42 protein-coding genes, 1 tRNA gene and 1 other annotated feature (1 of these 44 running past the window's edge) are annotated in these 57,671 nt (G+C 68.0%); of the genes, 17 read left to right on the forward strand and 26 right to left on the reverse strand.

The genetic code is table 11. The annotated features are described in order from the left end of the window. The 7 genes from HNR01_RS25605 to HNR01_RS25635 form a co-directional block, all read right to left on the reverse strand. On the reverse strand, positions 1–665 hold a 665-nt coding region (locus HNR01_RS25605), incomplete at its 3' end, for a dTDP-glucose 4,6-dehydratase (protein WP_183670637.1). Positions 666–1,355: 690 nt separating this feature from the next. Beyond that, entirely contained in the window at positions 1,356–1,733 is a 378-nt protein-coding gene (locus HNR01_RS25610) for a hypothetical protein (RefSeq protein ID WP_183670639.1), read from the reverse strand. A gap of 69 nt (positions 1,734–1,802) precedes the next feature. After that, entirely contained in the window at positions 1,803–4,145 is a 2,343-nt protein-coding gene (locus tag HNR01_RS25615) for a glycosyltransferase (protein ID WP_183670641.1), read from the reverse strand. A gap of 21 nt (positions 4,146–4,166) precedes the next feature. Beyond that, the gene (locus HNR01_RS25620) at positions 4,167–4,898 is read right to left on the reverse strand and encodes a hypothetical protein (RefSeq protein ID WP_183670643.1); all 732 of its coding nucleotides are present in this window, start codon (positions 4,896–4,898) and stop codon (positions 4,167–4,169) included. Between the two features lie 592 nt (positions 4,899–5,490). Beyond that, a tRNA-Ser gene (locus HNR01_RS25625) sits at positions 5,491–5,580 on the reverse strand. 152 nt (positions 5,581–5,732) lie between these two features. Further along, a complete protein-coding gene (gene mdoH, locus HNR01_RS25630; protein ID WP_183670644.1) occupies positions 5,733–7,901 on the reverse strand; it encodes a glucans biosynthesis glucosyltransferase MdoH in 2,169 nt (722 codons plus the stop codon). A gap of 40 nt (positions 7,902–7,941) precedes the next feature. After that, the gene (locus tag HNR01_RS25635; RefSeq protein WP_183670646.1) at positions 7,942–9,603 is read right to left on the reverse strand and encodes a glucan biosynthesis protein D; all 1,662 of its coding nucleotides are present in this window, start codon (positions 9,601–9,603) and stop codon (positions 7,942–7,944) included. Positions 9,604–9,906: 303 nt separating this feature from the next. On the opposite strand from HNR01_RS25635, the gene HNR01_RS25640 reads away from it, so the two are divergent. Beyond that, positions 9,907–11,073 carry a dimethylmenaquinone methyltransferase gene (locus HNR01_RS25640; RefSeq protein ID WP_183670648.1) on the forward strand — a complete coding sequence of 389 codons (1,167 nt, stop codon included), beginning with the start codon at positions 9,907–9,909 and terminating at the stop codon, positions 11,071–11,073. 119 nt (positions 11,074–11,192) lie between these two features. Here the strand turns inward: HNR01_RS25640 and HNR01_RS25645 are convergent, their stop codons facing one another. Further along, the gene (locus tag HNR01_RS25645) at positions 11,193–11,417 is read right to left on the reverse strand and encodes a hypothetical protein (protein ID WP_017484456.1); all 225 of its coding nucleotides are present in this window, start codon (positions 11,415–11,417) and stop codon (positions 11,193–11,195) included. Positions 11,418–12,027: 610 nt separating this feature from the next. Between HNR01_RS25645 and HNR01_RS25650 the strand changes: the two genes are divergently transcribed. Next, the gene (locus tag HNR01_RS25650) at positions 12,028–13,071 is read left to right on the forward strand and encodes an LLM class flavin-dependent oxidoreductase (RefSeq protein WP_153875629.1); all 1,044 of its coding nucleotides are present in this window, start codon (positions 12,028–12,030) and stop codon (positions 13,069–13,071) included. Here HNR01_RS25650 and HNR01_RS25655 read toward each other — a convergent pair. The 10 genes from HNR01_RS25655 to HNR01_RS25700 form a co-directional block, all read right to left on the reverse strand. Further along, the gene (locus tag HNR01_RS25655; protein WP_183670650.1) at positions 13,060–13,275 is read right to left on the reverse strand and encodes a hypothetical protein; all 216 of its coding nucleotides are present in this window, start codon (positions 13,273–13,275) and stop codon (positions 13,060–13,062) included. The genes HNR01_RS25650 and HNR01_RS25655 overlap by 12 nt on opposite strands. Before the next feature lie 188 nt (positions 13,276–13,463). Continuing rightward, entirely contained in the window at positions 13,464–14,807 is a 1,344-nt protein-coding gene (locus HNR01_RS25660) for an NCS2 family permease (RefSeq protein ID WP_183670652.1), read from the reverse strand. A gap of 161 nt (positions 14,808–14,968) precedes the next feature. Then, positions 14,969–15,220, reverse strand: coding sequence for a hypothetical protein (locus HNR01_RS25665; RefSeq protein WP_017484460.1), 252 nt, complete (start codon positions 15,218–15,220; stop codon positions 14,969–14,971). A gap of 121 nt (positions 15,221–15,341) precedes the next feature. After that, a complete protein-coding gene (locus HNR01_RS25670) occupies positions 15,342–17,579 on the reverse strand; it encodes a molybdopterin cofactor-binding domain-containing protein (protein WP_153875633.1) in 2,238 nt (745 codons plus the stop codon). Between the two features lie 26 nt (positions 17,580–17,605). After that, positions 17,606–18,580: an FAD binding domain-containing protein gene (locus HNR01_RS25675; RefSeq protein ID WP_017484462.1), complete on the reverse strand. Its 975-nt coding sequence runs from the start codon at positions 18,578–18,580 to the stop codon at positions 17,606–17,608. A gap of 12 nt (positions 18,581–18,592) precedes the next feature. Beyond that, a complete protein-coding gene (gene paoA, locus HNR01_RS25680; RefSeq protein ID WP_153875634.1) occupies positions 18,593–19,246 on the reverse strand; it encodes an aldehyde dehydrogenase iron-sulfur subunit PaoA in 654 nt (217 codons plus the stop codon). Positions 19,247–19,408: 162 nt separating this feature from the next. Then, the gene (locus HNR01_RS25685; RefSeq protein ID WP_153875635.1) at positions 19,409–20,668 is read right to left on the reverse strand and encodes an SfnB family sulfur acquisition oxidoreductase; all 1,260 of its coding nucleotides are present in this window, start codon (positions 20,666–20,668) and stop codon (positions 19,409–19,411) included. A gap of 244 nt (positions 20,669–20,912) precedes the next feature. Next, a complete protein-coding gene (sfnG, locus tag HNR01_RS25690) occupies positions 20,913–22,037 on the reverse strand; it encodes a dimethylsulfone monooxygenase SfnG (protein ID WP_153875636.1) in 1,125 nt (374 codons plus the stop codon). Between the two features lie 301 nt (positions 22,038–22,338). Next, on the reverse strand, positions 22,339–24,756 hold the full coding sequence (locus HNR01_RS25695) for a penicillin-binding protein 1A (protein WP_153875637.1): 2,418 nt from the start codon (positions 24,754–24,756) through the stop codon (positions 22,339–22,341). 144 nt (positions 24,757–24,900) lie between these two features. Continuing rightward, the gene (locus HNR01_RS25700; RefSeq protein WP_017484467.1) at positions 24,901–26,199 is read right to left on the reverse strand and encodes an N-acetylmuramoyl-L-alanine amidase; all 1,299 of its coding nucleotides are present in this window, start codon (positions 26,197–26,199) and stop codon (positions 24,901–24,903) included. Between the two features lie 1,055 nt (positions 26,200–27,254). On the opposite strand from HNR01_RS25700, the gene HNR01_RS25705 reads away from it, so the two are divergent. Beyond that, complete coding sequence (locus tag HNR01_RS25705; protein WP_183670654.1) at positions 27,255–30,446, forward strand: Rne/Rng family ribonuclease; 3,192 nt, start codon at positions 27,255–27,257, stop codon at positions 30,444–30,446. Positions 30,447–31,186: 740 nt separating this feature from the next. Here HNR01_RS25705 and HNR01_RS25710 read toward each other — a convergent pair. The 3 genes from HNR01_RS25710 to HNR01_RS25720 form a co-directional block, all read right to left on the reverse strand. Further along, entirely contained in the window at positions 31,187–31,942 is a 756-nt protein-coding gene (locus tag HNR01_RS25710; protein ID WP_183670656.1) for a hypothetical protein, read from the reverse strand. Positions 31,943–32,599: 657 nt separating this feature from the next. Next, positions 32,600–33,763, reverse strand: coding sequence for a pyridoxal phosphate-dependent aminotransferase (locus HNR01_RS25715; RefSeq protein WP_183670658.1), 1,164 nt, complete (start codon positions 33,761–33,763; stop codon positions 32,600–32,602). Positions 33,764–33,933: 170 nt separating this feature from the next. Continuing rightward, complete coding sequence (locus HNR01_RS25720) at positions 33,934–34,977, reverse strand: HD-GYP domain-containing protein (protein WP_183670660.1); 1,044 nt, start codon at positions 34,975–34,977, stop codon at positions 33,934–33,936. Between the two features lie 321 nt (positions 34,978–35,298). On the opposite strand from HNR01_RS25720, the gene HNR01_RS25725 reads away from it, so the two are divergent. Next, positions 35,299–36,078 carry a DsbA family protein gene (locus HNR01_RS25725; RefSeq protein WP_017484470.1) on the forward strand — a complete coding sequence of 260 codons (780 nt, stop codon included), beginning with the start codon at positions 35,299–35,301 and terminating at the stop codon, positions 36,076–36,078. 71 nt (positions 36,079–36,149) lie between these two features. Here the strand turns inward: HNR01_RS25725 and HNR01_RS25730 are convergent, their stop codons facing one another. Further along, positions 36,150–37,331: a mechanosensitive ion channel family protein gene (locus HNR01_RS25730; protein ID WP_183670662.1), complete on the reverse strand. Its 1,182-nt coding sequence runs from the start codon at positions 37,329–37,331 to the stop codon at positions 36,150–36,152. Between the two features lie 445 nt (positions 37,332–37,776). Between HNR01_RS25730 and HNR01_RS25735 the strand changes: the two genes are divergently transcribed. Both HNR01_RS25735 and fumC read left to right on the forward strand, forming a co-directional pair. After that, positions 37,777–39,348 carry an NAD-dependent malic enzyme gene (locus tag HNR01_RS25735; protein ID WP_183670664.1) on the forward strand — a complete coding sequence of 524 codons (1,572 nt, stop codon included), beginning with the start codon at positions 37,777–37,779 and terminating at the stop codon, positions 39,346–39,348. Between the two features lie 7 nt (positions 39,349–39,355). Further along, on the forward strand, positions 39,356–40,831 hold the full coding sequence (gene fumC, locus HNR01_RS25740) for a class II fumarate hydratase (RefSeq protein ID WP_183670666.1): 1,476 nt from the start codon (positions 39,356–39,358) through the stop codon (positions 40,829–40,831). Positions 40,832–41,036: 205 nt separating this feature from the next. Here fumC and HNR01_RS25745 read toward each other — a convergent pair whose 3' ends face one another. The 3 genes from HNR01_RS25745 to HNR01_RS25755 form a co-directional block, all read right to left on the reverse strand. After that, positions 41,037–42,782 (reverse strand): AMP-binding protein, encoded by a 1,746-nt coding sequence (locus tag HNR01_RS25745; RefSeq protein ID WP_153875642.1) that lies wholly within the window; start codon positions 42,780–42,782, stop codon positions 41,037–41,039. 151 nt (positions 42,783–42,933) lie between these two features. Further along, positions 42,934–43,698, reverse strand: a complete 765-nt coding sequence (locus HNR01_RS25750) for a hypothetical protein (RefSeq protein ID WP_183670668.1) — start codon at positions 43,696–43,698, stop codon at positions 42,934–42,936. After that, positions 43,695–45,188, reverse strand: a complete 1,494-nt coding sequence (locus HNR01_RS25755) for a leucyl aminopeptidase (protein ID WP_183670670.1) — start codon at positions 45,186–45,188, stop codon at positions 43,695–43,697. The genes HNR01_RS25750 and HNR01_RS25755 overlap by 4 nt, the downstream gene beginning before the upstream one ends. Positions 45,189–45,520: 332 nt before the next feature. On the opposite strand from HNR01_RS25755, the gene HNR01_RS25760 reads away from it, so the two are divergent. Further along, the gene (locus HNR01_RS25760; RefSeq protein ID WP_183670672.1) at positions 45,521–46,042 is read left to right on the forward strand and encodes a hypothetical protein; all 522 of its coding nucleotides are present in this window, start codon (positions 45,521–45,523) and stop codon (positions 46,040–46,042) included. Positions 46,043–46,118: 76 nt separating this feature from the next. On the opposite strand, the gene HNR01_RS25765 is transcribed toward HNR01_RS25760, so the two are convergent. Further along, entirely contained in the window at positions 46,119–47,060 is a 942-nt protein-coding gene (locus HNR01_RS25765) for a transporter (protein ID WP_246417665.1), read from the reverse strand. Positions 47,061–47,270: 210 nt separating this feature from the next. On the opposite strand from HNR01_RS25765, the gene HNR01_RS25770 reads away from it, so the two are divergent. The 10 genes from HNR01_RS25770 to HNR01_RS25815 form a co-directional block, all read left to right on the forward strand. Further along, the gene (locus HNR01_RS25770; RefSeq protein WP_183670676.1) at positions 47,271–47,564 is read left to right on the forward strand and encodes a type II toxin-antitoxin system RelE/ParE family toxin; all 294 of its coding nucleotides are present in this window, start codon (positions 47,271–47,273) and stop codon (positions 47,562–47,564) included. A gap of 10 nt (positions 47,565–47,574) precedes the next feature. Next, entirely contained in the window at positions 47,575–47,925 is a 351-nt protein-coding gene (locus HNR01_RS25775) for an addiction module antidote protein (protein WP_183670678.1), read from the forward strand. Between the two features lie 184 nt (positions 47,926–48,109). Beyond that, positions 48,110–49,279, forward strand: a complete 1,170-nt coding sequence (lptF, locus tag HNR01_RS25780; RefSeq protein ID WP_017484477.1) for an LPS export ABC transporter permease LptF — start codon at positions 48,110–48,112, stop codon at positions 49,277–49,279. Positions 49,280–49,289: 10 nt separating this feature from the next. After that, entirely contained in the window at positions 49,290–50,378 is a 1,089-nt protein-coding gene (lptG, locus tag HNR01_RS25785) for an LPS export ABC transporter permease LptG (protein WP_017484478.1), read from the forward strand. A 90-nt stretch (positions 50,379–50,468) separates the two neighbouring features. After that, the gene (locus HNR01_RS25790; RefSeq protein WP_017484479.1) at positions 50,469–53,060 is read left to right on the forward strand and encodes an LPS-assembly protein LptD; all 2,592 of its coding nucleotides are present in this window, start codon (positions 50,469–50,471) and stop codon (positions 53,058–53,060) included. A 156-nt stretch (positions 53,061–53,216) separates the two neighbouring features. Beyond that, entirely contained in the window at positions 53,217–53,693 is a 477-nt protein-coding gene (locus tag HNR01_RS25795; protein ID WP_183670680.1) for a tellurite resistance TerB family protein, read from the forward strand. A 130-nt stretch (positions 53,694–53,823) separates the two neighbouring features. Beyond that, positions 53,824–54,267 (forward strand): CidA/LrgA family protein, encoded by a 444-nt coding sequence (locus HNR01_RS25800; protein ID WP_183670682.1) that lies wholly within the window; start codon positions 53,824–53,826, stop codon positions 54,265–54,267. Beyond that, entirely contained in the window at positions 54,264–54,980 is a 717-nt protein-coding gene (locus HNR01_RS25805; protein ID WP_017484482.1) for an LrgB family protein, read from the forward strand. The genes HNR01_RS25800 and HNR01_RS25805 overlap by 4 nt, the downstream gene beginning before the upstream one ends. A 269-nt stretch (positions 54,981–55,249) precedes the next feature. Then, positions 55,250–56,419, forward strand: coding sequence for an adenylate/guanylate cyclase domain-containing protein (locus HNR01_RS25810; protein ID WP_183670688.1), 1,170 nt, complete (start codon positions 55,250–55,252; stop codon positions 56,417–56,419). A gap of 61 nt (positions 56,420–56,480) precedes the next feature. Then, positions 56,481–56,536: a sequence feature (sul1 is cis-regulatory element that is thought to sense ions involved in sulfur or methionine metabolism; They are found in Alphaproteobacteria), on the forward strand. A 69-nt stretch (positions 56,537–56,605) separates the two neighbouring features. Then, positions 56,606–57,671, forward strand: partial view of a SulP family inorganic anion transporter gene (locus HNR01_RS25815; protein ID WP_183670684.1) — the 5' portion only. 443 nt of this gene lie beyond the right edge of the window; 1,066 of the gene's 1,509 nt are visible here — the first part of the coding sequence; the start codon lies at positions 56,606–56,608; its stop codon lies beyond the right edge, outside the window.

The raw sequence follows: 57,671 nt of genomic DNA on the forward strand, positions 1-57,671 counted from the left end.
CGCTCGTTCATCCCGTCGCCGTAGACCGGCAGCGGCTTGCCCTCCAGCGCCGCCAGGATCATCAGCGGGATCAGCTTTTCCGGGAAGTGGCGCGGTCCGTAATTGTTCGAGCAGTTCGTCACCAGCACCGGCAGGCCGTAGGTCTCGTGCCAGGCGCGGGCGAGGTGATCGGAGGCCGCCTTCGACGCCGAGTAGGGCGAGCGCGGGTCGTAGCGGCTCTCCTCGGTGAAGAAGGCGTCCGGCGGCAGCGAGCCGTAGACCTCGTCGGTGGAGACGTGGAGGAAGCGGAAGTTCGCCTTCGCCGCGCCGGACAGGCTCTCCCAGTGGGTGCGGGCGCCGTCGAGCATGACCTGGGTGCCGATGACGTTGGTGCGCACGAAGGCGCCCGGATCGGTGATCGAGCGGTCGACATGGCTCTCGGCGGCCAGATGCATCACCGCGTCCGGCTTGAAGTCGGCGTAGAGGGCGTGGACGCGGGCTGGATCGCAGATGTCGGCCTGTTCCAGGCGGTGGCGCGGATCGTCCGCCAGCGGCTGGAGCGAGATCGGGTTGGCGGCGTAGGTCAGGGCGTCGAGGGTGAGCACCTCGTGGCCGAGATCCTGCACCAGATGCAGCACGAGGGCGGAGCCGATGAAGCCGCAGCCGCCCGTCACCAGAATGCGCATCGTGTCCTTCCTATATGGCTGTACATACTATGCTGCATACAACAGATGCATAACGATGGGTCGCGCCTACCACTCTGACGGAAAAATGCCCGACTATGTGAGGAAAGAAATGGCATGTTTCCAAAAAACTTTGAAGCGACATGTTTGATAAACGCTAATATTAAGAGTCGTCTCATTATTCAAGCGCCGCATTGCCCCACACATTGGTAAGTATAATGCTCGACGATTTTTTAGCCTAGAAAAGCGCTAGTCATTTCAAAGCGAAAACGCTTTGCCAGCGTGCATTTGATTTGTAAAAGTAACAAATCCACAATCCGCGAAAATTAACATGACAATAGATGCCGCGGTTGATTTGAAACGATCGAACAATCTAATCCGTTAGTTCGAGAAAGATACTTCAACCCTTGGCCGATGTCTGCTACGATGAGGCTCAATCTGAGCGATTTACCTATCGACAACTTTAATCTCCACAGTTGAATCGCACATCTGCATCCGCGACTGCCGAATTGGCTAGGGAACACAGAAACATAATCATCGGCCTAGATCGCGGATTGGAAGCTTCAACGTGTCGATCATTTGAGCCTTCTGCGATGAGGACGATGACCCGAGTTTTCGCATACATTGCAAAGTATTGAGCTACATCGAATCTATCTAGTAAGTATTTCTTGTCGCCCTGCAAGAGCTGACGCACTAAAGACAAGCGCCTTCTTTGACATTTTTCAGGAGCAGAGGAGAAACTTTTTGTAGACTGTTCTCGCTGAAGGAAAATATCTCCCAGACATTCCAAGTTGAGATATGTAACCGCCGAACTCCTTCCGGAGTATCCACAAGCAAATAACGCGCGATCTCACCTTCTGCCTGTACTAAACAAGTGCCTACTCCTAGCTCATATCCGATAGGGATCTCGTTGAGGGCAGGGAACTCCACCAGCCCTTCAATCTCTGAAAAGAGAGCATCGTAAACTTCAGGCGAAACGATGCGATGCCGCTGCTCATGATACACAAGCCATACATTCGGGTCCCCTGAAACGTAAATACGTTTTCCGGTTATCCTATCGAAACCAAACACTTTATGACACTCCTATATCTCGGCTAGCGCCCACCAGATAAATACGACAGCACATTTTCTTACCTAGCACTAGTCATGATCATAATAGAATTTTTCAGATTGCCAGCTCGCGGCACAAGGTATCATAGAAGTATTGTTTCCATCGTTACTTAAGGACATCAGAAATTCATTTAATTCAGACGGCTTCAGGTTGTATGACAGGGGCAACACAGTTCCAAACCGAGCTTCTCGCACTCTTGCAGCCTGCGCCCCAATATCGAATACTACAGGATGAAGATTCGATTCAAATGCAATATCAAGAGTATAACAATGTGTTTCAGGCCAAATAGATGGCAAAAGTATCACGTCTGGACGATCGGTCCGCAACATACTGTGGATCTCATCCTCGAGGTATCTTCCTGTAACTTCCATGTTGGGAAATTGAGCTAGCTCTTGGCGGTCACTGTAGCCATAAAGTTTAAATTTTAGAGGCAGTTGGCGGTTGTATGCATCAGCAGCAATGCGCAACAACAAGCTAGAGCCTTTATGCGGACCAATTGCTCCGACGATAGCAACTTTCTTCAGCTGATTACCGGGGGGCACTGTGAAATTAATGCTATTGCTTGAGATATTTCGACCCCCGAAATGCTTTCGAACTATGACGCTGTTTACATCAGGCATATATTTTTTTAGGCGACCGGTCACATCTTCATGGGGGACAATTATCCTTCGAACCTTCTTGAATAAATCGCTATAAATTGAGCGCCATTCGGTTATATTCGTTCCTGCGAGCGAGTCAGCCTCTTTGCTAAGACAATGCAGACAGTAATCTTCAGAGATACTATCGCAATACATACCACTCCAATCAGTCATAGTAATCTTAGGGCAAATACTGGCATAATCATGGGCGGTATAATACAAAGGCAAGCCAGTCTCGCTCAATGCGATGCAGAATTGAGCGATGCTTGGTAGATCGAAATCAAGCAAGGAGTGGATATGGACGAAGTCAAGCTTCAACTGACTGGCAAAGTCAAGAAGTCGCGTCCTGTCGTGCATAGCGATGGTGGGCAAGTTAGGGAATTCATGTAAACCTAAGCCAGAAAATAGGACGGTATTAGCCTCGCCTGGCCGACAATGAATTATGATGAAATCTTCATGATTAAGTCTTTCTGCAAGATCTTTAATATGCCTATCTGTCCCGCCACCACGCCCGTGTTCTATAAACAATACACGCTTTTTTGCAGCAGAAATACGCTGCAAATCGACATTTCTTCTGGCTTCGAGCAGTGAGTCTTCAGCAATGAAAGCTTGCACTTCTGCGTCGTATTCAGGATGTACACTTAGCAAAGCCGCATAGCCGGCCGCTTTACTTGCTAAGGCTGAGTCGTGAAAGGAGATTTCACCTGTATGCCGAACGAAGATGTCCCACGCTGCGAGATTTTGCCATCCAGACTTTTCTGCACGACGACAGAAATCATTCTCCTCGCCGTATCCACGCCCAAAAAGATCAACATTGAAGACGCCAATGTGTTCGATGCAGCTTCGATTAACATAGAAACAGAAGCCGACTCCGGTTATTATTGACGATGAACGTCTATAGTTTCCAAGGCGAAACATTCGATCGAGATCTTCATAATCCGTTTCTAAGTCGGTGTTGTTATTTGCAAGGTAGTAAGGATATGATAGGATAGTTGCATTATTTGAAAACGGCGTCACAGTGCCAATATTTTGCTCCTTTTTTGCATGATAACGCAGTCGATCAAGCCAATCGCCGTATACTATGGTATCGGAATTGAGTAGCACGACGTCTCGATAACGGCTCAATAACATGCCGCGGTTGGTTGTGCCAACAAATCCCAAATTTGTAGTGTTGCGCAAAAGATAGATATGTCCGGCTGCTGAAAGCATATCCAGCATTTCAGATAATTTTGCGTCGGGGCTTTGGTCATCAATGACAATCAATCTATACGGAGTTTCATTACATGATTTTAAGACTGAAAATATACATGCTAATGTATCATCATATCCCCTGTATACAGGAATAATGATATCAACAACTTCTATTGAGTCTGCAGCCGACGCTTCAGAGTTGCATCCTCTGATAGAATTCCAATCATCATCGAGCGGGGCTTGAGGCTTCACAGAAATCGCACCTTTTCCTAAGCGGATCTCTCGACCTTCTATGCGCCCATATTCTATATAGTGAGTCAAAGGGTTAATGCCCTCGACACGAACATCTGAATTATGCTGCAGATAAAACCTCGTATCAAAAAAACGTGACGGATTTAAGTTTTTCTTCCATCCTACAGTGTCGAAGTGATCGAATGCAGTTTTGTTATCTGGAAAGATCTCGCCTGCCTGAACAGCATAATAATGACTGTCGAAAAGCCCAAGCTTGAATGCTTTATCCAGCATGTCTTGCGCCAACCTCATCGATACCAATCTCCGTCAAATTTAGATTTTATTAATCTTAAAGCGCAATTTCGAAAAAAGTTTTCTCGTCTCTCCAATCGCACTTCGACGTCCAATGTTTTCGGCTTGGCGCTTATATAAATCTAATTTGATTTTCATTTTTTCCAACTCGGTTTTGATTTCCGTTAGCTCGGAATTTTCAGCTCTATCTTTGTTTTCTATCCCTGTGTTGAAGCTTTTGACCCACCGTTGATAATGTTCTTTTGACTTCATATTTTCTATGTAGTTTACTACCATCTCCAGTCTCTCAGCGAACGAGCGCGAAGGATCCCGTGTTTCGAAATGCGATTGTAGTTCTGCTAGTTGCGCCAGTCGTTGCTCAAGTTGATTCATTGCTAAGCCCTTGAAAACGCTCGCTTCCTGGGCCTGAATTAGGGCGGCACGTAGATCCGCATTTTCAATCGCTTCTAACAGACGCATTCCCTCATAGTCCTTATTGATTTTGTTCGAATTTGGATGGTTGAGGGATCCAATTTTTTCGTGAATGTCACTCAGCTTTGCAAGTACTTCTCTCATGGAAGAATGTAGCGAATCTTTTCGCCCATCCGGCCTATCACTTGATCTAATTAGATCATTGCCATATAGATCATATCTAGTCGGAAGAGATGCCACTGTGCTCCTCACCGAATCAATTGCTGCATTGATATCTTCAATATGCGCAGAATGATTGCCGCGTTCTGGTGAAAAATTGCCGTGCTCTTTCATGTTGATCATTCTGCTTCCAGCCATGCTGTTCCAATAGAATTAAATGTAAATACGTTCTCGCTCAGGGCATATAAGCGACAAACTATTTACAATCGTAACTTGAGCGGACGCATGACGCGCGCGTCTATCTCACCTTCTTATATTGCTTTACCACGGCCATAAAGGTGTTCATCAAAAATGCAAGGCTTGACCACGGAGCTCGGCTGTAAAGCCTGCGGTCTTGCCCTCGCTCGCCACATCGGCTCGGCGGAATGCGAGGTCTAGGAGCCGTGAGTTCCAGTCAAAGGAAGCGGAGCCGAGCAATAGCTCGTCGCAATCGGCCAGTCTTGCGTAATTAGTAAGCAGGCCGTCTAAATGGCTCGTAAAACCTTGCATATGTATATCTAATCAGATCCCGAAGCTTTCCAGTGGTCGTCTGTGATAGAAATTACCTTCGTGTTCAGCAGTCGAGATCGGCAGCGGCCGAAGCTGGTGGATGCATTTCTCAGCATCTATCGAGCCCGTCATAATCTAAAATTCTGGCGCTCCAGCGCTACGATCTACTCACACTCGTTCGCAGTGACAGCCCAGAAAATTTCGCTCTGCCATGTAATCAAAAAACTGGCGGAAGGGGTGGGATTCGAACCCACGGTGGAGTTGCCCCCACGGCGGTTTTCAAGACCGCTGCCTTAAACCACTCGGCCACCCTTCCGCTTCCGCTCGGAGCTGCGCGATCGCCGCCGGCCCCGGCGGTGGAATCTGTCTATGACCGCGCGGGGATCAGCGTCAACGTGCGATGTGCGGTTCGGCGCTTCGCGGGCGGCGGGCCCGGGGTGGTCACGGGAGGGCGACGGAGCGCGAGGATCAGGCGGGCTTCAGGCGCGAGAGCTGATCGAGGCCCGCGCGGTCGTGGAGCAGCGCGAAGCGCTCCTTCGGGGTCAGCCAGGTCCGTGCTTCCGTCAGGGACTCCGCCTCCACGATCTTGGCGCGGGCCAAGGTGTGATCGGCGTCGATGTGACCGCGCGGACGGGGCCTACCCTCGGGGAGCATCGCCGCGTGGGCTTGGGCGAGGGCGGCGTCGGCGTGGAGGGCGGCGAGCGCGTCCGCGTCGTCGAAGCCGCGCGCCGCGTTGCGGCGGGCGAGTTCGCCCGCGCGCTGCGCGATGGCCGGCGGCGCCTGCTCCTCGGGGGTGACCAGCAGGCCGCGGCCCTTCAGGGCGAGGCCGAGCGCCAGCTGCCCGCTCGCCCAGGAGAGCGGGATCGCCAGAACGAGGCCGAGGATCGTCGGCGACATCCACAGGAACAGGGAGGTGGCGATGGCGAAGGCCGCAACGCCGGTGACGAGGCCGAGGCCGGTATGCCAGCGGTGGCGGCGCACGATGTCCGAGACCGGAATCGAGCCGTCGTCGCGGCGCTGCGGGTTCCAGCCGGTGTCGCGTCCGGCCAGGATCTGGAACACCGAGCCCGACTGGATCAGCATCGCGATCGGGGCGATCAGCGCCGAGAGCAGGATCTCGATCAGGAACGACAGGGTCAGCCGCCCGGCCCCGCCGCTCGCCCGCCGCGTCTCGGCATCGAGCAGCGCGAGGATGAGGCCGAGAACTTTCGGGGCGAGCAGGATGCCCATGGTCAGGGCGAAGAGCTGGAGCGCGCGCACGGGGTCGAAGCGCGGCCAGACCGGATAGAGGCCGAACTCGGCCGAAAAATATTCCGGGCGCACCCAGGCGGTCTGCAGCACGATGACGATGCCGATCACGAGTTGCGCAAGCCAGAGCGGCGAGGCGACGTAGCCGGCGATGCCGGTCGCGAAGTGCTGGCGCGAGGCGGGCGCGAGGCCCGCCGCGCCGATGATGCGGGCATGCTGAAGGTTGCCTTGCGCCCAGCGCCGGTCGCGCACGGCGAGGTCGATCAGCGAGGGCGGGCTCTCCTCGTAGGAGCCCTCCAGGCGCGGCAGCATGGTCACGCCCCAGCCGGCGCGGCGGATCAGCGCCGCCTCGACGAAGTCGTGGCTGAGGATGTGGCCGCCGAAGGGCGGGCGGCCCTTGAGGTCCGGCAGGCCGGCGGCCTCGGCGAAGGCCCGCATCCGGATGATCGCGTTGTGGCCCCAGTAATTGCCGTCGCGGCCCGACCAGACCGAGAGGCCGGTGGCGATGACGGGGCCGTAGATACGCGCGGCGAATTGCTGGAGCCGGGCGAACAGCGTGTTGCGGTTGATGATGAGCGGCAGGCTCTGGATGATGCCGGCCTGCGGATCCGCTTCCATCGCGGCGGCGAGCCGCACGATGCACGCGCCGGTGAGCAGGCTGTCGGCATCGAGCACCAGCATGTGGTCGTAGGCCCCGCCCCAGCCGGTGACGAAATCGGCGATGTTGCCGGCCTTGCGGTGATGGTTCTTTTCCCGGTGGCGGTAGTAGAGGCGGGCCTCGGGCCCGAGTTCCTCGCGCAGGGCCAGGAAGGCGCGCTCCTCGGCGATCCAGGCATCGGCCTGGGTCGAGTCGGACAGGACGAACCAATCGAAATGGCGCCCGAGGCCGGTGGCCTCGACGGCCTCGTGCATCGCCTGGAGCCCGGCGAAGACCCGGGCGCTGCCCTCGTTGTAGACCGGCATGACGATGGCGGTGCGAGTGGCGAGCCCGGTCGGGAGCGGGGCCGGAGGCTCGCGCCGCAGCAGCGCCGCGAAGCCGAGAAGCGCGGCGGTGAAGGCCAGGGCGATCCAGGAGAAGTTCAGGACGAACAGCACCAGCAGCACGTACTGGAGCCACGTGGTGCCGCCGGAGACCGAGATCACCTCGTACATCTGCCAGCCGCCGTAGGCGGTCAGCGCGGCCGCGCCGCCGAACACGAACAGACGCGCCAGCAGCGGGCCGCCGCCGCCGTCGCGGCGCGTCGCGGGCCGGGTGCGCAGGTCCTGCACCGGCATCGTCAGCGGCGCCCGCTGCGGCATCGCGGCCCGACCGAGGCTCGCCTCGGCACGATCCTCCACCGGCGCGGGGCGGTCCATCACGGTCGAGACGCTGGCGGCGGGGTCGGGCATCGTTGCTCCGGCGAGGATTCGGGGGAGGGCCGGGAAGGATTCACGGCGTCCAGCGGTAGAGCCACGTTTCCGTGATCTGCCGCCCTTCGGTCTTGAGGGCAAGGCGCAGCTCGACCGCCCGCTCGCTGCCCGGATCCAGCTCGAAGGCGACGCGCACGGTGCGGGTTTCCGGACGGGCGATCCAGCGGGTCGCGCCCTCGACGATCCGGCCGGGACCGGCGATCAGCACCGTGTCGAGGGGCACCATCGCGCCCTCCGGCGTGAACAGGACGTCGCCGGTGAAGTCAACGAGGAACAGGCGCCGGGGCGTGGCGCCGCCGCGGCCGCTGCGGGTGCCCGTGACCCGTGCGAGCGGACCGACCGACGGCTCGCCGCCCCAGTGTTGCCGGTAGGCGACGCGGATCTCCTGACCCGCCGGCAGGGCCGCCTTCGGCCGCCAGTAGGCGATGACGTTCTCGTTGATCTCGGCGTCGCTCGGGATCTCGAGAAGGGTCACGGCGCCCTCCCCCCACGGGCCCGCGCTCCCCTCGCCGCCTTCCTTGACGCCCGCCGCCTCGCCCGGCTCGACCCACAGCGAGGGGCAGCGCTCCCAGGGGTGAAGGTGGTCCTCGAAGGTCGTGGGGGACCGGTCGCGCTGGATCAGGCCGAAACCCTGCGGGCCATTGTCGAGGAAGCCCGAAATCTGGAGCGTCTCCGGGTTGCGCACCGGGCGCCAGATCGCCTCGCCGCCGCCGTTGCGGATCTGCAGGCCGCCCGCGGCGTAGACCGCGGCCCGGGCGTCGTCGGCGCCGCGCCGGTCGTGCGGGCCGAACAAGAACGGCGCCTGCATGCCGCCCAGGCCCAGGTGGTCGATCGCCTTGCGGGTGACGAGGGTGGCGGTGACCGCGGCGGTCGAGGTCGCGCCGGGGCGCAGCTCCAGGCGCAGGGCCGCGGCGAGCGAGTCGGAATCGATCAGGGCATGGATCACGAGCGGGCCGTCGGGCGTCCTCGGGCGCTCCACGAACAGCGCGCGCCAGCGCGGAAATTCCTCGCCGCGCGGGTCGGCCGGGCGCAGCATCAGGGCGCGCCCATTGACGCCGAATTCCTGGCCCTGCCCCACCAGCCGGTAGAAGCAGGCGCCCTGGAACACCGCGAAATCCTGGTGCCGCTCGCCGAAGCGCGCGCGGATGCGCAGGCCGGAGAAGCCGGGATCGGTCTCCGGCAAAGCCGCCACGCCCGCCTCCGATCCGGCCTCGTAGTGCCCGCGCTCGTAGACGACGGGGCGGACGACGCCGTCCTCGACGAGGAACAGCGCGACCCGGTCGGTGTAGTAGAAGCCGCGCACGAGCGGCTCGACGGCGAAGCCGTGCGGCTCGCCGCCCCAGATCAGCGCCTCGGACCGGAGGCGGATCCCCTCGTAGGCCTCCCGTGGCAGGTTCTTGAGCGCGTCGGGGACGTCGTTCGCGGGCTGGCCCGCGAAGGGGCGGTTGCCGAGCGCCCGGGCGAGGTCGGGCACGGTGGCGTCCGAGAAGGGCGAGCCCGCGGCGGGGAGCGCCGGCGGCGCGGCCTCGGCTCTCGCGGCGGCCGGCAGCAGGGCCAGGGCGGCGCCGGCCGCGGCGCCGCCGATCAGCCGGCGCCGGTCGAAGCAAATGCCGTCGCTCGGGCCGTGGGAACGGTCGATCGGCCGCGCATCGCGGGTCGAAGGTTCGGTCGCTTGCGTCATGCCCTCGCCGGTTCTCGGGATGAAGAACGGTTGCAGATTGGATCTCTCAACGCCTGAACCGGGCGTTAAGGTTGCCGGGTTTGCCCAGTCGCCGCGGCGTCGTCGCGGCCTCGTCGCGCCGGTGTCGCGGTGCATCGGCCGCCGCGTCCGGCCGATGCGCGACGCGCCGGAGCCACCGAAGGCCCGTGGACCTTTCGGGGCCGGTCGGCGTAAGAGGCTCGGACCTCGCACGCCGCACCGGCGGTGCCCGCCGTCTCGCGTCCCGCGAGCCTCCTGTCCAGCCTTGAGCCGAGATTTCTGCCGATGATCGTCACGCAGGTCTCCCATCACGACCTCGACGGCTACGGTGCCACGACGGTCGCCGCCGCCTTCGCCGAGGTGTCGCGGGTGATCCATGTCGCCCGCTATTCCGATGTCGGCCCGGTGGTGGAGGACGAGCTGAAGCGCCTGCGCGGCACGGCGGCCTCCGAGACGCTGCTGATGACCGATCTCGGGCTGGAGGAGCCGACCATCGCCTTCCTGCGCCGCTTCGCCGCGATGAATCGCGGCCGGGCGGAGGAGGCACGCCACCGCCTCGTGGTGCTCGACCACCACGCCTCCTCGATCGACCAGCTCAAGCGCCAGAACCTCGAGATCGGGCCCGATCCCGAGCGCGCCGGGCTGCTGCGGGCCGATCTCGGCGACCCGGAGGTGTTCGTGCTGATCGACGAGGCGCATTGCGCCACGCGGATGGCGCACGACCAGCGCGCCCTCTACGCCCCCGAGAAGACCTTGCCGGAGGAACAGGCGGCCGACCTCGCGACGCTGATCGAGGCGGTGGAGGCGCTCGACCTGTGGAAGAAGGGCGAGCCGCCCTTCGCCGGCGGCCTCGCCCTGGACGAATTGTTCTGGGACAGCGTCTCGACCCTGGTCCCGGCGGGCCATCCCTGGCACGACCGCTTCGTCTCCGACCTGCTGATGGCGGCGGCCGGCCTGCTGCGGGCGGGCGCCACGCCGGCCGAGCTGGAGCGCCGCGCGGGCGAGCTCCGCGCCGGCCTCGTCGACCGCCTGCTCGCCGGGGAGGCCGGCGACGACCCGACGCTCACCGCGCGCCAGCGGCTGGCCCGGGCGCTCGCCCGCTCCGACGCGCTGTTCCACCCGCTCTCGGACGGCACGCTGCTCTCCTTCGGCCTCGATTCCGGCACCTTCCAGCGGGTCTCCGACCAGGTGATGGAGGCGGGCCGCGCCAAGCGGGTCGTCAACGTGCAGCGGGCGGGCACGCTCTCGTTCCGCTCCATCGACGGCACGGCGCTGGACGGCGCCCGCGCCTTCCGCGGCGGCGGCCACCGCGACGCGGCCGGCGGCAAGCTGCCGAACGGCAGCGCGCATTCGCGGGAGGATGCGGTCGCCCAGGTCGAGCCGGTGCTCAACCCCCCGCCCCCGGACCTCTCCGGCAGCCCGTTCGCCGCTCTGAAGAACTGGAAGGGGTGATCGTTACAGCCCGAGGTGCCGGCACCGCGCGGCACCTCGGGCCGGGGGCTCGGATCGGACGGAGGCCGGCGGCCTCCCGCGCAGGCGGCTCCGGTGCTCGGTCGTCCGGTCGAACGGTCTCAGATCCCCAGGTTGAGCGGCAGGTCGAACAGCGTCGAGTGATCAACGTAGCTGACCCGAAGGGTGTGGTCGCGGACCTTGTCGTTCAGGGTGTCGGCCTCGCGCAACGTGCGGATCATGTCGCGGGCGGCGCGGAAGGCCATGCCGCAATCGGGGCAGTCGCGCGTTTCCGTCCGGCCGATCTTCCGGCCATTGCGGCATAGCTCGAAATGAAAGAGTGGCATCCGGCGCCGGTCTCCGAGCCGCGGGTCGGATGACGTTCGTGCAAACCTTGAGCCGTGACGACGAGTACAACCCGATGTGCTGGAAATTTCGCTTCCGTGCCGGGTGATTGGGCAGGCTCTAAGCTTCCGCGCCAGGAAAAAGCCCGCCGGCTTTCACCGACGGGCTCTCGCAGGGGCCACGCTCTCGCGCGCGGTGGGAGCTGCTGCCCCGTCCTCGGACCGGCGGGGGAACTCGACCTTCCGCAGCGTTCAGGGAGCCACTATCCCTGCCGATTCTGGTTGGGTGGCGTGTCCTGATCCGCGTCGGCGGTGCGCGCGGGGGAGCCGTTAATGCCGTGATGTCTCATGGCCGACCTCCTTGTCTCAGGGCGACGCCGCAGCGCCGACGAGGAGAGGCTAGGACGGTTCGCGCGCCTCGCGCAAGCCCCTTTCTTTCCGCCGGAAATAAGTCTTCCGACGGCGCTCGCGCCCTGCGAGCGTCCTGCAAGCGACCTGGGCGCGATGGCCCGGTTCCTTGCGCCGGGCCGCCTCGCACACGATCTGTCCGCATCGAGGGGAAACCGATTTTGTGCGCCCGCACAGGCGCAGAGCGAAGGTGCGTCACGCGTCCATGCCAGCTCCCACCCCCTCCTCCCTGCCTCCCCTCTCCGTCCTCGATCTCGCCTTCATCCCGGAGGGCGCCACGCCGGGGCGGGCGCTCGCCAACAGCGTCGGCCTCGCCCGGCACGCGGAAGCGCTCGGCTACCGCCGCTTCTGGCTCGCCGAACACCACAACATGACCGGCATCGCCAGCGCCGCGACGGCGGTGGTGATCGGCCACGTGGCGGCGGGCACCCGCCGCATCCGCGTCGGCGCGGGCGGGATCATGTTGCCCAACCACGCGCCACTGGTGATCGCCGAGCAGTTCGGCACGCTGGAATCGCTGTATCCGGGCCGGATCGACCTCGGGCTCGGCCGGGCGCCGGGCACCGACGGGACGACGCTCCGGGCCCTGCGCCGCGATTACGGCTCGGCCGAGCGGTTTCCCCAGGACGTGCTCGAATTGCAGGCCCTGTTCGGCCCGGTCCGGGAGGGGCAGGCGGTGCAGGCGGTGCCCGGCGCCGGACTCAGGGTGCCGCTGTGGATCCTCGGCTCCAGCCTGTTCGGGGCGGAGCTCGCCGGCATGCTCGGCCTTCCCTACGCCTTCGCCTCGCATTTCGCGCCGGACGCGCTGCTGCCGGCGCTCGCGGCCTACCGCGCCCGCTTCCAGCCGTCCGAGCAGCTGCAGCGGCCCTACGCCATGGTCGGCATCAACGTCGTCGCGGCGGAGACCGACGCGGAGGCGCGGCGCCTGTTCACCACGGCCCAGCAGCAATTCACCCGGCTGGTCCGCGGCACCCGCGGTCTCCTGCCCCCGCCGATCGACGACATCGAGGCGTATTGGAGTCCGTCGGAGAAGGCGCAGGCCTCGCGGATGCTGGCGCGCGCGCTGGTCGGCTCGCGGGAGACGGTGCGCGCCGGGCTGGAGGCGCTGACCGCCGAGACCGGCGCCGACGAGGTGATGGTGGCCTCGGCCATCTACGACCACGAGGCGCGGCTCGCCTCCTACGCGATCCTTGCCGAGGCGCATGGCGGCCTGGCGGCGCAGGCTCCGACCGCGCGCTCAGCGGCCTGAGCGGACGCTGTCCTTCGCGGGCTTGTCGGGAGCGGGCGGCGGGGGAAACTGCGTGATGTGGCGCAGGGCCGGCGGTGCCTCCGCGGCTCCGACGGGGCCGGCACCCGCCTTCTCCGTCACCCGCGCGATGCCGCTGCCCAGGGCGAAGCCGCCGAGGCCGAGAAGGACCGCGAGGCCGGTGCGCTTGATGGTGCGCTTGATCATGGCCGGTATCCATGGCCGGTGCCGTCCGAACCCGGCGGGCCTGGACGCCGTCGATCCTGGCGCGAATTCATTGACGGATCGTGCCACCGGTCGCGCGGCGGCTCGCGTTCTCGTCCTCGATCCGGTCGATCGCGTCGGAATGGCGGGTCTGAGCCTGGCTCCGGTGCCGCGCGGGCACGCCGATACACTCAGTGCGCGCCGCCGGTCTCGACGAACTTGAACAGGAAGACGGCTGCGATCCCCCACACCACCGGCTTCACCTCGCGGGCGCGGCCGGTGAGCGCCTTCAGGACGGCGTAGGTGATGAAGCCGAAGGCGACGCCGTTGGCGATGGAATAGGTGAACGGCATCAGCAGCGCGGTGACGCAGGCCGGGATCACCTCGGTGAGATCGTCCCAGTCGAGGGCGGTCAGGTCGCGCAGCATCAGGCAGGCGACGTAGAACAGGGCCGGCGCGGTGGCGTAGGCCGGGACCGAGCCGGCCAGCGGCGCGAAGAACAGGCAGGCGAGGAACAGGACTGCCACCGTCGCGGCGGTGAGCCCGGTGCGTCCGCCCTCCTCCACCCCGGCGGCGCTCTCGAGATAGGCAGTCGTGCTCGACGTGCCGAGCAGCGAGCCGGTGAAGATCGCCGCGGAATCCGCCATCAGCGCCCGGTCGAGCCGGGGTGAGCGCCCGGCCTCCGGCAGGAGCCCGGCGCGGCTGGCCACCGCCATCAGCGTGCCGGTGGCGTCGAACAATTCGACCAGGAACAGCACGAGGATGACGTTGACGAGCCCTCCCGTCAGCGCGCCGGGGATGTCGAGGGCGAACAGCGTCGGCGCCAGCGAGGGCGGCGCCGAGACGATGCCCTGGAAGGCGTTGCCGGCGAAGACGAAGCTCAGGCCCGTCACCGCCAGGATGGTGAGGAGCAGGGCCGCCTTGATCCGCCGGGCCGAGAGCACCGCCACCATCAGGAAGCCGAGCGCGGCCAGCACCGTGCCCGGCTGGCGCAGGTCGCCCAGCGTCACGAAGGTGGCGGGGCTTGCCGCCACCACGCCCGCGTTCTTGAGCGCGATGATCGCGAGGAACAGGCCGATGCCGACGGTGAGCGCGATCCGCATCGAGCGCGGGATGCCCTCGACGATGATCCGGCGCAGACCCGTCAGCGTCACGGCGAGGAAGCATAGCCCGGAGATGAACACCGCCCCCAGGGCCGCCTGCCAGGGATAGCCCATGCCCTGGACGACGACGTAGGCGAAGTAGGCGTTGAGCCCCATCCCCGGCGCCAGCGCCACCGGCCAGTTGGCGGCGAACGCCATCACGGCCGAGCCGAGCGCGGCGATGAGACAGGTCGCCACGAAGACCGAGCCCTTCGGCATGCCCGCATCGGCCAGGATACTCGGGTTGACGAAGACGATGTAGGCCATGGTGAGGAAGGTGGTGAGCCCCGCCAGCAGCTCGGTGCGCACGGTGGTGCCGTGCGCCTCCAGCTCGAACAGCCGCTCCAGCAGATTCGGCGGCGCAGCCGTTTCCGGTTCGCGCTTCATATCCATCACGCCCTCGACCCCCCGCCGTCACCGCATCCATGACTGGGCATGAGCGGGATGAAGACTTGCACGAAAAGCCGGTCGGGCCGGAAGGGCCTTGCGGGGTGCGCCGCCCGCGAACGCGTCATCCCGAGATGCGGCGGAGGGCCGACGAGCCGCCCGCGCCGTCAGTGAAACGCCGTCATCCCGCCGCGGGCGGCCGGTCCGGACAGGGGCAGGCCGAAGCGGCCGGTGCTCGGGCTGATCGCGTTCGTGGTCCAGCGCGGATCGTGCGGGCGCGGGCGCTCGGAGGGCGGAAGCTGCTCGATCAGCCGCCGGTAGCGGGCCGAGGCTTCGTCATCGGGGAAGGCCTGGGCGGCACCGGCCAGAGTGATGCCGCCGAGGACGAGCGCGATGGCAAGGATCGGAAAACGGGACATGGCATGACACTGCGTTCCGGCCGGGGCCGGTGGGGGCGTTCGAGGAGGGCGATACGTCCGAGATGGGCACCCGGATCACGATCCGCAATCCGGGTGCCGTCAAGGCGATGGCGCGAGACGATCAGGTCCGGCGCTGTGCCGCGCCCTCCCGCTCGTTCCAGCCGTCGAGCACCTTGTCGAGGGTGAGCGGGTAGTCGCGGATGCGCAGGCCGGTGGCGTTGTAGACGGCGTTGGCCAAAGCCGCGCCCGCGCCGCAGATGCTGACCTCGCCGAGCCCCTTGCTCTTGAGGGGGTTCGCCTTGTCGTCGAGCTCGGGCAGGAACACCGCATCGATCGCCGGCACGTCGGCATGCGCCGGCACATGGTACTCGGCCAGATCGTGGTTCACGAAGTAGCCGTAGCGGGCGTCGGTCTCGGCCGCCTCCATCAGCGCCGCGCCGATGCCGAAGATCATGCCGCCGATGGCCTGCGAGCGGGCGGTCTTCAGGTTGAGGATGCGCCCGCCGGTGAACACGCCGAGCATCCGCCGCAGCCGGATCTCGCCGGTATCCGCATCGACCCCGACCTCGGCGAAATGCGCGCCGTAGGAGTGCTGCGAGAACTTCTCCTTCATCGCGCCGGGCTTGATCTCGCCCTTAGCCTCGAGCCCTCGCGCGCCGGCCAGCTCCGTCAACGTCTCCGAGCGGTCGCCGGAGGTGACCTTGCCTTCCGCGAACACCGCGCCGTCCGGGTTCATGCCGGCCGTCTGCAGCAGCGCCTGCCGGAGGTTGTCGCAGGCGACGTAGAGCGCCGAGCCGGCCGAGCCCGCGCCGAACGAGCCGCCGGAGCCGGCGGCCTTCGGATAGGCGGTGTCGCCGATCTCGACGCGGATGCGCTCGATCGGCAGCCCCATCATCTCGCCCGCGATCTGGGCCAGGATCGTGTAGGTGCCGGTGCCGATATCGGTCATCGCCATCCGCACGGTAAGCGTGCCGTCGGGGTTGAGCCGCACGCCCGCCTGCGAGGGCATCAGCGGGTTGAGGCGCGAGGCCGCCGCCATGCCCATGCCGACGAGCCAGCGCCCGTCCCGCGTCGTCCCGGTGGCGCCGCGCCTGTCCCAGCCGAAGCGCTGCGCGCCCTCGCGCATGCAGGCGACGAGCTGCCGGGTGGAGTACGGCACCCGCTTCTCCGGATCCTGCTCGGGCTCGTTGCGGATGCGCAGCTCGATCGGATCGACCTTCAGCTGCTCCGCCAGCTCGTCCATGGCGCATTCGAACGCGAGCTGGCCCACCGCCTCGCCCGGCGCCCGCATGGCGGAGGCGATCGGCACGTTGAGATTGGCGAGCCGGTGCCGGGTCAGGCGGTTCTGCGCCGCGTAGAGCGAACGGGTGACGACGGCCGAGGTCTCGTAGAACACGTCTCCCGGTGCCGTCGCCGACCACGATTCGTGGGCGATCGCGGTGAGCCGCCCGTTCGTGTCGGTGCCGAGCCGGATGCGCTGGATCGTGTCGCTGCGGTGGGTGGCGACGTGGAATTCCTGCTGGCGGGTCAGCGCCACCTTCACCGGGCGCTTGAGCGTCTTCGAGGCCAGCGCGGAGAGGATCGCCTCGGGCTGCGGCTGCAGCTTCGAGCCGAAGCCGCCGCCGATATAGTGCGAGACCAGCCGCACGTTCTCCGGCTTCAACTTCAGCACCGAGGCCAGCGAGGTCTGGCCGCGGTTGAGCATCTGGTTGGCGGTGAACAGGGTCACACGGTCGCCGTCGGGGCCGGTCTCCCATGAGGCGATGGTGGCGTGCGGCTCCATCTGCGCGTGGATCTGCACCGGCGTCGTATATTCCACGTCGAGCGTCACCGGCGCGGCGGCGAAAGCGCCGTCGAAATCGCCGAGTTTCGAATCCGGCGGCGTCTGGGCCGGCTTCGGCTCGACGGCCGTGGGCCGGGCCGCCTTCAGCAACGCCTCGGGCTTCTCGGCGTCGTACTCGGCCTTCACGAGGGCGGCCGCCGCGCGGGCCTGCTCGAAGCTCTGCGCCACGACGAAGGCGATGGGCTGGCCGTGGAAGCGGATCTCGGGGCCCTGCAATTGCGGGTAGACCTGTTCCTTCTTCTCGCCCTGCTCCGGCACGTTCTCGTGGGTCATCACGAGAAGGACGCCGGGCGCACGCTTGGCCGCGGAGACGTCGAGGCTGCGGATGCGGCCGCGCGCGATGCCGGCCTCGACGAGAAAGCCGTAGGCGGGGTTCTTGAGGTCGCGGGTCTCGTAGGCGTAGGGCGCGCGGCCCGTGACCTTGAGGCGCCCGTCGATGCGGTCGATCGGGCGACCGACGAGCCCGTCCGGCTTGCCGTCGAGAGGCGTCGCGCCGATCGGCTGGTTCATGTCCATGGCGGAATTCCTCAGGCTCGAAAGGGTCAGGCGCGAAGAGCTTCAGCGACGGTGGCGCGCAGCGTCCGGCGGGTGAGCGGGATCTTGAAGTCGTTGGAGCCCTGGCCGCGGGCGCCCTCCAGCACCCGGTCGGAAGCGGCATCCGCCGAGCCGGTCTCGACCAGGGCGGCCTCCGCCGCCTCGATCCGCCAGGGCTTGTGGGCGAGCCCGCCGAAGGCAAGCTTGGCCAGCTTCGGCCGGTCGCCCTCCCCCTTGGCGATGATCGCCGCCACCGACACCGTGGCGAAGGCGTAGGACGCCCGGTCGCGGACCTTGCGGTAGAGGTGCACGCCCGCGACGGGTTTCGGCAGCGTCACGGCGGTGATGAGTTCGCCGGGCTTGAGGGTCGTCTCGATCTGCGGCGTGTCGCCGGGCAGGCGGTGGAACTCGGCGATCGGGATCGTTCGCGTCGCGCCCTTCGGGTCGATGGTCTCCACCGTCGCGTCGAGGACCCGCATCGCCACGTTCATGTCGGAGGGGTTGGTGGCGATGCAGGCGTCGCTCGCCCCCAGCACCGCCATGATCCGGTTGAATCCGCCGATGGCGGCGCAGCCCGAACCGGGCTCACGCTTGTTGCAGGGTTTGGTCGTGTCGTAGAAGTAGTAGCAGCGGGTCCGCTGCAGCAGGTTCCCCGCCGTGGTCGCCTTGTTGCGCAGCTGGCCCGAGGCACCCGCGAGCAGGGCTTTCGAGAGCACCGCGTAGTCCGCCCGCACCCGCGGATGCGCGGCGAGATCGGAATTGCGCACCAGCGCGCCGATGCGCAGGCCGCCCTCCTCCGTATCGGTCACGTCGGCGAGCGGCAGGCGGTTGACGTCGATCAGGGTCGCGGGCGTCTCGATCTGGAGCTTCATCAGGTCGAGCAGGTTGGTGCCGCCGGCGATGAAGCGGGCGTCGGGCCGCTCGGCGGCGAGGCGCGCGGCGTCCTGGACCGTGGCGGGGCGCTCGTAGGCGAAAGCCTTCATGGTCTCGCCCCCTCAGATCTTGGTGCCGGCGTCGCGGATCGCCGCGACGATGTTGGGATAGGCCGAGCAGCGGCAGATGTTGCCGCTCATCCGCTCGCGGATTTCCTCGTCGCTCAGAGAGACCTTGGCCGAGAGATCGCCCGTGACGTGGCTCGGCCAGCCGGCCTCGATCTCCGACAGCATGCCGGCGGCGGAGCAGATCTGACCCGGCGTGCAGTAGCCGCACTGGTAGCCGTCATGGTGCAGGAAGGCGGCCTGGAGCGGGTGCAGCTCCTCGCCCTTCGCCAGCCCCTCGATGGTGGTGACGTCGTCCCCCTCGTGCATCGCGGCCAGGGTCAGGCATGAATTGATCCGCCGCCCGTTCACCAGAACCGTGCAGGCGCCGCACTGGCCGTGGTCGCAGCCCTTCTTCGAGCCGGTGAGGTCGAGATGCTCGCGGAGCGCATCGAGCAGCGTCGTGCGGGTGTCGAGGGTGAGGTCGTGCCGCTGCCCGTTGATGGTCAGCGAGACCGGCATGGTCTGCGGCTGCGGGTCGGCGGCCGCTGCCGGGGCGGCATTCGCCCGGCCGCGCATCGAAGCGCCGAGCGTCGCCAGGGCGGCGCAGCTTCCCATCACCGTGCGGCGCGTCGGGTCGAAGCGCCGGTCTCTCGTCGAATGATCCGTCATGAAGCCTGCCGTTCCGCGCTTCCGGACCGGCCGCGGCGGGGCGCGGCCAGTCTGGAATGGATCGAAAACCGGCAGGGGAACGCGACCGGCGTTCAGGTTGATCCGAGCCGGTGCCGCGCCCCTATGGCGCAGCGGTCCGGTCCGTCGTCCCGAACGGCGGCCTCAGCTCCAGGCGTGAAGCGGCGGGTTCACCCCGTTGAGCGCGTGGTTGCCGACGATCGCGTATTTCCAGCGCACGGGATCGTGAAGCGTGTGGGTGCGGGCGTTGCGCCAGTGGCGGTCGAGATTGTGCTCGGCGAGCGTCGAGCGGGTGCCCGAGAGTTCGAACAGGGTGTTTGATGCGGCGAGGGCCACCTCGGTGGTGAGCACCTTGGCCTCGGCGGTGGCGATCTGGGCCGCGGCCACGCTCTCCGGCGTCGGGTTCGCCACCGCCGCATCGATGGCGAGCCCCGCCCGGTCGAGCAGGGCTTCCGCCGCGTGCTGGCGGATGGTCAGGTCGCCGATGGCGCGGATGGTATGGGGGTCGTCGGAAGCCCGCTCCTGCCCGCTGTCGATCCAGGGGCGCGCCTTCTCGCGCACGAAGGCGATCGTGTCGTCGATCGCCTCGCGGCCGATCCCGGCATCGACCGCCGCCTGGATGATCTGGAAGATCGCCCCGTCCGCCCGCGGCGCCTCGTAGGCGCGGTAGCCCGGCACGAGGTGGCTTTTTTCCACCCGCACGTCCTCGATGATCACGGTGCCGCTCGCGGTCCCCCGCTGGCCGAAGGCCGACCAGTCGTCGATCACCGTCAGCCCCGGCGCATCGCGCTCGGCGATGGCGTACCAGGCGCGGCCCTCTCCATCGAGGGCGACGATGGGCACGAGATGGGCGAGGAGCGCGCCGGAGGAATAGAACTTCTGGCCGCGCACGATGACGTGATCGCCGTGGTCGGTGAAGCGGGTCTCGAACTCGGCGGCGCGCCGGGTGCCGCGCTCGGAAAACGCGTTGCCGAAGCGGGTGCCCTTCAGGACCTCGGCGAACAGAAGGGCCTGCTGCTCCGGGTCGGAGACGGTGCGGATCGCCGCGACGATGCCGAGATGGTTCTGGGCGATCTGCGCGATCGACGGGTCGGCGGCGGCGATGATCGCGATCACCTGCGCCAGTGTCCTGTAGGAGACCTCCGGCCCGCCGAAGGCTTTCGGCACGTTGATCGACCACAGGCCGCTTTGCGAGAAGGCGTCGAGTTCGGCCAGCGGCCGCGCGTTGGTGCGGTCGCGCTCGGATGCGCCCTCGCGGAATTCCTTGGCCAGTTCGTGGGCGATGCGGATCGCCTCGGCGTCGTCGCGGATGATGTGGGCCGGCGTCGCCGGGCGGGCGGGGCCCGGCACGCCCTGCGGCCGGCTGCCGGCCTCGGCCGTGGTGGGGCTGACGGCGATGGTCATGGGCGGTCTCCGAAGGAGGGACGGGTTCGCCTCTCCCCGCGTGCGGGGAGAGGCCGGCCTGCACCTCGTCGTGCAGGCCGGAAGCGGAGGCGTAGCCGGAGCGGCGATGAGGGGGCGGCTCCGGATGAGCCTCTTTCTGGCAAGCCCCCTCACCGTCGGCTGCCGCCTTGCCGCGCCGACGACGAGGTCGTCGCGGCCCTCTCCCCGCGTGCGGGGAGAGGGATGTACGGCCAATGGGCGTGGCTCAGGCCGCCTCGGCCCGGCGCTCGCGGGCGGCCTCCAGCGCGCGCACCCGCGGGATCACCTGCTCGCCGAAATACTTCACCTCCTCCTGGAAATGCAGGAAGGCGAGCAGGGCGAGGTCGGCGCCGGCCTCCTTGAGGGCGAGGATGCGCCCGGCGATCTGGTCGGGCGTGCCGATCAGGTTGGTCTTGAAGCCGTCGTTGTACTGGACGAGATCGTTGAAGCTCGACTTCGCCCAATTGCCCTCGCCTTCGGGCGAGGCCGCGCCGGCATTCTTCACCTCGTGGCCGAAGGCCTTGACCGCCTCCGGATCGGCGTTGTCGATGATCTCCTGGAGGACGGCGCGGGCCTCCTCCTCCGTGTCGCGGGCGATGACGAAGGCGTTGACGCCGACCTTTACGGAATGGCCGTTCGCGGCCGCCTTGGCGCGGAGATCCTCGACCTGGGCCCGCACGCCGTCGGGCGTGTTGCCGTTGGTGAAGTACCAATCGGAGACGCGGGCGGCCATGTCGCGGGCCGCGCGCGAGGAGCCGCCCTGGAAGATTTCGGGCAGGCGCGCGCCCGGCTTCGGCTTCAGGGTGTAGTCGTTGTAGCGGTAGAAGTCGCCGCGGAAGCTGAAGCTGTCCTGGGTCCAGATCCCGCGCAGCGAGCGGATGAACTCCTCCGAGCGGCGGTAGCGCTCGTCGTGGTCGAGCCAGGGCTCGCCGATCGCCCGGAACTCCCCGGAGAACCAGCCCGAGACGATGTTGACGGCGATGCGGCCCTCGGTGAGCTGGCTGATCGTGGCGATCTGCTTGGCCGCCAGCGTCGGGTTCCAGGGGCCGGGCAGGAGCGCGGCGATCACGGTCAGCCGCGTGGTCGCGGCGGCGAGCGCGTGGCTGAAGGCGACGGATTCGTGCTGGTACTCGGCGCCGTAGCCGGCAGTGAAGCGGATCTGCGTCAGGGCGTAGTCGAAGCCCGAGGCCTCCGCGATCTGCGCCAGTTTCCGATTGTAGTCGATGTCCCAGCTCGTGCGCTGCTCGATCCGGCTGATGACGAGGCCGCCCGAGACGTTGGGCACCCAGTAGGCGAAGCGGATCGGATCGGGCGAGGAAAGGTCTGTCCGGACGGTCAGGGCGGCAGTCATGGCGGCACGTCGCTCGTCTTCGTGAGGAAAGATCTGTAGAGATCTGAGACGAATTGGTGTTTTTATTATTGGTTCGTCTCGTTGATACAGATAATCGCTGGAGAACGACGCGTCGTCAAAGGAATGATCGGATCTTTTTCTGATCGGAACGAAAACGCCCTTCCTCGCCGCACCGGCTCGGGCGAAGGATCGTTTCGTTGAATACGATCCGTCGTCGAAGCGGGCCGAAACGAAAAGAGCCGCCCCGGTGGGGGCGGCTCATTCTCGTCTCAGGTCTCGCTCGTCGTCGCAGGTCTCGCGTTCAGTACACCCCGCCGGCCTGGGCGGCGGCGCCGGCATCCGGCGGCACCGCGGCGGGTGCGGCCGGAGCGACGTAGGCGTCCGGCGGGGCGGTGCCGGGCTTGAACGCCTCGAGGATGGTACCGCCGCCCTCGCCCGAGCCGGCGCGGGTGCCCGACGATGCGTTGACGCGGATCAGCTTGATTCCCGGCGGCACGCGGAACGGCGTCGGCGGCTTGTCCTTGAGCGCGACCTTGAGGAAGTCGAGGGCGATCGGCGCGGCGAGCCCGCCGCCGGTGGCGCGGTCGCCGAGCGAGCGCGGCTTGTCGAAGCCGAGATAGACGCCGACGGCGAGATCGGGGGAGAAGCCGACGAACCACGCATCCTTGGCGTCGTTGGTCGTGCCGGTCTTGCCGGCGAGCGGCTTGCCGATCTGCTTGAGGATCGTCGCGGTGCCGCGCTGGACCACGCCCTCCATGATCGAGACCATCTGATAGGCGGTGAGCGGGTCGAGCACCTGCTCGGACTCGTCCACCAGCTTGGGCTCGTCCTGGCCCGACCACTTCTCGGCGTCGCAGCCGACGCATTTGCGGTTGTCGTGGCGGTAGATCGTCTCGCCGGTGCGGTCCTGGATCCGGTCGATCAGGGTCGGGCGGATGCGCCGCCCGCCATTGGCCAGCATCGAGTAGGCGGTGACCATGCGCATCACCGTGGTCTCGCCGGCCCCCAGGGACATCGGCAGCACCGGCAGCAGGTCGTCGTAGACGCCGAAGCGGCGGGAATACTCGGCGATCAGCGGCATGCCGATGTCCTTGGCGAGCCGCACCGTCATCAGGTTCTTCGAGTGCTCGATGCCGTAGCGCAGGGTGTGCGGGCCGCCGGACTTACCGTCGTAGTTCGAGGGCGACCACGCCTCCTGGCCGGGGCCGGCCTCGATGGTGATCGGCGAGTCGAGCACCACCGAGGACGGGGTGTAGCCGTTGTCGAGCGCGGCCGAGTAGACGATCGGCTTGAACGACGAGCCCGGCTGGCGCATCGCCTGGGTGGCGCGGTTGAACTCGGATTCCTCGTAGGAGAAGCCGCCGACCATGGCGTGGACGCGGCCCGTATAGGGATCCATCGCGACGATGGCGCCCGACACTTCAGGCTTCTGACGCAGGCGGTAGGTGCCCTTGCCGGCATCGATCGCCTCGACATAGACCACGTCACCGACCTTCAGCGCGGTGGCGACCGGGCGGCCGGTCCACTTCACGCCTTCCGCCGTGATCGCGCCGGTCTCGCGCTCCTTGGAGAGGGCGCCCCCGGCCTCGCGCTTGGGCTGCAGGCCGATCTGCGCCACGCCGCCATTGGTGTTCAGGACCACGGCGAGCCGCCAGGGGGCGATGTCGCTCAGCGCCGGCATCTCGGCCACCGCCTGGCCCCAGTCGCGGCCGGTCAGGTCGACCTTGTGCTCGGCGCCGCGCCAGCCGCGGGCCTGGTCGTAGCGCACGAGGCCGTCGATGAGCGCCTTGCGGGCCAGCGCCTGCATCTTCGGGTCGAGGGTGGCGCGCACCGAGAGGCCGCCCTCGTAGAGCTTGCTCTGGCCGTAGCGCTCGGAGATCTCGCGGCGCACTTCCTCGGTGAAGTAGTTGGCGTTGGCCGCGTTGGGGAAGGCGACGCGCGGGTTGACGCCGAGCGGCTGCTTCTTGGCCTCCGCTCCCTCCTCGGCGGTGATGTAGCCGTTCTGGGCCATCAGGCCGATGATCTCGTTGCGCCGCGCCAGGGCCTGCTGCGTGCGCCGGTAGGGATGGTAGTTGTTCGGGCCCTTCGGCAGGGCGGCGAGATAGGCGGCCTCGTTGATCGTCAGCTCGTGGACCGACTTGCCGAAGTAGTCGAGCGCCGCGGCGGCAACGCCGTGCAGGTTGCGGCCCGGGACGATGGTGCCGAGAAAAATCTCGTTGAGGTAGAGTTCGAGGATCTTGTCCTTCGAGTAGGTCGACTCGATCCGCAGGGCGATCAGCGCTTCCTTGATCTTGCGGTCGTAGGTCTGCTCGGCGGAGAGCAGGAAGTTCTTGGCCACCTGCTGGGTGATGGTCGAGGCGCCCTGCTTCTTGCCGGACTGGGCGTTGGTCAGCACCGCGCGCACGATGCCCTCGGGATCGATGCCGCCGTGCTTGTAGAAGTTCTTGTCCTCGGCCGAGAGGAAGGCCGCGACCACGATCTTCGGCATCGCCTGGATCGGCAGGTAGAGGCGCCGCTCGTGGGCGTACTCGGCCAAAAGCGAGCCGTCGGCGGCGTGGACGCGGGTCATCACCGGCGGCTCGTAATTGGCGAGCGCGGCGTGGTCGGGCAGGTCCTGGCTGTATTTCCAGTAGAAGAACGCGCCCACCGCCGCGGCGATGCAGAACACCACGGCGCCGGCCGAGAACAGAAAGGCGAAGAATCGCAGGATGAAACGCATCCGGGGTCCGTTCCGTCGCTCGTCCGCTGCGCGCCGATGAAGGCCGGGCGCGAGGGCCTGCCGCGGGCTCTGGTGAGGCCCCGCGCGACCGCGCCTCTTGTCAGGCGGACGGGGGGCTCGTCGAGCCCCGTATCGACACCGGCTCTATGGTGAAACTGGGGCGATCGCCGCCGAGCGCCTCGGCGCGACCGGCGCCGGACGCGAGAGGGTGGCCCGGCCGGAGAAGAACAGGTCCACCGCCTTGGCCATCGAGCCGGTCACCCGGTCGCGCCACTCCTCCGATTGCAGCTTCTCCAGATCGCTCTTGCTCGACAGGTAGCCGAGTTCGATCAGCACGGAGGGCACGTCGGGGGAGCGCAGCACCTTAAAGCCGGCCTCGCGGTGGGGCTTCGGGCTCATCTCCATCACCGGCGAGAGCTGGCCCATCAGCCGGCCGGCGAAGCCCGCCGAGAAGCCGCGGGTCTCGCGCAGGGTCAGTTCCTGGAGGATGTCGGCCACATCCGCCGGGCCCTCGCCGGATTCGGTGCCGGCGGCGGCATCCGCCCGGTTCTCGCGCTCGGCGAGCCGGGCGGATTCGCTGTCGGTCGCCTTCTCCGAGCCGGTATAGATCGTGGCGCCCTTCACCTGGGGAGCGGCCGAGATCGAATCGGCGTGGATCGAGACGAACAGGTCGGCCTTGGCCTCGCGGGCGATCCGCACCCGCTCGGCCAGCGGCACGAACACGTCGCGGTCGCGGGTCATCACGAGGCGGTAGCGGCCGGACTGCTCCAGGCGCTCGGCGAAGGACTGGGCGAAGCCGAACACGATGTCCTTCTCGAACACCCCCGTGGCGGCGATCGCGCCCGGATCGGTGCCGCCGTGCCCGGCATCGATGACGATGAGCGGACGGGTGTCGACGCTCTCACGCGCGGGCGCGGCCTTGGCGGAGGCGGCCGGGCTCGGATCGCCCGCCACCGCCGCCTTGCGGAAGGTGTCGCGGTCGACCTTGCGGAAGGGAATCGAGACCAGCACCGCGCCCTCGCGGGTCTTCGTCGTCTCGACGGGCTCGACCACGGCGGGCCCGGCGAGATCGACGACGATGCGCGAGCGGCCCGGGGCGAACAGGCCGTAGCGGAACGAGGCGATGACGCCGTCCCGCTTGCGGCCGCTCAGCTTGCCCGTCTCCTGATCGAGCTGGAAATTGACCTCGGGCAGGTCGATCACCGCCCGGTCCGGCCGCTCCATCACGAAGGCGCGCGCCTCGATCGGCTTCGACAGGGTGAGGGTGAGGCGGGTGGTGCCGTCCCGGGTCGCGGTCTCGGCGGCGATCGCCACCGCCGCGCCGCCGGCCGGGTCATCCTGGGCCGGCGCGGGGCCGGCGGCCAGGATCAGGCCGCCCGCGAGCGCGAGGGCGGCGAGGTGACGGACAAGTCCGGTGCGGGGCAGGCGGGTGCTGTGCGGCATCGGTCGGCCAAGGTTCCGGGGAGCCTCCGATACGGGATACGGCCAGGATGGTTAACCGTTCCTCACCCCGCCGGTTGCGATCCCGGAACCGCTGTTGTGCAAGAGCGACACCACCTGGGGTTGTGGCCGTCCCGTCCCGCCCTCGCCCTCGCTGCCGGCGCCGGCGCGGTGCCTCAGGACGAGGATCGCGGATGGGAGGGCTCGCGCTCGGGGGCCTCCCGTTCCGCCGCCTCCCCGTCGGGGATCTCCCAGGCCCGTCGCCAGACCGCATGCGCCTCGGAGCCGTCCGGATGAGGATTGGCGCTTTCCGGATCCCCCCGGTAGCGGGCCTCACGCCCTTCCCTTGCCACCGAGGCGAGTGATTGTTCCGGAGCCGACACCGCGAAGCCCTCCCCTGCCGCCCGGCGGTGCCGGCGGCTCTCGCCTGCTTCAAGCCCGCAGGGCGACCTCCGGTTCACGGGGAGAGCGCGAACGGTGGCGCTCCCGTGACGAAGTGTCGAGGGCCGTCATACGGAACCCTTGCAATTCTCCCGCGACACTCTGTAATGATATCGACCCCATTCCCGGGTTGGCGCTTCGGCGGCCCCCGGGCGCGCCCGGGGCATGTCGGCGCCCACCTCGCTCGAATTGGCAGCGTCAGTCGGCGCCTCCCGGCATCCGGGCGGGTGTCACGGCATTCGCGGCCTCCCGATTGTTCCGGGTCGGTCGCGCCCATGAAATCTGTACGGGCCGCTCAACCGGCCCACCATCTTCGCGAGGCCGGATCAGGATGGGAGGACGCACAGCATCGGTTGCCGCTGCTCGTGCCGAAGGCGCGCGGTTTTCGCGTCGCCTCGCCCCTTCCGTCGCCCCGGCCCTGTTCAACCCCCAGCGCGCCGATGCCCGGCGCCAGAAGGCGGTTGACGGCAATCCCCTCCCCGCACCATCCGCGGCCTCGGCGACGAGGCCGGCGCGAGCCCAGTTCCCACCGGCCGCAGGGCCGGGGGAGGCCCCGCCGGGACCGCGCGGCTCACGCGTGAGGAGAACGACGTCGGCCGCCATGTCGAAAGTTCGTCATGGCCAACAACAAGATGCTCATCGACGCGACGCATCCGGAGGAGACCCGGGTCGTCACCGTACAAGGCTCGCGGGTCGAGGAATTTGATTTCGAGGCGGCCAACCGCCGGCCTCTGAGGGGCAATATCTATCTCGCCAAGGTCACCCGCGTGGAGCCCTCGCTCCAGGCGGCCTTCGTCGAGTACGGCGGCAACCGCCACGGCTTCCTCGCCTTCAACGAGATCCACCCCGACTACTACCAGATCCCGATGGCCGACCGCCTCGCGCTGATCGAGGCCGAGGCGCGCGAGGAGGAGGAGCACCGCGAGCGCGAGGAGCGTCGCCCGCCGCGCGGCCGCCGCTCGCGCGGGCGCCGGGCCGAGGCCCGCGGCTCGCGCCACGACGATACCGTGAAGTCGCAGGAGGCGGTGTCCGACGCGGTGTCCGGGGACGACGCGATTCCCGGTGAGGGGCCGGCGGCCGACGCGCCCGCCCCGGAGGCGATCGAGGCGGTGCGCGCCGCCCTCGTCGAGGAGCGGCCCGAGGGCGACGCGCCCGCCGTGGAGGGCGCCGAGGCGCCCGCGCCGGTCGAGCCCGGCGGCGACGCCTCCGCCAGCCTGCCCGAGGCCGCGCTGGAGCCCGGCGCGCCGGCCGGCGACGCGGCGTCCCAACCGTCCGGCGAAGCCGCGACCGAGGCCGCGGTCGAGCCCTCCGACATCGCCGCGATCTCCGAGGCGCCGAACCCGCCGGCCGAGGCGGCGGACGCCTCCGACGCCGCGTCCGCTTCCACCGAGGCCGCTTCCACCGAGGCGGAGACGATCGAGCCGCAGCCCGTCGCCGCCACGGCGCCGGTCTCCGAGGCGGAGGCCGAGGAGGTCGAGTCGGACGAGGACGCCGAGGACTCGGACTCCGAAGACTCGGACGACGAGGATGAGGACGACGAGGACGAGTCCGACGACGAGGATGAGGACGACGACGAGTCCGAGGACGAGGATTCGGACGACGAGGAAGAGGACGAGGACGGCGAGGGGCGGGTCGCGCAGGTCGGCGGCTCCGGTGACGCGCTCGCCGAGATCCCCGAGCGCCCGCGCGCCTATCGCCGCCACTACAAGATCCAGGAGGTGATCAAGCGCCGCCAGATCATCCTCGTCCAGGTCGTCAAGGAGGAGCGCGGCACCAAGGGCGCGGCGCTCACCACCTACCTGTCGCTCGCCGGCCGCTACTCCGTGCTGATGCCGAACACCGGTCGCGGCGGCGGCATCTCGCGGAAGATCACCTCGGCCGCCGACCGCAAGCGCCTCAAGGAAGTGGTCGCCGACCTCGACGTGCCGGAGGGGATGGGGATCATCCTGCGCACGGCCGGCGCCACCCGCACCAAGCCCGAGATCAAGCGCGACTTCGAGTACCTGATGCGCCTGTGGGAGAGCGTGCGCGAGCTGACGCTGTCCTCGACCGCCCCGGCGCTGGTCTACGAGGAGGGCTCGCTGATCAAGCGGGCGATCCGCGACCTCTACAACAAGGATCTCGACGAGGTTCTGGTCTCGGGCGAAGACGCCTATCGCGAGGCCAAGGACTTCATGCGGATGCTGATGCCCGGCCAGTCCAAGGTGGTGAAGCCCTATCGCGACCCGACGCCGATCTTCGCCCGCTACGGCGTCGAGCAGCAGCTCGACGCGATGTTCTCGACCCACGTCGCCCTGCGCTCCGGCGGCTACCTCGTCATCAACCCGACCGAGGCCCTGGTCTCGATCGACGTGAATTCCGGCCGCGCCACCCGCGAGCACGACATCGAGGACACCGCCCTCAAGACCAACCTCGAGGCGGCCGAGGAGGTCGCCCGCCAGGTGCGCCTGCGCGATCTCGCCGGCCTCGTCGTGATCGACTTCATCGACATGGAGGAGAAGCGCAACAACCGCGCGGTGGAGAAGCGGCTCAACGAGGCGCTCAAGAACGACCGGGCGCGCATCCAGGTCGGGCGGATCTCGCCCTTCGGCCTGCTGGAGATGAGCCGCCAGCGCATCCGCACCGGCGTGCTCGAATCCTCCTCGATTCCCTGCGCCCATTGCGGCGGCTCGGGCTTCGTGCGGGCGACCTCGTCGGTGGCCCTGCACATCCTGCGCTCGATCGAGGAGGCGCTGCTCAAGTCGTCGAGCCACAACCTCGTGCTGCGCACCCGCACCGAGATCGCCCTCTACATCCTCAACCAGAAGCGGGCCCACCTCTACGACCTGGAGCAGCGCTTCCAGGTGGCGATCACCATCTCCGCCGACGAGCGGCTGACGGCGACCTCGGCCTTCCAGCTCGAACGCGGCGAGCCGGCGGTGAAGCAGGTCGGCCCGGCCACGGGCGTGCGCGCGGTCGCGATCTCGCCGGTCTACGAGGCCGAGGAGTTCGAGGACGACGCCGTCGAGGGCCAAGAGGGCCAAGAGAACGAAGAGGCCGAGATCACGGCCGAGGCCGAGTCCGAGGCGGAGGGCGGCGCCGAGGAGCGGTCGGCCGCCGACGGATCCGAGGAGGGCGGCGGACGCCGCCGCCGCCGCCGCCGCCGTCGCGGCGGGCGTGCCTCCGGTGAGGGCGAGGCCCGCGCGCGGCAGGAGAACGGCGACGAGAACGGCGACGAGAACGGCGCCGATTCCGAGGACGGCGTCGAGGACGGCGAGGATGCGCCCGAAGCCGGGGCCGAGGTCGCCGAGGCGGAGGTCGTCGAGGCCGCGGCCGAGCGGGATGAGACCGCGTCCGAGGCTGCCGAGGCCGGTGAAGCCGGCGACGACGCCGAGGGCAATGGACGCCGCCGCCGTCGCGGGCGCCGGGGCGGCCGCGGCCGCGGCCGGACCGAGCGCAACGGCCGCTCGGACACGGACTCGGATTCCGAGCAGGATTCCGAGACGAACGGGGCCGCGCCCGAGGCGCATCCCGAGGAAACCGCCTCCGACGCCCTTCCGGTCGGTCCCGAGGAGCCGGTCAGCGACGCCGACGTGAGCACCGTCTCACTCGCCGCCGAGAACGGCAGCGCCGCCGAACGGCCCCCGGTCGCCCCGGCGCCGGAAGCCGAGCCGATCCGGGCCGAGTCCGTCGCCGAGGCCGCGACCGAGGCGGCCGCCCCGGAGCCCGCGCCGGAACCCGTCGCGGTCGTGCTGACGCCGCCGGATCCGAACCGCCCGAAGCGGGCCGGCTGGTGGTCGCGCACCAAGGCGGCGCTCACGGGCGAGTGAGAAGCCTCGCGAGACGCCCGGTCACCGACTGCGCCGCCTCGCGCGTGCGGCGGAGCGGGTGTCTCGCGAGCATCGCCGAGGCGATCACGGACTGGGCCGAAGCGCGAACTGAGAAACTAATCCGGCTCTGGCCGCCCCCTCCGGATGGCGGATCCAGATCCTGCCCGGGCGCCGCGTCGGCAAGATCCGGCGTGGCAGCGCCGTAGGGAAGCGGTTCATCGAACGATGACCGCGATCGGCTCGTCCACTCGGTTGCGGGGCCGGCGTCGGGCTACCCTTCGGCCGCAGGGGCGCCCCTCGGCCCGATGCTGTATCGGGTGAAGCGACGGTGACGCCTCGGGTCCAAACTCAACCCGCTCGACCGTGCGGAGGGCTGCCTTCGAGCCTTTGCAGACCCGAGGAAGGTCTGCTTTCCGGCCGCATAGCGGGCCTGAGAGTCCGATTGGAACAGGTGGATTTCTGCCTGCCGGCTTCCGAGCGAGAGGAAGCGGACGATGCGGTCGCGCCCGCTCGCTCTCTATATACGAGAAATTGAAATGTCGGCTTGAGGGCTGCTTGGTGCATCAGAGGCCTGCGACCGGAACGGGCTGTGGTCTCATCCAAGATGCCGATGGCCGCTGAAATTTTGGCCAGCAGGCATTCGCATTCGTGATCTGAGATGTCGAAAAGTTCCGTATGTCGCGTGCGGATTGAAAATTTAAGAGGCATTTTTGTAAGGATCGACACGACTTTCCGGCCAACTATTCTAATCTTGAAAACGAAACGAGACCTCGGCTTTTGCCCTGCGCGACGGCTTGGCAACCATCGATTTCGCGTTCCCTCAGCACGCCCTGATGGACCAAATGCGCGCGATCAGGGGAACAAAAATCCGACGATTTCCGGTCGTGTTCAACGATGCTGTTCGCGAAAGACATCACGCATCCGCTCAAACTCGCATTGCCCGTACTCTGGACGATCGATCGGATTATTATTTTGTAGAGACGCTGGGTCGTTAGTGCGATTTGCGCGGCCGTCGGTGGTTTCGAGTACCGCGATGCAATTCGAGCAGTCGAGATAATCTGTAGTTGGCTGGTTTCGCCGTCAATTCCAAATGTAGATGCAAATAGATAATTATAGGGTCGCACCGTTATATCCTGGGCCATAATAAAATGCTTGAAAGCAGAGCTGTCGCCCTCGGCCATGGTCGCCTGCCGGAACCGATCAGCAACTTGGGTAGCGTCGAGCTGGGTTTGTGTAGCTTTGAGACCGGAGCCGAGTAGCAACGGAAGGTCTTTCGCTGAAACCGGGGCAACCAGGACTTTCTCAAGTTCGCAGACGAGCGGACCGACAAAATCTCGATCCGTTACCTCGGGATGGATGTAGATGATTATTTCGGACGGAACTCGGGGTGGCCCGCGCGTCACCTCCGACTCGGCGATGGCACTTCCGACGGTGAACGGGGCGGACGCAGCAACGAGCAGCGCATAGACATTGAGGGCGGCGGTTCTCAGAATCATCTGTCACCCTGACCATGTTGAGCCCTGACAGGGTACGCCGACGACTTCGCTAATCGGTACAGGCTGCGATTAAAATTTTCCGTGACCTGAGAATTGATGTCCCACAGGCACGGCAGGCCTTCGCAGACCCGGAAACGGGATCCACCACGCCCATGGTCCACGTGATGCCGCCATCGAACCGCTTTATGGACACCGGGGCGATCTTCCAGATGTCCCACTTGGGTCGACACGGTCCGTCCGCCTACGACCGAGTCGAGTGAGAGCCCGAACGGCCCCTGAGGGGGAAAGGGACAGGGGCTGGTCGCCACCCTCAGCCGCTCTTCGCACGGTCAAGCGGGTTTGGTTTGGGCCCCTGACCCGTCGGTCACCGCAGCCGGTCGGCCCGCCCAGCCCGCTCCGGCTGTAACGCTCCGGTCTTCCCCCTGGAGAGCGGAGGGCGGTGCGGGTTTGCTCGTGGCGGATCTCCGCGATCCTGCCGCCGGCCGTGTTCGCTCAGGGCCGCCGAACCGCGAGCCCGGCGCAGGGTGTCGCGGTGCGCTCGATGGTCGTGCCGGTCACGCACGCGGCCCCGCCCTCGGCGCGCTCAGGGCGACCGCGGCCGGAGCCCCCTGGCAGAGCCCGGCCTTCCTGGCGGTGCCGGTGCTGCTCTGAGACGCCTCAGCCCAGCCAGCCCTTCAGCCGCGTCACCGCCTCGGCGCAGTCCGCCTGCGAGCCGGCGAAGGAGAAGCGGATGTGGTGGCCGCCCTCCTCCGGGTCGAAGTCGAGGCCGGGCGTCGCGGCCACCCCCGCCTCGTCGAGCATGCGCCGGCAGAAGGCGCTGGCGTCGTCCGTCAGTCGGGCGATGTCGGCGTAGAGGTAGAAGGCGCCGTCCACCGGGTGGATGCCGGTGAAGCCCAGGGCCGGCAGCGCGTCGAGGAGCAGGGCGCGGTTGGCCGCGTAACCGTCGCGGATCGGCACGATCTCGTCGAGGGTGTCGAAGGCGGCCAGCGCCGCGACCTGCGAGAGGTAGGGCGCCGAGATGTAGAGGTTCTGCGCCAGCCGCTCGACCGGACGCACGAGGGCATCGGGCACGACCATCCAGCCGACCCGCCAGCCGGTCATGCAGTAGAACTTCGAGAACGAGTTGATGACGACGGCGCCCGCGTCGAATTGCAGGGCCGTCGCCGTCGGCACGCCGTAGCTGAGGCCGTGATAGATCTCGTCGGAGATGAAGGGCAGCCGCAGGCTCCGCGCGGTGGCGCAGAGTTCGGCGAGGCGGGCCGGTTCGATCACCGTGCCGGACGGGTTGGCCGGGCTCATCACCAGCAGACCCGAGAGGTTGTGTGCGGCATGGACCTCGCGCAGCAGGGCGGGGGTCGGGGCGTAGCGGTCCTCGGCCCGCAGGGTCAGCGGCTGCGGGATCAGGTCGAGGGCGCGCAGGATCCCGTCATAGGCCGGGTAGCCGGGGCGCGGCACGCCGATCCGCGCGCCCGCGTCGAACAGGGCGAGGAAGGCGAGCACGAAGCCGGCCGATGACCCCGTCGTCACCACCACCCGCTCCGGCGAAAGGCGCACGCCGTAGGTCTCGGCATAGTGCCGGGCGATGCGCTCGCGCAGGCGCGGGAGCCCGAGCGCCTCGGTATAGGGAATGCGCCCGTCGGCGAGGGCGGCCTGCGCCGCCGCGATCACCGCCTGGGGCGCGGGGGCCGAGGGCTGGCCGACCTCCATGTGGACGACGCCCTCCCCGCGCCGCTCGCGGGCGCCGGCCGCGGCCATCACGTCCATCGCCAGGAAGGGCGCGACGGCCTGCGCGCGGCGCGAGAGGACGGGATCGGGGCTCAAGGCGGGGCTCCTCACGGGAGAGGCGGGACCCGGATGCAGGTAGACCCTGAAGGCGCCCCGCTCAACGGCGGGTTTCCTCCGATCAGGCGAGCGGCGTCCGGCCGAGCCTCGGCGACCCTGCCGAGGGTGGAGATCGGCCCGGCGCTATCATGGGAGAGCCGAAGGCGACGTCAGGGCGTCTCTTGGACCGCCCGGCCGAACGCCTGCACCAGTCCGCCCTCCAGCCTGCCGTCCATGCCCGCCAGGATGGAGAGCGCGTCGCGGCTCGACATCGGTGCCTTGTAGGGACGCCGCTCGATCAGGGCGGCGTAGATGTCGCAGATCGTCAGCAGGCGCACCGGATCACCGATCTCGCTGGCGCACAGCCTGTCCGGATAGCCCGACCCGTCGAGCATCTCGTGGTGATGGCGCGTCACCGCCAGCGTCACCGGGTCGCAACCGCCCGACGCGTCGAGAATCTCGTGGCCGATCGCGGCATGGGTCTGCATCACCGCCCGCTCGTCGTCGTCGAGGCGGCCCGGCTTGTTCAGGATCACGTGGGGGATGCGCGACTTGCCCACGTCGTGCACGAGGGCGGCCCGGGTCATGAGCTTCTTGTCCGCGGCGGAGAGGCCCAGGTTCTGGGCAAAGGCCGCGACCACGCCGGAGACCAGAAGGCAGTGCTGGAAGGTCACGTCGTCATGCGCCCAGACCTCATCGAGCCAGCGCGACAGGCCGCCCTCCTGGATCGCCCCGAGCACCGGGTCGACGCCCTGCTCCACGTTCGTCATGTCGACGGCGCCGGCCTGGGCGGAGGCGAACAGGTTGGTCATCAGCGCGCCGGCCCGCTCCGCCTCGCGGGTGATGACGAGGTCGGCCACCGACTTCTCGGGCCAGACCTCGCGCACCAGCGAGCCCACCACCATGCGCGGCTCGGCCAGAGCCGACAGGCAGAGCGTGGCGCCGAGATTGCGCGCCTCGGTGAAGGCGGAATGTCCGCTGCCGCGGGTCAGGCAGATCAGGGGCGCGCGCGACCGCGCGGGCCGGCTCGTCAGCAGGCGCAGGCAGCGCTTGGCCTCGGGGCGGCTCAGGGTGATGTCGGCGATCACGCCGCGCAGCGGGCCGATCCGATCCCAGGTCTCCTCGGTGCCCACGACCCGGCACTCGGCGACGGCGCGCACGGCATCGACCAGGGATTGGCTCCGATCCGGGCGGTCGCTCACGACGACGATCACGCTGTGCCCCCCGTCTCGCCCATCCCGGCTTCATCGCGGCCGGTGGAGAGGCTGACGTGCATGATTTAGCGAATCGATAATATGATGCGATCTTCGGTGGAATTTTAAGGTGAAGGACGGGTGCCGTGAAATCGCCGCAGCCCTGGCGCACGACCGGATATCGGCCTTCCGGGGTGCGGCACCCGCCGAGATCCGTTTCGCATCGGCGCGGGGGTCGCGCTGTGCCATAGTTCCGTCGCGCGGGGCCGGTTGGACCGCCCCGTCGATCGGTGTCGACCGTTCCGGCCGGGCGTTCGTCCCGACACGCATTTCGAGGTATCGATGACGCTGTTCCGCTCCGTTTCCGCCCTCGCCCTCGCCGGCAGTCTCGCGCTCGGCGCGGCCGCGGGCGCCCGCGCGGAGGAGGCCGCTCCCTTCACCGATGCCCAGCGCAAGGCGATCGAGGGCATCGTCAAGGATTACCTCGTCAAGAATCCCGACGTGCTGCAGGAGGCGATCGCCGAGGGCGAGCGCCGGGCCCAGGAGACGCAGAAGCTCGCCCAGGCCGCCGCCCTGAAGGAATCGCGCGAGGCGCTGACCAACTCGCCCCACGGCATCGTCGCCGGCAACCCGAACGGCGACGTCACCCTGGTCGAGTTCTTCGATTACAATTGCGGCTATTGCCGCAAGGCCTTCACCGACGTGCAGACCCTGATCAAGTCCGATCCGAAGCTGCGCGTGGTGCTCAAGGACTTCCCCGTGCTCGGCGCCGAATCGCTGGAGGCGAGCCGGATCGCGCTGGCGGCCAAGCTCCAGCTCAAGCCCGAGAAGATGTTCGACTTCCACGCCAAGCTGCTCGAGACCAAGGGCCGCATCAACGGCGAGCGGGCGATCGCGGTGGCGCGTGAGTTCGGCGCCGACGTCGAGCGCCTGAAGCGGGACGCGCAGGGACCGGAGGTGAAGGCCGCGCTGACCGAGAATGTCGGCCTCGGCGACAAGCTCAGCCTGTCGGGCACCCCCGCCTTCGTCATCGGCGACGAGATCCTGCCCGGCGCGGTCGGCGTCGAGCCGATGCGCAAGACCATCAACGACGTGCGCCAGTGCGGCCACGCGAGCTGCTGAGCCGGTCCGCCCTGGCGGCCTGACGAGAGAGGGGCCCGGTGCGGGATCGACCGCACCGGGCCCCTCCCCGTTCAGGCCGCCGCGGCGCGGGGATCGCTGCGGATCGGGCGCTCGCCGCGGATGCCGGGCTCGTTGCCGGCCCGGGGCGCGGTTCGCCGGTCGGGCTCGGGCGGATCGGTCTCGACCCATTCCGCCCGCTGGCGCGGCAGGGCGGAGGGATGCTCCTTCTGCAGAAACCCGATCATCTTCTCGCGCACCTCGCAGCGCAGGTCCCAGGTCTGGGGGGCGTTGCGGGCGCTCACCAGCATCCGAAGCTCGATCACGCCCTCCCGCGCGTCCGAGACCTGCAGGTTGACCACGTTGCCGTCCCATAGCTGCGACGCCGCCGCGATCCGCCGGAGTTCGCTGCGCATCGCCTCGATCGGCGCCCGGTGGTCGACGTAGAGGAACACGGAACCGATCAGGGAGGCGCCCTCGCGGGTCCAGTTCTGGAACGGCTTCTGGATGAAGTAGGTCAGCGGCAGCACGAGCCGGCGCCAGTCCCACAGCCGCACCACCACGTAGGTAGCGGTGATCTCCTCGACCCAGCCCCACTCGTTCTCGACGATGATCGCGTCCTCGATCCGGATCGGCTGGGTGATGGCGATCTGGATGCCCGCCACGAGGTTGGAGAGCACCGGCTGCATCGCCAGCCCGAGGATCAGCCCGGCGGCCCCCGCCGAGGCGAGCAGGCTGACCCCGTATTGCCGCACCGGCTCGAAGGTCATCAGCGCGATCGCCGCGGTGACGATGGCCACCATGGTCAGGGCCGCCCGCTCAAGGATCCGCATCTGGGTGAAGTGCTTGCGGGCGAGCAGGTTGTCTTCCGCGTCGAGCTTGAACCGGCGCAGGTAGATCACGGTCGCGATGTGGATCGCCGTGGCGCAGGTCCAGCCCGCGAGCGTCACGAAGGCGACGAGCAGCACCTGATTGAGGACGAGCCGGATCTCCCAGGTCAGGGGCGCGGTCGAGACCGCGAGCGCCAGGGCCACGACCAGCAGGGCGAGCCGGCTCGGCCCCCGGGTGCGCGAGACCAGCGAGCGCCAGAACAGGCTCTTCCCGCTCGCGGCCCTCTGCGCGAAGCGATAGGCCACCCCGTGCAGGGGCAGCACCAGCGCGCAGCAGCCGGCGATCAGGATCGGGCTCGCGAGCCACCAGGGCCACTGAACGATCCAGCCGATCAGCCGATCGAAGAACGCGTGGGCTTCCGCCATCGATCACCTCCTCGTCCAGGGGCAATGATCGCTGCCGGGCCCGGTTCCGCACTGCACAATGGTGCGACGGGTTCGAGCGGAGGGGCGAATTTTGCTGCGTTCAGGAACCTGATCGGACGGTCCGGCACGACCGTTCCCAGTCAAAAAGACGTTTTTGTTCAATGACGTGATCAGTCGACGCAGGGGTTCTTCCGATGCAGGGAGGCGCCTCATCGAACCGAGCGAATTTGCCGGCTTCTGGCACCATAATGCTTTATATATCGTGGCTATAGCGATATCAAAAATATAAATCCTCAGGGTAATTCAGTGTTCATGCCGCGCGTGCTTGTTACATATCAATAAAAAAGTCATTGCGCGGCAACCAAGTCGGCGGTGAACTATTGGGGTGCCGGAATTCGTCTTCCGGAACGTCGCAGCCAAGGGAGCGGGCGGAGTGAACACCTCGATGCACAAAGGAACCGCGTTCACCCAGGAGGAGCGCGCGTCTCTCGGGCTCGAAGGCCTGCTCCCCACCGCCGTCGAAACCCTGGATCGACAGGTCGAGCGGGTGCTCGGCCATCTCGGCGCCAAGCCGAACGACATCGAGCGCTTCATCTACCTTCAGGAGCTCAGCAACAGCAATCAGACGCTGTTCTACGCAACCGTGATGTCCGATCCGGCGCGCTTCGTGCCGATCGTCTACGATCCGACCATCGCCGAGGCCTGCCTCACCTACGGGCACATCTATCGCCGGCCGCAGGGCATGTACCTCAACCGGCACATGAAGGGGCGCTTCGAGGAGGTTCTGCGCAATTGGCCGGTGAAGGAGGTGCGCTTCATCTGCGTCTCGTCCGGCGGACGCATCCTCGGCCTCGGCGACATCGGCGCCAACGGCGCGCCGATCCCGATCGGCAAGCTCCAGCTCTACACCGCCTGCGCCGGCGTGCCGCCCGAGGGGCTGCTGCCGATCCATCTCGACATCGGCACCACCAACGCGGCGCTCCGCGCCGACGCGCTCTATACCGGGCTGCGCGAGGAGCCGCCGGAGCCCGACGCGGTGGACGCGATCGTCGATGCCTTCATGAAGGCGGCCAACGCGGTGTTCCCCGGTGTCTGCGTGCATTTCGAGGACTGGAAGGGCGACGACGCGATCCGGCTGCTGGAACGCTACAGGGACAGGTACCTCGTCTACAACGACGACATCCAGGGCACGGCGAGCGTCGCGCTCGCGGGCATCGTCACCGCCCTCCAGATCAAGGGGGAGGCGCTCGCCGACCAGCGCATCCTGTTCGCGGGGGCGGGCTCGGCCGGCACCGGCATCGCCGACATGATCGTCGAGGCGATGCGGGGCGAGGGCCTGAGCGAGGGCGAGGCGCGGGCGCGCATCACCCTGTTCGACATCGGCGGCCTGATCGAGAAGGGCCGCAAGGACCTCAACGCGTCGCAGAAGCCGTTCGCGCATGACTGGAAGCCGACCGAGGATCTCACGGACGCGGTGAAGCAGATCCGCCCGACGATCCTGATCGGCGTCTCGACGGTCGGCGGCCTCTTCACCGAGGCGGTGGTGAGGACCATGGCCAGGACCTGCGAGCGGCCGGTGATCTTCCCGCTATCGAACCCCACCGAAAAGGCGGAATGCACGCCCGAGCAGGCCTATGAATGGACGGACGGGAAGGCCCTCGTCGCCTGCGGCGTGCCGCTCCCCGACGTGACGCTGGACGGCAGGACCTTCCATCCGGGACAGGCCAACAACTTCTACATCTTCCCGGCGATTGGGCTCGCGGTCCAGGCCACGAAGCCGAAGCGGATCGATGATGCGATGTTCATCGAGGCGGCGCGCGCCACGGCCGATCAGGTCAGCCAGGCCGACCGCGACAAGGGCATGCTGTTCCCGCGCCAGAACAACATCCTCGAGACGGAACGGACGACGGCGACGCGGGTGGCCGAATCCATCTTCGAGCGCGGCCTCGCCACCGTGAAGCGCCCCACTGACATCCGGGCCTTCATCGAGTCGCTCAGCTACACGCCGGGATATTGAGGCCGCCATGAGCAGGACGGACAAGCGGGACGGCGGCAAGGGCCATCCGACGATGCGGGACGTGCCCGTCGGCCTCGATGCCGAGGGCACCCGCGAGGAGTTCGACTCCATGGGCACGGTCGCGGTGCCCGCCGACCGCTACTGGGGGTCGCAGACGCAGCGCTCGCTCAAGCACTTCTCCATCGGCGGCGACCGGATGCCGAAGGCGGTCTACCGCGCCTACGGCACCGTCAAGAAGGCGGCGGCGCTGGTGAATGCCGAGGCCGGCCGCCTGCCGCAATGGAAGGCCGAGGCCATCGTGCGCGCCGCCGACGAGGCGATCTCGGGGGCGCTCGACGCGCATTTCCCGCTCTTCGTCTGGCAGACCGGCTCGGGCACCCAGTCGAACATGAACGTCAACGAGGTGCTGTCGAACCGGGCGATCCAGCTGCTGGGCGGCACGCTCGGCAGCCAGCAGCCGGTGGGGCCGAACGACGACGTCAATATGGGCCAGTCCTCCAACGACAGCTTCCCCACCGCGATGCACCTGGCGGCGGTGACGCTGTTCGACGAGCGCCTTCTGCCCGAACTGTCCAGGCTCGCCACGGCGATCGAGGCGAAGGCCAACCGCTGGATGGACGTGGTCAAGGTCGGGCGCACCCATCTGGAGGATGCGACGCCGCTCTCGGTCGGCCAGGAATGGTCGGGCTGGGCCGCGCAGCTGCGCGCAGCGCAGGCCGAGATCGAGCGCGCGCGGGAGGGGCTCTACGCGCTCGCCATCGGCGGCACCGCCGTCGGCACCGGGCTCAACGCGCCGGAGGGCTTTTCGCGCAACGTCGCGGCCAAGATCGCGGAGCTGACGGGCAAGCCCTTCGTCACCGCCCCCAACAAGTTCATGGCGCAGGGCTCGCTCGACGCGATGGTGCGGGCCTCCGCCGCGCTGCGGGGTGCGGCGGTGGCACTGATGAAGATCGCCAACGACATGCGCTGGCTCGGGTCCGGCCCGCGCTGCGGTCTCGGCGAACTCAAGCTGCCGGCCAACGAGCCCGGCTCCTCGATCATGCCGGGCAAGGTCAACCCGACGCAGTGCGAGGCGATGGTGATGATCGCGATCCAGGTGATCGGCGAGGACACCGCCACCGCCTTCGCCGGCTCGCAGGGCAATTTCGAGCTCAACGCCATGCGGCCGATCATCATCAACAACGTCCTCCACTCGGCGACGATCCTCGCCGACGGCTGCGAGAAGTTCCGCACGTATTCGGTCGAGGAGACGGAGATCGATCGGGACCGGATCAAGGCTTACTTGGAGAACAACCTGATGCTCGTCACCGCGCTCTCGCCGGTGATCGGCTATCAGGCCGCGGCGAAGATCGCCGAGGAGGCTCAGGCCAGCGGCTCGACCTTGCGGGAGGCCGCCCTCAAGTCGGACGCGGTGACGGAGGAGCAGTACGACAGGATCATCGTGCCGGGCGACATGATCGGCCAAGGCGTCGCCGGCGCGTGACCGGCCGGAGGGCCGGGCGCGTCAGAGCCGTATCCGACCTGACTTTCTCGGGCCGGCGTCTCCCGGTTGCTGTTCCGACGCGCGTTCTTCCGACGAGCCGGCCGCCGCCCCCTCGGGATGCGCTCCGGGGGAGCAATCGAACGGAACCATCGGTGCCCGGACATCCACTCGGTCACGCTTCGACATCCGGACAGCGGGCCGCCGCTCACCCCTGGGTCGGCGCGCCCTCCTCCCGCAGCGCCCGGCGCAGCACCTTGCCGACATTGGTCTTGGGCAGCGTCTCGTGCAGCACGATCCGGCGCGGCACCTTGTAGCCGGTGAGGCTGGCGCGGGCATGCGCCCGGAGCGCGTCGGGCTCGACCGAGGGATCGCGCAGCACCACGTGGGCGACGACCATCTCGCCGCTCTCGCCGCAGGGCGCGCCGACCACGGCGCACTCGACCACGGCGGGATGAGTGGCCAGCACGTCCTCGACCTCGTTGGGGTACACGTTGAAGCCGGAGACGAGAATCATGTCCTTCATCCGGTCGACGATGCGGATCTGGCCGTCGGGCGTCATCACCGCCACGTCGCCGGTGCGGAAGAAGCCGTCGGCGGTCATCGCCGCCCGCGTCTCCTCGGGGCGGTTCCAGTAGCCGGCCATCACCTGGGGGCCGCGCACGCAGAGTTCACCCGGCACGCCGAAGGGCAGCACCGTGCCGTCCTCGGCGCGGATCGTCACCTCGGTCGAGGGCAGCGGATAGCCGATCGTCCCGGTCCAGTCGGCGAGCCCGAGCGGGTTGACGCTCACCACCGGCGAAGTCTCCGACAGGCCGTAGCCTTCGAGGATGGTCTGGCCGGTGATCGCCTTCCAGCGGGCGGCCACCGCCGACTGCACCGCCATGCCGCCGCCGACCACGTACTCCACCTTCGAGAAATCGACCGTGCCGATCTTCGGGTGGTTGTTCAGCGCGTTGAACAGCGTGTTGACGCCGGCGAAGTTGGTGAACCGGGTGCGGCTCAGGGTCTTCACGAAGCCGTCGAGGTCGCGCGGATTGGGGATCAAGAGGCAGCAGCCGCCGAGCCGGAAGAAGAACAGGAAGCAGGCGGTCAGCGCGAAGATGTGGTAGAGCGGGAGCGCCGTCACCGCGACGCGCCCGTCCCCGTCCTCCGCCGAGCCGCGGAACCACGCCCGGCTCTGCTCGACATTGGCCATGACGTTGCGGTGGGTCAGCATCGCCGCCTTGGCGATGCCGGTGGTGCCGCCGGTATATTGCAGGAAGGCGACATCGCCGGGTTCGATCGCCACCGCGGGGCGCTTGAGGCCGCGGCCGGCCCGCACCACCGCCTCGAACCGCAGGGTGCGCCCGGCGGGCAGGGCGTAGGGCGGCACCGCCCGCTTCACCCGCCGCGAGACGAGATCGACGATCCGGCCCTTCAGCCCGAGCAGGTCGCCGGGCCCGGCCACGACGATCCGCTCCAGGCCCGGCATCTGCGGCAGCGCCTGCTCGACCGTGCGGCAGAAATTCTCCAGCACGAACAGGACGCGGGCGCCGGAGTCGTTGATCTGCGCGGCGAGCTCCCGCGGGGTGTAGAGCGGATTGACGTTGACCACGGTGCAGCCCGCCACCAGCACGCCGAGCAGCGTGACCGGGCAGGCCGGGACGTTGGGCATCATCACCGCGACGCGGTCGCCGATGCCGTCGGCGCCCGTCTCGCGGCTCATCTCCCCGCGGCTCTTGCCGTAGCCGTTGGCGGCGAGCCACGCCGCCACTGCCTGGGCCGCGGCGCCGACCTCGCGGTAGCGCAGGCTCGCGCCGAAGCAGGTGATCGCCGGGCGCTCGGCGAAGCGCAGCACGCTGCGGTCGAACAGATCGACCACGGTGCCGACCGAGTCGGCGTCGATGTCGGCGGGAATGCCGGGGGGATAGGCAGCCAGCCAAGGGCGCTCCGCGCTCCGGTCCTGCGCCATCCTCGTCCCTCCTGCCCTGTGGCACGCGGCTTATGGGGGCCGGCCTCGTGCCGGCACCGCCGCTTCCCGTCGAGGCTTAAGCGTTTCCGGCGCGTTCGATCAACCCACACCGGGCCGCCCGGCCGGAGACATCGCCGGCATTGTGTTGCGCTCAGCCCGGCCGCCGCGATGGCCGGCGACGCGCGGCCACGAGCAGAACGTGCGGCAGCGCGGCGAGCGTCAGCAGCCCCGCGGCGACGACGAGGTCGCGGGCATCGAGCGGCCGACGCGGCCAGGGGCCGAACCCGGCGTCGCGGGCGAGCCCGATCACGGCCGCGGCGAACCAGAGGGCGAGGAAGCCCGCGATCCAACCGCGCAGCGCCCACCCGGCCCGGCGCCAGCGGCTGCCGCCGAGCGCCGGACCCGGCCGGCCGGCGAGGCGCGCGCCGAGCCCCGTGGCCAGCCCGAACAGGCCGGCGGCGGCGCCCGCCCCCATCGTGTAGGCGATCGCCATCGGCGTGCCGTTGAGGAAGGCGCCGCTGCCGGTGCCGAAGCCCGCCCGCAGCACGAGTCCGCCGAAGGTCGGGTGTAGGCTCACCGCGAGCACCAGAGCGAGGCCGATGCCCCCGCCGATGAGGCGCCGGACCACCGAGGCGGGGCCCGGCGCCAGCATCGCGGCCAGGATGCGCACGAGTCCGTAGACCAGCGCGAAGGCGAAGAGCGGGTAGCGGTCGAGGAAGAAGCCGTAGAACCGCGCCGCCACGTCCGGCGGCATCGCGCTGCGTTGATCGAAGCCGGTGAGGAAGACCGCGAACAGGGCGGCGAGCGCCGCCAGCAGCGGCGTCGCGGCGACGGCCCAGGCGCCTCGCCGCGACGACGTCCGTTCGCCCACCGGACCGGCCCCCGCCCCGGCGGGGAGCGCGCCCGCCCGGCTCACCGCTCGTAGTGTTCGCGCACGAGCCGGTCGAGCAGGCGCACGCCCCAGCCCGCGCCCCAGCTCCGGTTGATCTCGGAGGGGGTGGAGGCCATCGCCACGCCGGCGATGTCGAGATGGGCCCAGGGCACGTCGTTGACGTAGCGCTTGAGGAAGGCCGCCGCCGTCGCCGCGCCGCCGTGGCGCCCGCCGGTGTTCTTCATGTCGGCGAACTTCGAGTCGATCGCCTTGTCGTAGGCCGGGATCAGCGGCATCCGCCACACCTTCTCCCCCGCCGCCTCGCCGGCCGCGGTGATCTGCGCCGAGAGCGCGTCGTCGTTGGAGAACAGGCCGGCGATGTCCTGGCCGAGCGCGACGATGATCGCGCCGGTCAGCGTGGCCAGATCGATCATCGCCTTGGGCTTGTAGGTCGCCTGGACATGCCAGAGCACGTCGGCGAGGACGAGACGTCCTTCCGCGTCGGTGTTGATGACCTCGATGGTCTGCCCCGAGAGCGAGGTGACGATGTCGGAGGGACGGTAGGAATTGCCGTCGGGCATGTTCTCGACGATGCCGATGGCGCCGATCACGTTCGCCTTGGCCTTGCGCGAGGCCAGCGCGTGCAGGGTGCCGACGACCGCGGCCGAGCCGCCCATGTCGCCCTTCATGTCCTCCATGCCGCCGGCCGACTTGATCGAGATGCCGCCGGAATCGAACACCACGCCCTTGCCGATCAGCGCCAGCGGCGGCTCGGAGGCGTCGTCCGCGCCGTTCCAGCGCATGATCACCACCCGCGGCTCGCGGGCCGAGCCCTGGGCCACCGCGAGCAGGGCGCCCATGCCGAGCTCCCGCATCCGCGCCAGGTCGAGGATCTCGACCTCGACGCCGAGGCGCGTCAGCTCGGAGACGCGGCGGGCATATTCCTCCGGATAGAGGACGTTCGGCGGCTCGTTGACGAGGTTGCGGGCCAGCATCACGCCGCCGGCCACGGCCTCGGCCGCCCCCGCGGCGGCCCGCGCCGCGGACGGGTCGGCGACGAGCAGGGTCAGCGCGGTCCCCGCCTCGTCCTCGTCCTTCTTCTTGGTCTTGTACTGGTCGAAGCGGTAGTGGCGCAGGCGCGCGCCGAGGGTGAAGTCGGCCATATCGCGGGCGCTGCCGGCAAATCCCGGCCAGTCGAGCACGATCCGGCTCTCGCGCGCGCCGACCTTGCCCGCGGTGAAGCCGCCGAGCACGGTCCAGTCGGTCTTGGCGCGGTCCTTCTCGGAGCCGAGGCCGATCACCACGAGCCGGTCGGCCTCCACGCCCGCCGGGGCCGGGAGGGCCAGCGCGCTCTGCGCCTTGCCCTTGAAGCGCTCGCTCGCGGCGGCGCGGGCGACCAGCTCGGCGCCGGACCGCCCCAGGATCTCGGCCGCAGCCCCCGACAGGGCGAGGTCGTCGCCGACGAATACCACGACGTCGCCGCCCCGGCCGCGCGACGACAGCGGCTCAAAGGCGATTTCGATCCCACCGGCCATGATGCTCTTCGCTTTCCACCCGCGTTCCGGCGGCCTGCCGCGGGCTCCGCGACAGCCGGCGAACCTGTGTACCCGGTGAGACGCAGAACGCAACGCGGGGCGCTGTCGCGAAGCCCGCCCCGTACGGGCTTCGCGGCGGGGCGCTTGGTGAGGACATCGCGACGCGGGCCCGGTGCAACCGGTAAGGCGACGGCGTGCGCAAGCGAGGCCGATTGATGCCGAGCAGTGTCTGGACGACGTCCCTGCGCCGGGGATGCGACGGCGCCTGTGCCGTTCAGGCGTAGATCGTGTAAAAAGCGCGTTTCAATTGCATGACTGCGTGGGATGTTACGGTGATCGGGTCCGCCTGGAAAAAGTTAACGGCGATCGTCGCGGGTATTGCAGCCCTGGTCGCTGGAATTTCTGCCTTTGTTACAAATATCGATAAAATATTGCCGCAAAAATCCTCTATCAAGACCGCGAATTGGAAGGTCGATTCTGTCTCCAGGGTGCCGAGGTCTCGGGGGGATTATGCTGTATCGTTCCTAGAGGTCGAGTCGTTGAAGGAAGGGTTTTTGCCCATAAAAGATTGCTTTATCGAAATATCCTATCCCAATGGGTTTGCAATAGAACGCACATATATTGACGAATCAAGGCATAAATTCAGTTATGGATTCTTCAGAGAATATCATAAGATCGAGACATTCGTTCACTGGGCGGGCGATGGTCTCCTGGTTCGGCAATTCATAGACGCGCGTAACGAGCGAAAATCGGGGAGCATGCGTGCCCGCATTCGCTGTACGTCGATCGAGACTGAGTGGCAGGACATCGACGTACCCGGCCACGATGGGTGGAAGCGGGAGGCTTCGGAGTGAGACACGACAGGCGGGCGCGCGATCCGGCCGAGATGCCTTCGAGCTGCGAGTGCCGTCGATCCCGAGCGTTCTTCGCTCAGTCCTTCGACACGAGCGGCCTGGACCCCGCCTCCGCAGCCTGGCCTGCGCTCGGTGCGGCGAGCGGCACGGCGAGGCGAAACCAGCCGCGGGTCTCCTCATTGTCCTGCACTTGGCCACCGCGGGTGCGCGTCTGGCGGGCGACGATGTCTCGGGCGAGATAGACCTGCACGATGAAGCGGTCGAAGCTGTAGCCGACAAGGGCGCCGGCGGCGAATTGCCCGGTCTTCTGATAGGTGCGGTAGAGCGGATCGCGGCGGTCCACCGCGAGGTCGAGGGAGCCGTAGGCGACCGGGCCGATCTCGAACCTCCCGAACCTTTTGACCAGCGTCAGGTCGAGGCCGAGCCCGTCCGCTTGGCCGATCGGCCCGAGCGACCGGCCGACGGCGCCGCCGAAGCGGGCGCGCGGGTCCAGGGTCAGGCCGTAGGAGAGCGACGCCGTGAGATTGTAGTGGCCGTCGCCGACATAGGTCGCCGCGAAGCTCTGGCGGAGGGTCGCCGAGGCGGCCTGCGGCAGGAGCGGCGTGCCGTCGAGGCCGAGGCCGAGCGAGCCGCGGTCGCTCACCGGCAGGTAGGCGCCGAGCAGGTAGGAGACGCCGAGGCCGTTCCCGAGATCCCAGGCCAGGGCGCTCGCGAGCAGCGGGTTGTACATCGCGCTGACGTCGCGGTTCGGCAGCGGCGCGGGGTTGCGCGTGCCGATGAGGGCGGTCGGAAACGAGACCACCGGTTGGATCTGTCCGCCGAAGAGCCTGTAGGGCGAGGCCCAGACCACGAACGGGATGTTGCCCATCACGTCCGGGGCGTTCGGCCGGTCGGCGCGGCCGGCGGTGAAGGTATCGACCGCGACGACGATGCCGGTCGGCAGGGGATAGCCGGCGGTGAGGCCGACCTGTTCGCCGGCACTCGTCGCCGGCGCAGCCTGCGCGGTTGCCACGGTCATGCTCAGGCAGGCGGCGCCTAGGGCGGCCCGGCTCCTCGACATCTCTCGTCCCCCTTCGATCCGCTCGCGCGAACGCCCGACCGAGAATGCGGGAGCGCGCAGAATTCGCATAGGTTATGAAATGGGAATCAGAGATCCGTCGCCGGGCGGTCGCAGCGGCGTGCACGGAGGGTGCTTCCTCCGCGTCGTATCTTGTGGGGTACAAACCGCGTGCGGCAGATCCTCACCACCGACGACTTCGATGATTGGCTTCTCAGGCTTCGCGACCGGGTTGGGCGAGCCAAGATTCTGACGCGGATCGGCCGGCTCGGCCACGGTAATCCAGGCGTCGTCAAATCGGTCGGCGAAGGCGTCCGTGAGATGAAGATCGATTTCGGGCCGGGCGACCGCATTTATTTCGTCGAACGGGCCGATGGGAGCATCGTCGTCCTTTTGTGCGGCGGCGACAAGGATACGCAGTCACGCGACATTGCGCGGGCGAAAGCGCTCGCGCAGACAGTCTGAGGAGGGTGTGATGACCGATCCCGACAGGCCGGCCGAGGGGCTGGCCAAGGAGCCGGCGAGGACGCCGACGAAGCCTTTCGACCCGGCCCACTACATCCGCACGCCCGAGGATGCCGCAGCCTACCTGACGGAGGTCTTGGAGGACGGCGACGAGGCGGAATTCCGTCGGGCGCTCGGGGCGATTGCCCGTTCCCGCAGCATGGCCGAGGTTGCAGAGAGAGCAGGTCTCGGGCGCGAGAGCCTGTATAAGGCGTTGTCCGAGACGGGTAATCCAGGCCTGTCGACGGTGCTCGGCGTGCTGCGCGCGCTCGACCTGCGGATGACGGTCGCCGTCGTGCGCACACGGCCGGAAGCGGCCTGACCCCGGTCCCGGGCGTCCCCCTCGCGCGCTCGCCCGCGCCGCGAAACGGCCTCAATCCGGGCGCCCCGAGACGCGTCATCCGTGACAATGTGCGGGACAGCTTGGCCTGATCGCCGCGACCGGCGAGAATGCGCGGCGCCGTGAGCGGTGGCGAGGAAGGGGTCCGGGGGAGCGGAAGGCGCGGATGACGCAGATCGAGCGCTACATATTCAGGATCGCGCTCGGGGCCTTCCTCACCTGCCTGATCGGCCTCACCGGCACGATCTGGGTGACGCAGGCCCTGCGCGAACTCGACCTCGTCACGGCCAAGGGGCAGACGCTCCTCGTCTTCCTGTTCATCACCGCCCTGTCGCTGCCGACGCTGATCACCGTGATCGCCCCCGTGGCGCTGTTCATCGCCTGCGTCTACGCGCTCAATAAACTCAACGGCGATTCCGAGCTCATCGTGATGTCGGCCGCCGGCATGCCGCCGCGCCAGCTGCTGCGGCCCTTTGCGACGCTCGCGCTCGCCGTCAGCCTCGTCGTCGCCTTCCTGACGATCCAGGTGATGCCGTCCTCGTTCCAGGAGCTGCGCGACGTGCTGACGCGGGTGCGCGGCGACTTCGTCGCCAACGTCGTCAAGGAGGGTCAGTTCACCGCCCTCGACAACGGCATCACCTTCCATTTCCGCGAGCGCGGCGCCGACGGCTCGCTCCAGGGCCTGTTCATCCAGGACAAGCGCGAGGCCGGCAAGGCGGTGGTCTACCTCGCCGAGCGCGGGCGCGTCGCGGATGTCGACGGGCAGACCTATCTCGTCCTGGAGAAGGGCAGCATCCACCGCCAGCAGAAGGACAGCCGCGATTCCTCGATCGTGAGCTACGAGCGCTACGCCGTCGATCTCGCCGCCTTCACGCCCCCGGATTCGGAGACGATCTACAAGCCGCGCGAGCGCTCGACCCTGGCCCTGCTCTTCCCCGATACGGGCGAGGGCTATTACCGCCTGCAGAAGGGCCGCTTCCGGGCCGAGCTGCACGACCGGCTCTCCGCCTGGCTCTACCCGCTGGCGCTCGCCTTCATCGCGTTTGCCGCGCTCGGCGACCCGCGCACCACGCGCCAGGGCCGGGGCCTGGCCGTGGCCGGGGCGGTGCTCGGCGTCGTGGCGCTTCGCATCGCGGGCTTCGCCGCGAGCAGCGCCGCCGTGCGCAGCCCCGGCGCGGTCGTGGCGATCTACGCCGCTCCGCTCGGGGCCATCGCCCTGTCCTGCCTCGTGATCTTCGGCGGCGCCCGGGCGCGGGCCTTGAACGAGCGGCTCGGGCGGTTCGGGCGGCGGCTCACGGGGGCCGTGCGGCGGCGCCCGCTGGCCGGGCGCGCCTGAGGCCACGGCGATGCTGATCGGCGCGACCCTCGGCCGCTACTTCGCGTGGCGCTTCGTGCGCACCATCCTCGGCGTGTTCCTCACGGTCTTCGCCCTGGTCTACACCCTCGACTTCGTCGAGCTGCTGCGGCGCGCGGGCGATGCGGAGGGCGCCTCGCCCGGGCTGATGGCGCAGCTCGCCCTCTACCGCACGCCCGCCGTGGCCGAGAGCGTGCTGCCCTTCGCCGTTCTGTTCGGCTCCATGGCGGCCCTGCTCCAGCTCTCGCGCAAGCTCGAACTCGTGGTGGCGCGGGCCGCCGGCATCTCGGCGTGGCAGTTCCTCCAGCCCGGCGCCTTCGTCGCCCTGGCGATCGGCGCCCTGGCGATCGGCGCCTACAACCCGCTCTCGGCGGCGCTCAAGCAGCGCTCCAGCGAGATCGAGGCGAAGATCTTCGCCAAGGCGACCAAGGCCGGCACCGGCAAGGACCTGTGGCTGCGACAGCGCAGCGTGGACGGGCAGGCGATCATCCGCGCCGAGACGGCGATCGAGGGCACGACCACGCTCGCCGGCGTCACCGTGTTCCAGTTCGACGACGCGGGCGTCTTCACCGCGCAACTGGAGGCGGCGCGGGCGACCCTGCACGACGGCTGGTGGGAGTTGCGCGATGTGCGGGTTCTCACACGCGATGAACCGCCCGAGAGCCACGAGGTCTACCTCGTCGCCTCGACCCTCGATCCGAGCCAGATCCGCCAGCGCTTCACGCCCCCGGAATCTGTGCCCTTCTGGCAACTTCCCGAGACCATCGCGCGCCACGAGCGGGCGGGCCTGGATGCCACGCGGTACCGCCTCCAGTACGATGTGCTGCTGGCAACGCCCCTGCTCTACCTCGCGATGGTTCTCGTGGCGGCAACGGTTTCCTTAAGGTTCTTCCGCTTTGGTGGCGTCGGGAAACTCGTGCTCGGCGGGGTGAGCGCGGGCTTCGTTCTCTACGTCGCGCGGCAGGTGATGGAGGGGCTGGGCGCGTCGGGGATGGTCGCGCCGACAGTGGCGGCGTGGTTCCCCGCCGTGGTAGGGAGTCTGCTCGGTACGCTCACGCTTCTCTACCAGGAGGACGGCTGATGCGCGGTGCTCCGGGTGGGGACGGGTTCGGTTGTGCCAGGGACTGGCTGGGTCGTCGTGCAGGGGGCTGCACAGGGTTCGAGGGACGCGTTGCGTAAGGTCGCCGACATCGCGATCACGGTCTCCATGGCCGCACTGCTGACGGCAGCCTTCGGGCTCGCCGCGCCGCGCGCCCATGCCCAGGCCGGGCTGGAACGGCTCGCCGGCTCCAAGGAGAAGGACGGGAAAGGCCAGCGCCTGCTCGTCGAGGCCGACGAGCTGATCTACGACAACGACCGCAACACCGTGACCGCCCGCGGCAATGCCGAGCTGCATTACGGCGCGCGCACGCTCCAGGCGGACCGGGTGCGCTACGACCGCGGCACGAGCCGGGTCTTCGCCGAGGGCAATGTCCGCCTCACCGACGAGACCGGCGCCGTCGTCACCGGCGATCGGATGGAGCTGACCGACGACTTCAAGAACGGCTTCGTCGACGCGCTGCGCATCCAGCAGACGGTCCAGCTCAAGGGCGAGACCGTGCGCACCCGCATCTCCGCCCCGCGGGCGGAGCGAATCGCGGGCGAGCAATCGAGCTTCGACTACGCCACCTACACCGCCTGCGAGCCGTGCAAGGACCATCCGGAGACGCCGCCGCTCTGGCAGATCAAGGCGGCCAAGATCATCCACAACAATGAGACCCACACCATCAGCTACGAGGATTCGACCCTCGAGCTCGGTGGCATCCCGGTCGCCTACCTGCCCTATTTCGAGTCCGCCGACCCGACGGTGAAGCGCAAGACCGGCTTCCTGACGCCGCGCTTCATCACCTCGACGGCGATCGGCACCGGCGTGGCGACGCCGTTCTTCATCAACCTCGATCCGAGCTACGACCTGACGCTCTCGCCGGCCTTCGTCTCGCGCCAGGGCGTGCTGGGCCAGGCCGAGTTCCGCCAGCGGATCGACAACGGCAGCTACAATCTCCGCCTGTCGGGCATCTTCCAGACCACGCCCTCGGCCTTCCTGCCGGGGCCGCTGGGGGCTGCCGACCGCGAGTTCCGCGGCTCGATCGAGTCGCGCGGGCGCTTCTTCATCAACGAGCACTGGCGCACGGGCTGGGACCTCGTTGGCGTGACCGACAAGTGGTTCCTCGACAATTACCGCATCCGCAACCAGAACATCACCACGGACTATTTCCGCGAGGCGGTCTCGACCGCCTACCTGATCGGCCAGGGCGACCGCTCGTGGTTCGAGGCGCGGGGCTACTACTTCAAGGCCCTGTCGAGCTTCGACTGGCAGAAGGAGCAGCCGGTCGTCCTGCCGGTGATCGACTACGACAAGCGCATCGACGGGCCGGGCAAGCTCGGCGGCGAGGTGCGGTTCGAGGCCAACGTCACCAGTCTCTCGCGCGAGGCGACGGACTTCCAGGGCATCCCGCGCACGGGCAGCTACCTGTTCGCCCCGAGCGTCAACGGGATCAGCTACCCGCTCTACGAGACCTGCACCACCTTCGTGCGCGACCGCTGCATCGTGCGGGGCCTGGGCGGCGTCGACACGCGGCTCTCGGCCCAGGTCTCCTGGCGGCGCAGCTTCATCGACGATTTCGGGCAGGTCTTCACGCCGTTCACCTACCTGCGCACCGACGCCTTCTTCGTGAACCCGAGCCGGTCGGGCTTCCAGAACGCGCTGGTGAACAACATCACCACGATCGATGACGGCTTCTCCGGCCGCGTCATGCCGGCGATCGGCCTCGACTACCGTTATCCCTTCGTCGCCGATTTCGGGGGCCTCGGCGTCCATACCCTGGAGCCGATCGCCCAGGTGATCGCCCGGCCCTCCGAGACCCGGATCGGCCGGCTGCCGAACGAGGATGCGCAGAGCCTCGTCTTCGACGACACCTCGCTGTTCCAGTGGGACAAGTTCTCCGGCTACGACCGGGTCGAGGGCGGCGTGCGGGCCAATCTCGGCGCGCAGTATTCCGTCGTGACCCCGACCGGCTGGTACGCCAACCTGATGTTCGGCGAGTCGATCCAGATCGCGGGCGTCAACTCGTTCCGCCGCGGCGATGTCGCCAATGTCGGCCTCGATTCCGGCCTGGAGAACCGCCGCTCGGACTTCGTCAGCCGCTTCCAGCTCTCGCCCAACCAGAACATCAGCTTCATCGCCCGCGCCCGCTTCGACCAGCGCGACTTCGCGGTGAACCGGTTCGAGGCCGGCGTGACCGCGCGGTTCTCGCCGTTCCTGCCGCTCGAGACCTCGCTGTTCTACTCCACCTACGAGGCGCAGCCGGCCCTGGGCTTCCCCCATCGCCGCGAGGGCGTGACCGCGTCCGCCACCTACCGCATCACCCCGAACTGGTTCGTCACCGGCTCGGCGCTCGTCGACTTCACCCACTACCTCGACACGCGCGACACCTTCGCCGACTACTACACCGCCTACCTCGCCAACCCGGTCGGCCTCTCGCCAGTCTACAGCAATCCGGGCAAGGCCTACCTCTCCGGCATGAGCCTGGGCGGCGGCTATCAGGACGAGTGCACCACGGTCTCGCTCAACTACATCGTCTCGCCCATCGCCACCGCGATCGGCGTGCGCGAGCGCAACCAGACCGTGCTGCTGCGCCTGGAGCTGAAGACGCTCGGCGAGGCGGACCTGCGCCAGAACGTCAGCACCTCGACGACCGCCGACGGCATCGCCACGGTGCGCTGACCGTGGAGCGCCCTGTAGGGTGATAGGGGGCGCGTCGGTGCAGCCGGGCCACGCCGCCCCCGAAACGGCGCGATCGCTCGCGCCCCCGCCCCGTCCTCGCTTGACCCTGCCCGGCACGCCCCCGACGGTGGCGCGCAACATCGGACGGGAACGGACATGGCCCTTCTTCAGCGGCTCCTCGCTTACGCCTCCTCGGCCTTCGGCCTGCCGGCCTCGGCCGAGACCGTGCCCGACGGCAGCGAGGAGCATCTCGCGGCGACCGCGCTGCTCGTCCACGTCGCCCGCGCCGACGGCGTGCTCGACCCGGCGGAGTCCGAGCGGCTGGTGCGGCTCGTGCGCCGCCGCTACGCGGAGAGCGACGCGGAGGCGCAGGGCCTGATCGAGCGTGCCGCCGCCTTCGAGGCGCAGACCCGCGACATGACGAGCCTGGTCGAACTGATCGGCAGCGACGGCAGCAGCCCGGAGGAGCGGACGCGTCTGCTCGCCATGGCCTGGTCGGTGGCCGGCGCCGACGGCGACCTGCACGAATTCGAGGAGGCGCTGGTCTGGCGCCTCGGCAAGCTGCTCGGCTTCGACGAGCCGGCGATCGCCGCCGCCCGCGACCGCGGCTTCCGCGAGCCCGCCGGCGCGTGACGGCGGGCCGTCATGGGTTTCGAAAGGGCAAGCCCTTTCGCGGGTCCCCGGCGGAGCCCTGGGACCCCATCGGGGCGCTGCCCCAGGACCCCGCCGAAGGGATGATCCCCTCGGGATCCCGGATTGCACGATGATCGTCAGCCTGACCCTGATCCTGCTCGCCCAGCTTCTGGGGGAGGTCGCGGCCCGCGCCGCCGGCCTGCCGGTGCCGGGACCGGTGATCGGCATGGCGCTGCTTCTCGGCTTCCTGCTCCTGCGCGACCGGACGCAGCCGGCCTCGAACCGCTGGCTGCCGCCGCCGCTGGTCGATGGCGGCCTGGAGGGCACCGCCAAGGGCATGCTGGCGCATCTCTCGATCCTGTTCGTGCCCGCCGGCGTCGGCATCGTCGGCAAGCTCGACGTGCTGGCGAGCCACGGGCTCGCGCTCGCTGTGGTGCTCACCCTCTCCGTGACCCTGACGCTGGCGGCGACCGTGCTCACCTTCGTCGCGGTCTCGCGGATGCTTGAGCATCGGCCCGAAAGGGGGTGGCGGGCTTTCGGAAGGAGCCGATCCAAGGACGGTGACCGTCGATGACCGGCGAGTTCGCCCTCTGGGTCTATCTGAGCCACACCCCTCTGCTGTGGCTCACCGTGACGCTGCTGGCCTACGCGGTCGCCGACCGCTTCTTCCAGGCGGCCGGGCGCCACCCGCTCGCCAACCCGGTGATCCACGCGATCTGGATGATCGGCCTCGTCCTGACGCTCACCGGCACGCCCTACCGCACCTATTTCGAGGGCGCGCAGTTCGTGCACTTCCTGCTCGGGCCGGCCACGGTGGCGCTGGCCGTGCCGCTCTACGAGCGGCGGGCGACGGTGATGCGCGCGCTCCTGCCGATGCTCGCCGCCCTTCTGGTCGGCTGCGTCACGGCGATGACCTCGGCGCTCGTCTTCGCCCGGCTCGCCGGCATCCCCTACGACGTGCGGCTGGCGATGGCCCCGAAATCCGTGACCACGGGCGTCGCCATGGGCATCGTCGAGGCGCTCGGCGGCGACCCGACGCTCGCCGCCGTGCTGGTGATGCTGACCGGCATGGCCGGCGCGGTGATCGTCACGCCGCTGATGCGCACCCTGCGCGTCGAGGACATGCGCGCCCGCGGCTTCGCGGCGGGGCTCGCCGCCCACGGTCTCGGCACCGCCCGCGCCTTCCAGGTCAGCGAGGTTGCGGGCACCTTCGCCGGCATCGCCATGGGCTTGAACGCGTTCCTCACCGCGATCCTGGTGCCGGTGGCGGTGAGCGTGTTGCGGTGAGCGTGTTGCCGTGAGCTCTTGCCGGCCCCCGGGCGTGCCGCACGGAGGCACGACGGGGGGGCGGGACGGATTCGCCGCCCGGCCACGCCCCGTCACGTTCGAGTGTCGAACATAATCCGCATCGCGGCACCGGCCCGGTCGTGAGTATTCCCGATCTGTGCGAGGCCGCACGACGATGAGTTGAGCGCGATCGGAAAGTCTTCGGGAGTCACGCTGCCGCCGTGATTGTCTGTCCACCCCTTCGGCAACGCCTGGAGCCGATGAAGACAATGTCGAACGGCACCCCGACCTTCTGGATGACCATGGCCGCCGTCAGCGCCTCGTTCGGCGCGCTGCACGGCCTCCTGTTCAACGACGGGCCGACGCTCCCCGGGATCCTCTACGGCACCGGTGTCGGGCTCACGGTGATCGCCTACGAGCGCGGCGTCTTCCTCGCCGATTACAGCCAGCGCCTGCGGCGGCTGCCGACGCTCGCCTATTTCGCCGCCGCCGAGATCAGCCTGGTCCTCGTCATCGTGACTGCGATGTCGGTGACCGGCTCGGTCGTCTGGGCGCTCGGCATCGCGGACAAGACCTTCCTGGAGGCCGTGACGCCCAAGCTCCTCACGCTCCCGTTCGCGCTGGCGGTCTCGGCGCTGATCGTCGCCGTCCTACGGGTTCGCGACCTGATCGGCAGCGAGACGTTCACGAGCCTGATCCTCGGGCGCTACCATCGCCCGGTCAGCGAGGCGCGGGTGTTCCTGTTCCTCGATCTCGTCGGATCGACGGCCTACGCGGAGCGGCACGGCGACCTCGCGGCGCAGGAACTCCTGAAGGCGGTCTTCGCCGCGATCGCCGAGCCGGTGCGGCGCCACCGCGGGCAGGTGGACGACTATGTCGGCGATCAGGTCATCGTCTCCTGGCCCCTCGCGCGCGGCATCGAGCGGGCGCGCTGCGTCGCCTGCGTCTTCGCGATCCGCCGAACCCTCGAGGCCGACCGGGACGGATGGCTCGCCCGCTTCGGCTTCGTTCCCGAACTGCGCGCGGCCCTGCACGGCGGCGGCGTCGTGACGGCGGAGGTCGGCGTCGACCGGCACAAGATCGCCTATTTCGGCGACGTCATGAATGCGACCGCCCGGCTGGAGGGGCTGTGCCGGGAGACCGGGCGGAGCGTGCTGATCTCGGATGCCGTCCTGGCCCGGCTGCCCGCCCTCCCCGACGGCATCGAGGCCGAGGCACTCGGCGGGTACCGCCTGCGGGGCCGTAGCGAGACCATGGCCGTGCATGCGCTGACGGAGATGGCCCCGGTCACGGCGGTGGCCTCGAACCCTCGGGCCGGAACCGAGCGGAAGCCGGCGGTGCCGCACCTCGCACCGCATCTTGCGCCGCATCTTGCGCCTTGGCCCGAGCGGCCGGGGGCCGAAGCGCGGGTGCCGCGACGGTCGGCGGCCTCCGCCTGAGCCGAGCCCGGCCTGCCGTGTTGCGCCGCGATACCTGACCCTCTACAAGCCGGGGCATTCGCCTGGACCCGGTGCAAGCCCGGGTGGCTCTTCCGGCCGCCGATCCGCCGGACCACGCATTCGCGACGCCGCCTTCCCTCCCCCGCATCGTCGGCGGAGCCCGCGTCCCTCTGCGGAATTTCCTCGATGTCATCGACCTCCACGACCGCCCGCGGGCGGTTCGCGTCCACTTGGTTCGGCTCCTCCTGGTTCGGCTCTCCTTGGGCCGACATCCTCTCCGGGATCGTCGTCGCCCTCGCCCTGATCCCGGAGGCGATCGGCTTCTCGGTGATCGCCGGGGTCGATCCCAAGGTCGGGCTCTACGCCTCCGTTGTGATCGCCTGCGTCATCGCCTTCGCGGGCGGGCGCCCGGCCATGATCTCGGCCGCCACCGCCGCCACCGCCGTGGTGATGGTCGATCTCGTGCGCGACCATGGCGTCCCCTATCTCTTCGCCGCCACCATCCTGATGGGCGTGTTCCAGATCCTCGCCGGCCTGGCGAAGCTCGGGCGGCTGATGCGCTTCGTCTCGCGCTCGGTGATGACGGGCTTCGTCAACGCGCTGGCGGTCCTCATCTTCCTGGCGCAGCTGCCCGAACTCACCGGCGTGACGCCGGTCACCTACGGCCTGATCGCGCTCGGGCTCGCCATCATCTACGGCTTCCCCCGGATCACCCGCGCGGTGCCCTCGCCGCTCGTGGCCATCGCCGTGCTGACGGCGCTCACCGCCTGGCTCGGGCTCGACGTGCGCACCGTCGCCCATCTCGGCGCGCTGCCGACCGCCCTGCCGAGCTTCGCCCTGCCCGACGTGCCGCTGACCCTCGAGACCCTGCGCATCATCCTGCCCTACTCCGTCACGCTCGCCGCGGTCGGCCTGCTCGAGAGCCTGCTCACCGCGCAGATCGTCGACGACATGACCGACACCGGCAGTTCCAAGAACCGGGAATGCATGGGCCAGGGGCTCGCCAACATGAGTTCGGCGGTGTTCGGCGGCATGGGCGGCTGCGCCATGATCGGGCAGTCGGTCATCAACGTCTCGTCGGGCGCCCGCGGCCGGCTCTCGACGCTGGTGGCGGGGAGCTTCCTGCTGGTGCTGCTCGTGCTCCTGCAGGATCTGCTCAGCCTCGTCCCCGTCGCGGCGCTGACCGCGGTGATGATCATGGTCTCGCTCAACACCTTCTCCTGGCGCTCGCTCGGCGAGCTGCGGACCAACC

Source organism: Methylorubrum rhodesianum (assembly GCF_014199985.1).
Lineage (GTDB): Bacteria > Pseudomonadota > Alphaproteobacteria > Rhizobiales > Beijerinckiaceae > Methylobacterium > Methylobacterium rhodesianum.

Excerpts from the sequence above, each read along its gene's own strand:
- HNR01_RS25615 (WP_183670641.1), bottom strand. The coding sequence starts at position 4,145 with ATGAGGTTGGCGCAAGACATGCTGGATAAAGCATTCAAGCTTGGGCTT.
- HNR01_RS25620 (WP_183670643.1), bottom strand. The coding sequence starts at position 4,898 with ATGATCAACATGAAAGAGCACGGCAATTTTTCACCAGAACGCGGCAAT.
- mdoH (WP_183670644.1), bottom strand. The coding sequence starts at position 7,901 with ATGCCCGACCCCGCCGCCAGCGTCTCGACCGTGATGGACCGCCCCGCG.
- HNR01_RS25635 (WP_183670646.1), bottom strand. The coding sequence starts at position 9,603 with ATGACGCAAGCGACCGAACCTTCGACCCGCGATGCGCGGCCGATCGAC.
- HNR01_RS25640 (WP_183670648.1), top strand. The coding sequence starts at position 9,907 with ATGATCGTCACGCAGGTCTCCCATCACGACCTCGACGGCTACGGTGCC.
- HNR01_RS25645 (WP_017484456.1), bottom strand. The coding sequence starts at position 11,417 with ATGCCACTCTTTCATTTCGAGCTATGCCGCAATGGCCGGAAGATCGGC.
- HNR01_RS25650 (WP_153875629.1), top strand. The coding sequence starts at position 12,028 with ATGCCAGCTCCCACCCCCTCCTCCCTGCCTCCCCTCTCCGTCCTCGAT.
- HNR01_RS25655 (WP_183670650.1), bottom strand. The coding sequence starts at position 13,275 with ATGATCAAGCGCACCATCAAGCGCACCGGCCTCGCGGTCCTTCTCGGC.
- HNR01_RS25660 (WP_183670652.1), bottom strand. The coding sequence starts at position 14,807 with ATGGATATGAAGCGCGAACCGGAAACGGCTGCGCCGCCGAATCTGCTG.
- HNR01_RS25665 (WP_017484460.1), bottom strand. The coding sequence starts at position 15,220 with ATGTCCCGTTTTCCGATCCTTGCCATCGCGCTCGTCCTCGGCGGCATC.
- HNR01_RS25670 (WP_153875633.1), bottom strand. The coding sequence starts at position 17,579 with ATGGACATGAACCAGCCGATCGGCGCGACGCCTCTCGACGGCAAGCCG.
- HNR01_RS25675 (WP_017484462.1), bottom strand. The coding sequence starts at position 18,580 with ATGAAGGCTTTCGCCTACGAGCGCCCCGCCACGGTCCAGGACGCCGCG.
- paoA (WP_153875634.1), bottom strand. The coding sequence starts at position 19,246 with ATGACGGATCATTCGACGAGAGACCGGCGCTTCGACCCGACGCGCCGC.
- HNR01_RS25685 (WP_153875635.1), bottom strand. The coding sequence starts at position 20,668 with ATGACCATCGCCGTCAGCCCCACCACGGCCGAGGCCGGCAGCCGGCCG.
- sfnG (WP_153875636.1), bottom strand. The coding sequence starts at position 22,037 with ATGACTGCCGCCCTGACCGTCCGGACAGACCTTTCCTCGCCCGATCCG.
- HNR01_RS25695 (WP_153875637.1), bottom strand. The coding sequence starts at position 24,756 with ATGCGTTTCATCCTGCGATTCTTCGCCTTTCTGTTCTCGGCCGGCGCC.
- HNR01_RS25700 (WP_017484467.1), bottom strand. The coding sequence starts at position 26,199 with ATGCCGCACAGCACCCGCCTGCCCCGCACCGGACTTGTCCGTCACCTC.
- HNR01_RS25705 (WP_183670654.1), top strand. The coding sequence starts at position 27,255 with ATGGCCAACAACAAGATGCTCATCGACGCGACGCATCCGGAGGAGACC.
- HNR01_RS25710 (WP_183670656.1), bottom strand. The coding sequence starts at position 31,942 with ATGATTCTGAGAACCGCCGCCCTCAATGTCTATGCGCTGCTCGTTGCT.
- HNR01_RS25725 (WP_017484470.1), top strand. The coding sequence starts at position 35,299 with ATGACGCTGTTCCGCTCCGTTTCCGCCCTCGCCCTCGCCGGCAGTCTC.
- HNR01_RS25730 (WP_183670662.1), bottom strand. The coding sequence starts at position 37,331 with ATGGCGGAAGCCCACGCGTTCTTCGATCGGCTGATCGGCTGGATCGTT.
- HNR01_RS25735 (WP_183670664.1), top strand. The coding sequence starts at position 37,777 with ATGCACAAAGGAACCGCGTTCACCCAGGAGGAGCGCGCGTCTCTCGGG.
- fumC (WP_183670666.1), top strand. The coding sequence starts at position 39,356 with ATGAGCAGGACGGACAAGCGGGACGGCGGCAAGGGCCATCCGACGATG.
- HNR01_RS25745 (WP_153875642.1), bottom strand. The coding sequence starts at position 42,782 with ATGGCGCAGGACCGGAGCGCGGAGCGCCCTTGGCTGGCTGCCTATCCC.
- HNR01_RS25755 (WP_183670670.1), bottom strand. The coding sequence starts at position 45,188 with ATGGCCGGTGGGATCGAAATCGCCTTTGAGCCGCTGTCGTCGCGCGGC.
- HNR01_RS25765 (WP_246417665.1), bottom strand. The coding sequence starts at position 47,060 with ATGACCGTGGCAACCGCGCAGGCTGCGCCGGCGACGAGTGCCGGCGAA.
- HNR01_RS25775 (WP_183670678.1), top strand. The coding sequence starts at position 47,575 with ATGACCGATCCCGACAGGCCGGCCGAGGGGCTGGCCAAGGAGCCGGCG.
- lptF (WP_017484477.1), top strand. The coding sequence starts at position 48,110 with ATGACGCAGATCGAGCGCTACATATTCAGGATCGCGCTCGGGGCCTTC.
- lptG (WP_017484478.1), top strand. The coding sequence starts at position 49,290 with ATGCTGATCGGCGCGACCCTCGGCCGCTACTTCGCGTGGCGCTTCGTG.
- HNR01_RS25795 (WP_183670680.1), top strand. The coding sequence starts at position 53,217 with ATGGCCCTTCTTCAGCGGCTCCTCGCTTACGCCTCCTCGGCCTTCGGC.
- HNR01_RS25800 (WP_183670682.1), top strand. The coding sequence starts at position 53,824 with ATGATCGTCAGCCTGACCCTGATCCTGCTCGCCCAGCTTCTGGGGGAG.
- HNR01_RS25805 (WP_017484482.1), top strand. The coding sequence starts at position 54,264 with ATGACCGGCGAGTTCGCCCTCTGGGTCTATCTGAGCCACACCCCTCTG.
- HNR01_RS25810 (WP_183670688.1), top strand. The coding sequence starts at position 55,250 with ATGTCGAACGGCACCCCGACCTTCTGGATGACCATGGCCGCCGTCAGC.